The following is a 57,671-nucleotide window of genomic DNA, read 5'->3' on the forward strand; positions in this document are numbered from 1 at the left end:
TTTAAAGGAGCACAAAAATTACATGAATTAGGGTTACATGTCATTGGTATACCCGCAACGATTGATAATGATTTATCTTATACGGACTATTCAATTGGATTTGATACTACATTAAATACGATATTAGAATGCCTCGGTAAAATTAAGGACACCGATTTATCCCATGACAAGACTACGATTGTGGAAGTGATGGGGAGATATTGCGGTGATTTGGCCTTGTACTCTGCCCTAGCAGGTGCAGGAGAAATTATCTCAACACCAGAAAGAAAATTGAATTTTGAAGAGATATGTTCCAAACTGAACGGGAAAATTAAAGGTGGTAAAAAAGATAACCTTATTCTTATTACGGAAAACATGTACGACATTCAAGAACTACAAAAATATGTTGAGGATAGATTGGATATTAGTATAAGGACAAGTATATTAGGTTTCATTCAAAGGGGGGGGCACCCATCCGCGTTTGATCGTATATTAGCAAGCAAAATGGGAATGAAAGCAGTGGAATTATTACTAAAAGGATATTCAGGTAGGGCTGTCGGAATCAAGGAAAATGACTTAATTAATGTAGATATTGAAAAAGTTCATTCAAAAGTATCTAGTAATAATGATAAATACAGTCTACTCGATACGATTTTAGCTTAAACATGTCTTTTCTATAATCTAATGATTTCTTGCAATAGGAATAAAGATAAAACTAATGCATCTCAAATAAAAAGGAGGAGTAGGTCATGGCTAAGCAGACTAACGTAAAACAAGGAACTATCGTTTGTCAGGTATGTGGGAAGGTTATTGAGAATGTAGAAAACTCTGAAGGCGTTAAAACATGGTATGGAAAGTGTGCTGAGGATTGTTCCAGGAAATAATGTATCAAAAAAGATAGGTAAAGCTTTAATTATGAATATAGTTAAATAAGGAGGTTAACATTATGAAAGTATTAATTGCTTCAGATCATGGTGGATTAAATATTCGTAAAGAGATTATAACTCTATTGGATGAAATGTCTATAGTATATGAAGACCTAGGCTGTGAATGCAATAGTTCGGTTGATTATCCGGATTATGCAATTCCAGTCGCAAAAAGAGTTGCAAATAGAGAAGCTGATTTTGGAATTTTAATCTGTGGTACAGGAATTGGAATGAGTATTGCAGCTAATAAGGTAAAAGGAATTCGTTGCGCACTCGTTCATGACGTTTTTTCAGCTAAAATGACCCGTGAACATAACGATACTAACATTTTAGCGATGGGGGAACGAGTAATTGGACCAGGTTTAGCTCGTGAAATTACGAAGACTTGGTTAACAACCCAATTTGTTGGGGGCCGCCATGAAAATCGAATTGGTAAAATTGCCGAATACGAGGGCGTATTAGAAAACTCTCTCGAAAGAAAGTAAAGGAAAGAATCAATCTGATTCTTTCCTTCATTCGTTGATGGCGTACCTGTGTTTGATGGGATAGTATTATATTGGTACAACTACAGTGTGCACTATTTCTGAGGCTCTTCAGTAAAACAATAAGTAAAGATCATACAGCGCTAGAGCAACTAATGTAGATTTTCATGATTAACTAATTAAAAATAAAGGGGAATTTACAATGAAAACGGGATTTCTAGAAAGACAGGGCTTTGTTCGAATTAAAGAATTTGAAACACCCTCAATTGGTAGAGAAGAAGTTCTCATAAAGGTAGTTGTCGCCGGAATATGCGGATCGGATGTTCATGCTTATCATGGTACGCACCCTTTTCGGAGAGCTCCTATGATCTTAGGGCATGAAGTTGCTGGAGAAGTAGTAAGCATTGGATCACAGGTAAAAAAGATTAAAGTAGGGGATCGTGTAACCGTTGAACCCCAAAAAAATTGTGGCACGTGCAGTTACTGTCGAAATGGAGAGTACAACCTATGTAAGACGAAGATTATGGCCGGAGTAGGAGGATGGTTAGGAACCTTCGCGGAATATTTTGTTGCTCCAGAACAGCGAGTATATACTTTACCATCATCTATATCCTATGATATTGGGGTCCTCGCAGAACCACTAGCCGTCGGTGTTCATGCGGCAAGGATAGGAAATGTACAAGAGCATGAGAAGGCTATTGTACTAGGAACCGGCCCTATTGGCATCCTTAGTGCAGTGGCTATGCAATCAATGGGCGTGGAGAATGTTTTTTGTACTGATATTAATGATTTTCGCTTAAAGACAGCGAATAGCTTAGGTATAAAAACAATTAATGTTGAAAAAGAAAGTATAGAGACAAAGACATACCCTTATGCACCTGATGGATTTGATATAGCTATAGTCAGCGTAACCTCACCAGCTGTGATTAACCAAGCATTACAGCTGGTACGACGTGGTGGAAGAGTAATTATCGTTAGCGTATTTACTTCTGATATACCACTCAATATAGGAACTATACAAGCAAATGAAATCGAAATAAAGGGTTCTAACGTCTATACATCTGAGGATTTTAACCAATCCTTAAGAATCTTATCGGAAAGAGCTCAGGATTTAGAACATATAGTAACTCATCATATGAAATTGAGTGAGATTAATGAAGCCATGCAAGAACTTAATAACTCTAAAAACCAAGCGTTAAAAATAATTATTGATTTATAATTTTGTTCAACAATGTTAGGTGGAGGAACTTCAATGAGAATCAAGAAATTACTAGATTTATCACAAACTTTTTATCACAATAATCCGGGCTACCTTCATTATGGTCTCACGGAGATAAATTATGAAACGTTAAAAGCTAAAGATGGTTACACGTCAGAAAGAATTAATTTAAATACTCATACATCAACCCATGTAGATGCCCCATATCATCATTTTCCAAATGGAAAAACAATTGCCCAAACACCTATAGAAAGCTACATAGGTTCTGCTGTTGTAATTGATCTTTTCGATATTGAAGCACATACTGCAATTGGAGTAGAACATCTTGAACCATATGCAGATAAGATTAAAGAAGGAGACATTATCCTTCTTTGTACAGGCTGGGGATATAAAAGAAACTGGACTACAGAATATGTTGATAATTGGCCTTATCTTGGAGTAGACGGAGCTCAATGGCTTCATGACAGAAAAGTAAAAGGAATTGCTATTGATTCTTTAAGTATAGGTGGACCAAGGGACGGGGAAGGATTAGAACAGCATGAACTTCTTTTGGGAGCTGAGATTTGGTTGGCTGAAGAACTTTTCCTTCCTAAAGAATTGCTTGAATATGATAGATGGGATTTTATTTTCTTACCACTTAAGCTTGAGGGCTGCGGTGGAGCACCTGGACGAGCTATAGCATTTATTAGTGAAGATTAATATACATAACTTAGTGATTGAGGAAGGGTTAAGACATAAATAATGACTTATGATTATAAGCAGCATGAAATGTATGGATACTTTAAAATTGGTTTAAACTTATAAAATATTCTCCAATCCCTAAGTTTTTAGAAAGCCTTTCCTCTTGTTGAGTAAAGGCTTCTTTTTAATGAGTTTCTTCTATATAGTACGTTATATGTTTGGACTGGATTAAGAAGTCATTTTGAAAATCGATGATAGCAAGAAAACAACATTTTCTAGAACGCTGAAATTTGTATCAAATGATCAAGTATAGATAAAACAAAAGATAATTTCCTCAGAGAGCGTTTCTCTGCATATTGGATATATATATTTGATGTTTCTCTACATAAAAATAGTGGTTTTTTTATTTGTTAAACAAGTGGTGCCTCTGGGAGAGTTATTTAATCAGGCTTTTTCTTATTTTAATCCATTCGTTCAATATTCTGTAGAGATTAGTTTGAATACTGATAAAATACAAAGATATGGGATCGTATCTACTGCATGTTTTTCTTAAAGTTCAGAGAATGAACATAAAAAGACTTGCTTTAGGTAGAAGCAAGCTAAAAGGTAAACTATCTTAAATGTTTAGAAAATTAAATTGTAACGGAATTATTAAGTAAAAGGGTTAAAGGTAATTTCCATTTGTATATCTCAATATATAACTTTATCTAAACGAATATTGAAATAAAAATAATAAACATTAGATAATTTAAAAACAACTTCTTAAGTAAATTCTTAGTAACTTTTAATTTTAAAATATAGATAATTTTTATTGTTATATATTTATATAAGTAAATAATAAAACACCTTAATTGAAAATATTTTAATCATTACCTATACTATAGAAAAACTGCGTATTTGTCGTCAATTGGAGTAAATATTAAAACTATATTTTCCATAAGTTAGTTTATACATTTACTCTTTTATATAAAATACGTTACTTTTGTTTTTTTACCTAATTTAATTTATTAAAAACATATTAATATTAAATACTTGTTATATCTATACTAAAACATCATTAATGTAAAAATTTCTCAAAATGTAAGTAGAAAATATACTGCTGCATAATAAATAAGTAAGATGTATCATTTATCACCATTAAGAATAATTACGAAAACCTACATTACTAAAAGTTAATTCTTAGATTTACTTTAACAAATAGCGAAAGGAGTATGGAAAGCTCAAAAAGAGTGAACTTTCCATGCTCCTTTTCTCTATTGTTTATTGCTACAATCTTTTTTAGAAAAAGGAATTACACCTATTTTAAAAGAAAGAGCTAATTTCCAGTATACGGAGTTATAGGTCATTGTTAAACATTAGAAAAATTCATTTATAAAAGAGAATTTTTTCGGAATTCTGTAGGACTTAAACCAGTCCACCTTTTAAATTGTCTGCTAAAATGTGAAAGGTTTTTATAACCAAGGCGACTCGCAATTTGATTTATAGAAATGTCTGGTTGTTGAATTAAAATTTTAGCTTCCTGTAATTTTAGGTCGGAAAGATATTTCCTTGGAGACATATGGTATACCTTTTGAAAGATTTCTAACCCATAATTTGGACTTATGCCTAGTGAAGCAATAATCTGTTGTATATGAACTTTGTTATCAGTTTCCTCCTTATCTAAACCCAAATCTAAATATAAATAACTTTTTTTAAAGTTAGATCTTATAGCATCTGCAATTGCTTTTGCATATTTTGTAGTGGTTATAGATTGTTGCAATTGTTCTCTCTGGTTTTGTGATATGATGTCAGAAAAAATTTCCAACAATTCAAATAATACAATTTGCACTCTGAGTTTATACTTTATGGAATTACATTCTATGAGATCTAACATGTTAATCCATTTATCAATTGTGTCTCTTAATCTTTGATAAAAAGGAGAAGACGTTGTATAAATTAAATCGCAGTTTTTCAACATTTCCATACGTAAAGAAGGCTCGTCTATATCGAAATGAGCACAAAAATAAGTCATCCCATCATTAGCTATACATCGATTGGTATGATAAAAACCTGGAGGTATAAGGATAAGGTCACCTTTATTCAGAAAATAAGTTTCCTTTTCAAGGATAGTTTCCTGGCTACCTTCTAAGATAAATAATATCTCAAAAGCATGATGAAATTCTGTTGATGCAGACCAATCCTTAGAAACCGTCTGCATATGTGCACCAAAAAATCGTATATTCCAATCAATAAATGGAAGTAGTTGGGCATTGTTAAACTCGATAGTGTTTTCCATTTTTCATCTCCTTTGATTTGGGTAAATTTAACCTTGATAATACAATCGCTTTTTAAACCAGATTAATCTTATAATAGAGACAGATTAAAGAAAACGCTTACGTTTTTAGCTGGAATGTTGAAATATCAGTATTAGTTGGGATAGTAAACTTATTATAATAAATTAAGAAAGCGTTATCAAATACTATTTCATTATGGCTTTCTTATCTACTTAAAATTATAAAAGGGTAAATGTAGAAAAAAGATATTGGAAGTATTCTAAAGGGGATTTCGGGTCAGCTAAAACAGCACACCTTACTCATATAAGGAATTAAGTTTAATGAAACGTTAGCAAAGAAGGGAATTAGAGAAATGACAATAATTAAAAACCCTATTATTCCGGGAATGGCGCCAGATCCATCAATTATTCGAGTCAATGAGATATATTATATTGCAACATCCACTTTTCATTGGAACCCCGGTATACAAATTTTTAAATCTACGGATTTAGCAAATTGGGAGCTAATTAGTTACGGATTAAAAGACGGTGAAGTTAATTTACGTGGTACAAATACACCAGCTGGTATCTGGGCGCCACACTTATCCTATGATTCTATCACGCATAGATACTGGTTAGCATTTTCTAACATGGTAAATATGGCAGGTCGTGAATTTAACGCAGACTCATATGTAATGTGGGCAGAAGAAATAAATGGACCTTGGTCAGATCCAATATATATAACATCAATAGGTTTCGACCCAGCTACTTTTCATGATGACGATGGAAAACATTACATCTCCATACTTGAATGGGAAACACGTCAAGGGTATCAAGCACCTGGCCATATTGTAATTGCCGAGGTTGACTTAGATAATGGAGGGATTATCGGAAAATGGCACCGAGTAACCCAAGGGTTTACTAGTCGTGGGTGTGCTGAAGCACCACAAATATATAAATACCACGGGTATTACTACCTTATTATAGCTGCTGGTGGAACAGGATATGCACATGGTGTAGAGATTGGACGTTCGGAAAGTATTTTTGGGCCATATGAACCGCACCCATCAGGAGAACCGATTATTACATCTTCACCACGACATCTATTTTCACTTGGTGATCCAGATGCGGGACATTTTGAAATGTATAATCCAAACTCACCTATGCAAAAAGCAGGACATGGTTCATTAGTTCAAACACAAACGGGCGAATGGTATATTGCTCATCTAATGTCACGTCCAATTGAAGAAACTCTCTTAAATCCATTAGGGCGTGAAACGTCTATTCAAAAAATGAAGTGGACGGAGGACGATTGGCTGGAAATGAAAGATGGATCAAATCTAGCAAAGATGGAAGTTGAGGGTATGGATGGAGTTAACTTATCCACTAAATTATCTCATGATGTATTTGATGATTTTAATAACGAAAAATATAGCATACATTTTATGACTCCTTATCGAAATCAAGATATTGATTGGGTGAATGCGATTGAGCGTTCAGGATATTTACGTATTCACGGCGAGAACTCTTTCTTTTCGCAAATCAATCCGTCTATTATGGCAACAAGTGCGACATCATTCAATTATGAACTTCAAACTAAAGTCGAATTTTATCCAGATCATTACTCAGAAACTGCAGGTATGGGACTTTACTATGATTCAAATAATTGGATTTATGCCCACTTAACTCATTCAGAATCATTTGGTGGCACAGTTTTAAGTTTACTACAGGCTAAATTAGGGGAACGCATTGAAGTTGTTCATAATAATATTGCAATACCTGAAGGTGTAGTTGAGTTGAAGCTTGTCTACAATTCAGGTATTGCAGATATCTTCTATCGTTTGAGCGATAATATGGATTGGAAATTATTTAAAAATAACATCAATGTGCTTTATTTGTCTGATGAAGGCGTTAATGGGGAACCAGGTGAAATTGGTGGATTTACAGGATTGTTTAATTTTATAGGTTCAGTTGATTCTCATCAGCATGACTCATTTGCAGATTTTGATTACTATTCAGTAAAAAATTATTAGTTTCCAGAGAGGAAGTTTTACATGAGTACTATGCCACTAAAAAATGCAACCGAAACAACTGAAACAACTAATTTCCACAAGAATACTATATCATTAAAACGTTTAGTGCCAGGATTAATTATCGGGCCAGCCTCCTGGCTTGGACCCTATATTGCAACTTCAAGTTTATTTTTACCGGCTTTAATTCAGCATTTGGATGCTGATAATAAAATTACATTAGTGGCGTTATTTTCCTCAGTAGGGATGGTTACCGCGGCCATTTCTAATATGATAGCTGGCTATCTTTCTGACCGTACAAAGTCACGTTTTGGAAAACGAACGCCTTGGCTAGTTTCCGGAGCATTTGTATTTATGTTAGCAATGATTTTTGCCTCAATGAGTACTACTATTCCTTTATTGTTAACAAGTTGGGCGCTAGGACAAGTTGCTTTAAACTTCATTGTAGCACCAATGGTTGCCTGGTTAGATTTAGCACCTGAAAATGGTAAAGGAACAGCTTCATCTGCTTATGGTGGTTTAGGCATGGCGCTCGGTAACAATGCTTTTACAATTTTAGCAGCCATTTTTTTAGGGCAATACCGTTTGGGTTTTATCATTTTTGGCATTATAACATTCGTAGGAACACTGATTGCAGCATTTATTGTCCGGGAACCATCAAATTTAGACGAGAATATATTAATATCAACAAAAAAGAGGGAATTTTCTGTAAAAGAGGTATTGAAAGTTTTTCCAAAGTTTTCTATTGGTCGGGATTATTATTTGGCTTTGATCGGAAAGATTTTTCAAGGGGTTGGAAACTTCGCTGTTACAGGTTATTTATTATATATAATGACAGATTTTCTACACAAAGATACATCTGCTACACAACAGTCTATACAATTGATTAATATAATTATGTTAATATTTGGTGTTATCATGGGGGTTATTGCTGGGCCAATTTCAGATAAGTTCAAAATATTAAAATTACCAGTAGGTTTATCTACTATTTTAGTAGGAATTGGCGCACTAAGCATTTTCTTTTTACAAAATAATATGGGTATGATTATTTATGCTTTTATGGCTGGTTTTGGAATGGGTATATGGAATTCTTTAGATAACCTTTTGAATTTAAAAGTTATTCCTGATAAGGAACGCGTTGGTTTTTTCTTAGGAATTTACAATTTAGGGAATACTGCAACTCAAGCTATTGCCCCGATTATCGCAGCATTTATGATTTCAGCATTAGGGTTTTCATCCATTTTTATAATGTCATTTGTTTTTTCCATAATCGGAGGGATATTGATTCTTTCAATTAAATCCGTATCTAGGTAATTTCTATATACTGCTTTTTAAAGAAAGTACATTTCTTTTGAAAGATGGATGCATAGTAGCAAAATAAAGACACTTAAAATTTTAACAAACATATCATTTCTGAAGAATAGACGACCTTTTGGTCGTCTATTCTTTAAAGTTGTTCTTAATAATAACAAAAAGATCCTTTTTTTGTAGAAAAAATGGTCATTTGTCGTCACTAAGAGTAAATAGTTAAACTAATTTTTTTATGACATACTTTATGATTTACTTAACATAATCATCGTACTAGGCAGAAATGATGATAACAGTTTTAACATAAAAGTATTTTTCTCCCAATTAATATGTTAGTCTTAAGGAAGAAACAAATAAAATAAATTATTTGGTCTCTTTGTACCTGAAGTTTCCTCATAATGGGAAGGGGTACATTTATTTATGAGCATAACCGATATAAAAAAATGCTTAGTACTCTAATTAAATATGAAGATAGCACGATTACCCATACCATACCTGGATTAGTTGAACTAGTTTATTCAAAAGCATCTCAGACCTTTCGAGTTACTACACTTGCTGATGGAAACGCTTCACCGTATTACGATGTAGATACTGCTTGTGACGCTTTATATATAATTTTAAATCCTACAATAGAAGAAGGCCTTTGATAGCGCCTTCTTTTTTGTAGAACATACATAAAGACAGATTTTTTATTCAAGAATTGGAGAGAGAATAATAAAAGACAAGTTGAGCAAACTACTCAAGACGCCGTGAGACTTCAGTCCTTTGGTTAAATAATGTAGCAGAAAAAACTACCCTATCACACACCAGGGTAGTTTTTTCTGTTTGTAGGCTGTATATGTTATACATCTTTAGTTAACATAATGAAAATTCTCGGTAGGTACCCTAATTAAGAAATTATTACATCATATATTTTCTATTACTCTAGCAACATGATAACTGTTAAGCTTTAGTGTTGTAGCCTCACAATTTTTAATTATTTCATCATTAGTAGTCTGGACCTCATTACGACCTGAGGCTTGAAACGAGTTAGACCAAGCTTCTCTCGATACCCACTGAGCATAGTTAATGACTCGTTTACCGTCTTCACTAGCATGGAAACTTGCTGAAATAAAACCATCGTAATCCTTAAAGTATGTTTCGATTTGATTTGAAAGACCATTAATTAATTCTTGTTGATATTTTGGATTAACTTCCCATTCAATAATCACTGTAAACAACTGATTTTCTTCAATTTTTGGCATGTGACCTCTCCTTTATTAATCCCTATATCTATAGTTTATTACAGTAAAGTTGTTCTAGCATACGTCAATAGTATGAATCCTCCTATAACTTTAACATGATTGGAAATGTATAATTTTTCATATCTTGAGCAAACTACTAAAGTCAACGTGATCTGTTCTTTATAAGAATAGATTATAAAAAGCCACTGACGTATCAGTGGCTTTTTTTCGTTTTAAGCTGTATATGATATAAATCTTTAGTTAACATAATACCAATTCTCGAAAGCTATGAAGGCAATAAAAGTAATGACCATCTTTTGAAATAAAGGGGTATATTATATAATAAACCTTTACTCAAAACATTCTGAAGGGAAATGTAATATGCTAATTTCTAAACCACGTAAAAAACATAAAGTGAAGCATCTGGAACCTGCAAGTATCTTGTTCTTAGGGTTTTTAGGATTAATATTGGTAGGAACCGGTTTATTAATGATCCCTGCTGCTACAAGTGATAGGCATCATTTAAGCTTTATTGATGCTCTCTTTGAAGCCACCTCTGCTGTATGTGTAACAGGACTAGCTGTGGTAGATACCGGTACTACATTCACTTTATTTGGACAGCTCATTCTGCTTGTGCTCATCCAAGTTGGTGGTTGGGGGTTCATGACTATTGGTATACTCATGTTTATTGTACTAGGTAAAAAAATCGGATTACAACAAAGGTTAATACTTAAGGAATCCCTAAATGCTTTTTCGCTACAAGGCGTTATTGCATTAGTCCGACGTGTTGTGCTAATTACATTGGCTGTGGAAGGTATTGGAGCCCTTATCCTAGCTATTCGTTGGTCTCAAGAAATGAGCTGGGGAAAGGCAATCTATTATGGGATATTCCATTCTATATCTGCTTTTAACAATGCAGGATTTGGTTTGGAACCAGATAATTTAAGTAAATGGGTAGGAGATGCAACCGTAAATATTATGATTACGTTACTTTTCATAATAGGAGGAACTGGATTTTTTGTCATTGCAGATATTTTTCAGAAGCGAAACATAAGGAAGTTTTCTCTTCACACTAAAATTGTATTAGTTTCAACGATTGCACTAAATGTCGTGAGCACACTCATTATTTTCGCCTTAGAATATCATAACCCTCATACTTTGGGTGAATTAAGCATGAGTGATAAATGGTGGGCAGCTTACTTTCAGGGTGTAGTTCCTCGTACGGCTGGTTTTAATACCTTGGATATCGGAGCGCTCACATTACCTTCAAAAGTGTATATGATGGGTCTTATGTTTATTGGAGCAGCCCCAGGTTCAACAGGCGGTGGAATTAAAATAACTACGTTTGTCTTAATATTGTTTGCATTATGGTCAGTATTGACAAACAAAGAAGAGATTAATGTTTTTCGACGCCGAATTCCTAAATCGCTTGTTTATAGAGCTTTTTCTATTGCTACTTCTGGGATTATTTTTGTTTCTATTATTTTCTTTCTACTCACAATCACAGAAAAAGGTGTAGATATGTCTACCCTTTTGTTTGAAACGTTCTCTGCTTCTGGAACGGTTGGATTAAGTGCTAACTTTACAGGCGACTTAAGTCCTGTCGGACGAATTCTCATTACAATTATGATGTTTATTGGCAGAGTGGGTCCTCTTACCATTGGTTTTGTGCTTGCGATTCGTTCAAATAAACAATCTAAAATTCGATATGCAGAAGAAAAGATTCTAATTGGTTAAAAAATCAACATATTCACCGTTATAGGTAGCAAATTGTAAAAAAACTTCATATCTCAATCTATAACTAAAGTTCCTCCCTAAAACCAAAAATTATGCATGGAGGATTCCCTTATCAACAAGCTTTACTAGGGGCAATCAGAGAGATACGAATGCTACAAAAAAGCACTTTAACAGACTGTTAAGTGCTTTTTGACTTTTTATTTGAAATTTTTGTAATGATGCTCATTAAAATCATAATTAATCCTATAATGCTAAACACAAACTCTAGGACATAAAACTTACGCCCCTGGGCATATCCTAAATAGAATTGACTACCAAATATAAAAAGTAAAACAGCTCCTAAATAGATGGCGGGATTTTTCATGAACCAACTGATTTTAGACTCCATCTAGTTTCCTCCTTGTAAGCTCACTGTTGTATGTCTGCATGCTTTAACTAGAAAGGTTATAGGGAATTATTTATTCATATTTCGTACAATTATACGACGCAGCCTTCTAAAAGGTTTCAAAAATAAAATTGCTTACTTTTTCATTTAATTACGTTTATATAATTATTAATTATTTTACTCCCAGAGCCGAAACTAGCTTCTTTAATGTCGTTCCTTGAATTAGCAAAGAGAATACGACGTTACTGAATGTCATGGCTAAAAGGAGATTTCTTCCTTCAAATTCAGGAGTAACTTCCAAAATAAGCGCGATAGAAAGAGATCCTTTTAATCCTCCCCAAGAAATAATAGGCTTCCATGAAGTGGGAATAGAATTATCAAAGGCTAAGCTTATATAGACAGCTAGAAAACGTGCCAAAAGGACAATGAGAATGCTACCGGCGATAAACCATCCTTTATCTAGAAAATCAATACGACTAACTTCTAATCCTACTAGTAAGAAAATAAGTGCATTGGAGAGAAAGGCAATCGTTTCCCAAAAGGAATTCACTTTTTCATGAGTGAGGTCTGACATACCCACGTTGCGGCCATAAGTTCCTAAGATTATGCCACCTACTACTACAGCTATTACCCCGGAAACGTCAAAGTGCTCAGCTAACTGAAACGTACCATAAAACAGAACCATGGATAAACCAGTCTCTACTAAATAATGGTCAATTTTAGATGTAACACGAGAAGCTAGAAAACCAAACACTCCACCAATCAATATTCCTCCACTTACAACTTTCAGAAATTCAAGCAGAGCATTTAACATGCCTGTTAAGCTTAGGGCAGTTGTTACCACAGCAATTTGAAAGAGTACAACAGCAACTCCATCATTAGCTAAACTTTCTCCTTCGACCACAATGGAGAGACGTTTGTTTAGTCCCATTGACTTGAAAATACTTAGAACGGATACAGGGTCCGTAGCTGCCATAAGTGCACCGAAAATTAAGGATTCTTGCAAAGAAAGATGTAAGAAAAAATAAGTTAAAGCAGTAACTATTAAGAAGGTAAGAAATGTACCTAAAAAAGCTAATAAGGAAATGGATTTCTTATTACGTTTTAGTTCATTAAAGGGCAGCTTAAGTGCTGCATCTCCTAACAAAGCTGATAAAAAGATAAAAATAACGATCGTTTGAAACACGGTATCATTTGCTGCATAACTTTTTATTTCTTCCAATCCAGGAATTGGCGTCAAACCAATGATTAAACCCATCACAACAAGGAAAGTAGGATAAGGTTGTTTCATTTTTTCTGCAATAAATATTATACCCACGGCAATAGCTGATAAAATAGTTCAGTATGTAACCATTTAATTCCTCCTATTACCTTTAATAGATGACATGTTTTGTCAAGGAAATATGTAGGTATTTATGGGATACCATCTAACCAGATAAGGTAGCAAATTTTATTTTTGTTGGAGAAAGTCAATTTAATCTTGAATTAACATTATATACATTTATTTCATATATTATAAAGGGTAGAGAATAAGCACATTGTAGAGTAACTTTCACACTATTACTCAATTACATAAAATAATTTTGATGAAAATCTTAAATCTTTATATTAAAGTGAAACCTTTTAGACAACTCATCCGTATAAATATATTGAGTAAAAAATAAACGTATATTTTATTAGCTAAACTAATCTTTGATTATTGGAGGAGCCTGTCACCAAGGGATAAGTATATCCTTTTGGTGGCAGGCTCTTTTTGTTGGTTTAGAAAGGTTTAGTTATGAGATAAAGAAAGGTGGTAATTAAATGTTAATTCTTCAATTGGCAATGATTTTAATTTTTTCTAAAATTGCAGGGGATATAAGTGTGAAATTAGGGCAACCCTCCGTCCTAGGTAAACTTATGGTTGGTATCCTGATAGGGCCGTCTGTACTGGGATTAGTAACAGAGACAGAAACGTTGAAGGAATTTAGTCAATTAGGTGTTATTTTGCTGATGTTTATAGCAGGATTAGAAACAGATCTTGATGAGTTTAAGCGAACTGGTAAAGCATCAACGCTGGTAGGTATAGGGGGGATTATTTTCCCGTTATTAGTAGGATGTTTAGCTGGAATACTGCTAGGTCTCACCATCATGCAGTCTTGGTTTTTAGGGCTTTTACTCTCAGCTACAAGTGTAAGTATATCCGTTCAAGCACTTAAAGAGATGAATCAATTAAAATCTCGTGAAGGTACGACAATCCTCGGAGCAGCCGTTATTGATGATGTAGTTGTGATTATTGCGTTAGCATTTTTAATGAGTTTTGCAGGTGGAGACATCAATTTAAGCATAGTTGTATTAAAGAAAGTATTATTTTTTGCAGGTGCTATCTTTGTGGGATGGAAACTAGTTCCTTGGTTTTTGAATAAATTTTCATCATTAAAAGTAACAGAGGCGGTCACTTCATCTGCGTTAATTATCTGTTTTGTTTATGCCTATCTTGCTGAGTACACAGGAGTAGCTGCAATAATTGGAGCCTATATAGCAGGTGTTGCAATTAGCGTAACCAACTTTAAGCATGAGGTATTTAAGAAGGTTGAAACCATTAGTTACTCAATCTTTGTTCCTGTATTCTTTACTTCTATTGGAGTTACTGCCCAGTTTTCTGGGATTATAGATAATTTAGGATTAATTGTCCTTCTGAGCATAATTGCTATCTTAACTAAACTCATAGGCGCATCGATTGGAGCAAAACTAGCTGGATTCAATTGGAACAGTTCCTTAGGAATTGGTTCAGCGATGATATCCCGCGGAGAAGTCGCTTTAATTATTGCAGCTATAGGACTTGAATCAAAGCTACTGACTCAAGATATATTTGCAGTGATTGTTGTAGTCATTTTAATTACAACTATTGTTACTCCTCCTATGATGAAGTGGTTCTTTAACACTGGTTCTGAAGTGAAAAACATGACTCATATAGGTTAAATAAAAAGGATCATCCTAATGGATGGTCTTTTTTATTGTAAAAATGAGGTGTTATCTATGATGGCAAAAAACCTTTTATTTAAAATAAGTTTGTTAAATATTCTGACAAAAGTAGTGTGATAGAAGGTGACATGCTACATAATGTAGAAATAAAACTACTTAGATAGGTAAAAGGGGGTATTTTATTGGAACAGATTGTTACAAGTATAAATAATGTATTATGGAGTCAGTGGGTGATTTATACCATATTAGGCATAGGTCTCATTTTTTCTATTTTAACTCGCTTTTTACAAGTAAGACTCATAAAGGATATGGTGAAACTTATGTTTCAGGGTAAAAGTTCAGAGGCAGGAGTATCTTCTTTCCAAGCTTTATCCATTGCTTTATCAGGTCGTGTAGGAACAGGGAATATTGCAGGTGTAGCAACTGCTATTGCCTTTGGTGGACCGGGGGCTATTTTTTGGATGTGGGCTATAGCATTTATAGGTGCATCAAGTGCATTTATTGAATCCACATTAGCGCAAATTTATAAAGTTAAACAAGATGGGCAATATCGTGGAGGCCCAGCTTATTATATTGAAAAAGGGACTGGGGTAAAGTGGTTTGCCGTTCTTTTTGCCATAGCAGCATTGATTGCAATGAGTATACTAATGCCTGGAGTTCAGTCGAACTCTATTGCTTTGGGAGTGAAAAATGCGTTTGGAATTAGTCCGATGTTTACAGGAATTGCAATTATTGTGTTATTAGGTTTTATTATTTTTGGAGGAGTAAAACGAATTGCCAATGTGGCTCAAGTTATCGTTCCTTTCATGGCTCTAGGTTATATTTTAGTATCTCTTGTAATTGTCTTAATGAATATCACACAATTACCTAGTGTCATTTCGCTTATTTTTAAGAGTGCCTTTGCCTTGGATTCAGCTTTCGGTGGACTAATCGGGATGGCTATTTCTTGGGGAGTGAAACGAGGTATTTATTCTAATGAAGCAGGTCAAGGGACGGGTGCTCATCCGGCAGCTGCTGCAGAAGTATCACATCCAGCAAAACAAGGGCTAGTTCAAGCATTTTCTGTATATATTGACACACTATTTGTATGTTCTGCAACTGCATTTATGATCTTATTCACTGGGATGTATAATACAACGAGACCAGATGGAACCTTTATCGTTCAAAATTTAAAAGGCATAGAAGCCGGGCCAGGATATACACAAGCTGCAATTGAGAGCATCTTCCCGGGATTTGGAGCAGGTTTTGTGGCAATAGCATTATTCTTCTTTGCTTTTACAACCATTATGGCTTATTACTATATTGCCGAGACAAATATTGCTTACCTGACTCGTGGTAATAATAGTAAATGGGCTATGTTTTTATTAAAGATAGTTTTACTTGGTGCAACATTCTATGGTGCTGTGAAAACAGCAGGACTAGCTTGGGCTTTAGGTGATACCGGGCTGGGAATCATGGTATGGTTAAACGTTATTGCAATTGTTCTTCTTGCAAAACCAGCCATCAAAACATTAAAAGATTATGAGAAGCAGAAAAAGCAAGGACTTGATCCTGTTTTTGATCCAACTTCTATTGGTATAAAAAATGCAGATTTTTGGGAGAAAGAATATAAAAAAGAGCAAGATCACGCTTCATAACTATCGATGTAATTTTCAGGAGCTTATTTGTCTACCTATGCTTATTTCATTAGAAAATTCTTTAAAACATGGTGGGAAGTTTAGATTTTTACTTATTTATAAAAGGTTATGTTTTTTTCATATTCTTTCAAGTTATAAAAGCACATTGATTAATCAATGTGCTTTTTCTTTAAGAATTTTTATTTTTGTTTTTTCAACTTTCCAATTCCGAATTCTTTCGCTTCTTTGTTAAGAGCTTTAATGAGACTAAACGTCATTAAGGCCATAACCACCGAAAAGGGAAGGGCTGCGATAATCATGGTGTTTTGCAGAGCCTGTAGTCCTCCTGAATAGAGAAGAATAAGAGCTATAATTGTAAGTAAAACACCCCAGATGACCTTTACACTATTACTGGGATTTTGAGAACCATTGGTCGTCATCATTCCTAAAACATAGGTTCCTGAGTCAGCTGAAGTGATGAAGAAAGTTCCAACAAGGATAATAGCTAGGATTGATAAGGCTGTTCCCATTGGATAGTTTGCAAATACACCAAAGAGTGATTCTTCTGTAGCTAATTTTGAAATAGAAGCAATTCCGTCATGTTCAAGTAACATGCCTGCACTACCGAATGTAGCGAACCAAATAAAGCCGATAAGAGAAGGAATTAGTAAAACACATACGACGAATTCGCGGATAGTTCTTCCTCTGGATACTCGAGCGATAAAGATCCCTACGAATGGAGACCATGCAATCCACCATGCCCAATAAAAGATGGTCCAACCATTGATCCAGTTACGATGTTCTTCATTAAGTGGAGCTATACGAAAGCTCATATTAATTAAGTTCTGCAGATAAGTGCCAATTGTATCTGTAAATAAATTTAACGTAAATAGAGTCGGACCTAATATAAACGTTAATAGAAAGAGTACAAATGCAAGAATCATGTTAGCATTACTAAGAATTTTAATTCCCTTACCTAAGCCTGTTAATGCTGAAACTATAAATAAGATAGTAACAACTAAAATAATAAGGAATTGACTCATAAGGTTGGAAGGGACGTTAAATAAATAAGATAAACCCCCGTTAATCTGGACAGCACCAAACCCAAGGGTCGTAGCCACACCAATAACAGTCGCAATAACGGCAATAATATCGATTATTTTTCCTGCGAATCCATCTGCATGTTTTCCGATAATCGGTTTTAATGTAGCGCTAATCAAGCTACGTTCTCCTTTTCTAAAGGTAAAGTAAGCTAATGAGAGGGCAATAATTCCATATATCGCCCATGCATGGATGCCCCAATGAAAGAAAGTAAACCTCATCGCATCTTTCATTGCTTGATCTGTCCCTGTTTCCCCCGTTGGAGAGCTAATCGCATAGTGACTAATTGGTTCAGCTGTACCATAAAACACTAAGCCAATCCCCATTCCTGCACTAAAGAGCATGGCAAGCCAGGTTGGGCGTGAAAACTCAGGCTTGTCCTCCTGTTTCCCAAGCTTAATTCGACCAATCGGACTTACTAATAAATACAAACAAACGATAACAAACAACGTTACTACAATTAAATAGTACCAGCCAAATGTATTTGTAATAGAATCTTGCAAACTACTTGTTACATTTTCAAGTTTTGCAGGCATTGTAACCCCCACAAGAACAAGAAGAGCCAGTATGGCTACTGAAATATAAAAAACTATTGAAACATTTTTCATGTTAAATTAAAAACTCCCATCTTTGATTAATTCGCAGAGGGTATTACTTCGATTGGAGAACATTAAAATATGCAAAACCAATTTAGACATTGTACTTTTTTATGAAGCAATAGTAACTAACCCTTAAAGATTGCGTTAATAAAATATCTTAATTAAATTATTTACACTTTACCTAATTTATAATCCGCGCTTGAGAAAACTCAGTAATTAATAACTCTCGATTTGCTAATAAACTCACGAGCGTTTCCATAGCTTTCTTTTCCTTATAATTTAATTAATACTCTTCATCTTTTTTGAAATGTCGTTTATTTGTCCGTTTTTTGTCTCGTGGACATGTTGCTCTGATGTACTTATTTTAGGGGTTTATTAGTGGGCATTTTAATAGTATAACACTAACCACACACAAATGTCTTGTCACCTAGTATTTTTACCTTAGTAATGATCCGTTGAATAAATATTAATACTGCTTATAGGCACCACTTATTATCAAACTAAAAAGGTTATCAGTATTTTAAAATGAATACATAAGGTAGCTATAAAAAATAATAGATGAGGTGAATATATGGCTATCTTCGTCCTTTGTGATGGAGCTTTTGGTGGAGCCTGGGCATGGAGAGAAGTTGAAAAAGAACTAATAAAACAAGGACATGCAGTTTTTTCCTTGACCTTAACTGGATTAGGCGATCGAAATCATCTTTTAACACCGGATATTAACTTAGAAACCCATATTACTGACGTAGTAAACACCATACTCTTTGAGAATTTAAACAACATCTACTTAGTAGGGCACAGCTACGGTGGTGGGGTTATTATTGGCGCCGCAGATCAACTACCGAATCGGATTTCCAAACTAATCTTTTTTGACGCTCTAATACTTGAAGATAATCAATCAATTAATGATCTATATTCAGAATCATTCGTAAAACAAACGAAAGAGATTGTTCAATCAAAAGGAGAAGGATTCAGACTTCCAAAACCTGATAGTGGACCTATCTATAACACAGATCATCCTTTTAAAACATTTGAACAAAAGATTAAATTAATGAATAAAGCAGAAGTGAGACAAATTCCGCGTGCATTTATTAATTGCACCCAAAAAAGTAGTCATCCTGTTCTGGAGCCCATCAATCAATTTGCTGATAGAGCTAAACAAGAAAAATGGGAATACATTGAAATTTCGGCCGGACATAATGCACATTGGGAAAAACCGGGGGAATTAGCTAAAATATTTATAAATTTGGCTGGTAAGAACGATGTATATGATATGCAAAACCAGTCGACATAATGGATTTTCTAGGAAGTAAACATAAAGAATAATAAAAGTTTTATATGGAATCAGCACTTGTCCAAACCCTTTTCATTACTTTGCATACTATAATATTGAGCAACTCCTTGCTCTTTCAATAGATTTCGGCTCGTACATTACTATTAGGTTAAAGAAAAAAATACTATGGGGGCAAATAGTATTTTTTTCTTTTTTTTAACTGTATACCATAGACATTTTTAGTTAACATGTCCAAAGGCTCTTAGTTAGACTGCAGTCTTTATAAAATAACGGTATCTAAAAGGGGGTAATTAAGATAGAACAATGGCTTAACCTTATTGGAAATTTTGGCTTTCCTATTGTTGTTACTTTTTATCTTCTATTTCGCTTTGAAAAGAAAATAGACCATTTAACAGAAGCTATTAATAAAATAGCCACTAGTATTGAAAAAGAACAGGACAAGCAATAAATAATCGATTTATGGGCTTATTTTTTAATTAATTTCTTAGTATGAATATTGCCTAATAATTTGAACAAACTACTCAAGACGCCGTGAGGCTTCAGTCCTTTGGTTAAATAATGTAGCAGAAAAAACTACCCTATCACACACCAGGGTAGTTTTTTCTGTTTTTAACTTGTATATGGTATACATATGTAGTTAACATAATGTCTCTTTCCGGGACCAAGCAAGCAAAAGAACCCTTGCGGCAGTAGGGTTCAGCTATGGATTCTTTTGCTTGAGTATGCCTCTTTTTATACATTGTTGATATGACTACGTTCTTTGGGTAGTTGAAAGAAACGAGAATGTATAAAAAGAGCTCCTTTTATACATATGCTCGTCCCTATAAAAAAAGTCTTTTTGGGAAAATTATGATATAAATCCATTGTTTTAACTAAATTTGTCTATAGATCATATAAAATTAAAAAGACAGTCAAAAATAATATTTGCTGTCTTTTTAGTAAATTTACTAGAGTACTTTTATTAAATGTTTAGCTTACTTTTTGTATTCCTTATATAATTCAATCATTGGTCGAATGGTAATGAAAAGTGCTGCTACAGCTAACCAGACAAAAGCTAAACAAACCCAGCCTATAAAAAAATTCAAACTATACACATAGCCTGTTAAAAACATAATTCCGGGCCAAATGACAATTAAGACTAGACTTAAACCAATAGCCCAACGAGTATATAATTTGGTGTCCTTAATTAATTGTTGATCTTTCAAGCTAGTTCCTCCTCCGTGATTGGACTTGAATCTTCATTTTTCTCTTCATCAAAGCTTTTAAATTTCTCTTTTAATGATTCGAAATCAAATTCCTCAGAAGATAGTAAACTATGACCAATTGAAATAATACCACTAACAATAAAAACAGCTAAATTCCCACATAACATCGGATAAAGTTGACCTAAAGATTCAATCGTAACATGACCAGTTAAGATATAGGCAGAACTAAACCAAACAGAGACTCCGCCAATCATTCCTAATAAGGTTCCATAAAAAGCTCCCTTATTTGTTGCGCGTTTCCATGTTAATCCCAGTGTTACCGGGATAACAGCTGCACTAACAAATATACCCATTGCCATATATACGAAGCCAAGGCTTATTCCTAAATAGAACAGTAAGATAGACAATAATCCCATTGCTAATCCAAAACCTAATGTAATGAAACGAGATACTTTCAGTAACTTTTCACTACTAGCTGTCGGATTAATCGAATGACGATAGATATCGGTCACAATAATGTTAGTTACAGCAGTAAGTTCGGCAGAACCAGCTGAAGTAACAGCCATAAATAACATGATAATAAATAAGAGAGAGCCAACTGTGCCTAATATGTGAGATGCCATCACAGGGGCGATCGAATCAGGAGAAGCGACAGAAATACCTAAACCAGCTGCACTAACTCCTAGAATAGTAGCTATCGCAAATGGAATTGAAAACCAAGAAAGTCCTCCATAAAGATATGCTTTAGAAGCAGCTTTATCGGTACTTGCAATAGCGCGTTGCCAATAGGCTTGATCCACGAAAACAGTTCCAAAATTCCCTACAATATTAATAATTCCAAATAATAGTCCAGGAACAGAAGCCATGGTCAGCATCTGTTTAGATTCAGGTAGATGCTGTAAACCTTCATAAATATTTGTGATTCCAAATTTGTAATAGACAGCTACTCCAAAGATAGCAAGTACAATAAATAAAATGACGGTATGCAAGTAGTCTGCGATAAAAGAAGCTTTTAATCCACCGATCATGGTGTAGAAGGTAAAAGTTAATGGGATGAGAAAAGCAGCAAGATATAAATTCATTCCTGTTAATTGGTGCATGGTAATGGCTCCGCCTAGGATAATCATAGAGGTTACAATTACATTTGTACCTAAAGCAAACACCAGCATAAGTCGATGATTCTTCTTATCAAATCGTTGAGCTATAAATTCTAAAAACGTGTGAGCTTTTGGCGCTTTTCGTTTTAAATGAATAGTAAGAATGGCAAATAATAAAATTTGAATAGTAGCACCAGCAGCATACCAAAAAGGTCCACTAATTCCATATTGATAGCCTGTTGATGAGGACATCATCAGCGTAGCAGCCCAAGTCCAAGCAGCAACAATTGAAGCACTGGCTAATCCAACACCCACACTCCTACCAGCTGTGTTAAATTTTTCTGCGGTCATTGTATTTCCGTTTCTTTTGGAATCCATTCTATGTATAAGAACTGTAATTCCGGTAAAGATAACACCAAAAATTAATAGAATGAGATAACCTGTGGTTGGTGTTAACATACGAACCCCTCCTTATTAAATTTTTTAATATGATTAAAATTACCACACGTTAAGTTTTTTAACAATACATGTTATATAAAATTACATAAATATTTTATAAATTCAGACAATTGAATGTATATTGTTTTTGAATTAAGTTATAAATACTTATTTAAAGCGATTTTAAGTGATTATCTTTAACTTTCATAAAATATTTCCATAGTTCATATTTGAATAATCAGATTAATATTTATGTTATATAATATTTAATGTTATATTTATTTACATAGATCATTTCTGAGAGGTTTAAAAAACGAAAGTAAAGAAAGTAGAAAAAGAGAAATTTTTAATTTTGGTTGCTGATAACTAGCTATAGAACAAAAAGAACAAGGGAATCTACTAAATTGTCTTGAAACTACTCCCTTTGTGGTAGAAAAAATGCGTATTTGTCGCTAATTTAAGTAAATAATAAAACTTTAGTTTTAATAAAAGAGTTTAATTATTTACTTCTCATTAATATTAACGTTTATTACGTATTCTTAATAAACATTATAGTGCTTTGGTCGTTTTGTTGTGAAAGAAACAAAAACTCGTTATACTGTATACAAATTAGGGAGGAGTTAGTATGGATAAAAGACAGCAGTTAATGAGTGAACTTATGGATTTGTGTAATGAGATAATATGGCGTAATAAACCGGAAGTAGAATTGGCTTTAAAGGACTATAAGTTGAGTGAAATAGAATTAATTGAAAATATTGCTCTAATCCCAAATGCAAATGTAACAAGACTTGCAGCTGCAAGCTACATGACTCGAGGTGCTATAAGCAAGCTTACCAAGAAGCTGATAGCTAAAAATATTATTGAGAGTTATCAAAGTGTTGAAAATAAAAAGGAAATATATTTTCGACTAACAACCAATGGACAAAAAATAAATGATATCCATCAAAAATTACACCAATCTTTTCTTGAACGTGATAAAGAAGTATTTAAGCACATGACCAATGAAGAATTTGACACTATTTTTCGTTTCATTGGTCGATATAGACATCATCTGAAAAATATCACTGAATAAGTGGTGTTTTTTTACGTTCTTTTATTGTTGACAAGGAAACAATAAAAGAATAAACTTATGTTTGTTTCCTAAGAAACAAACATTTTAAAGGAGAACTATCATGGATACTTCAATAAATAAACATGCCCTAACGTTTGGGCTTATCACTGTCTTCTTAACTGGTCTTGGATTGACTATAGTTAGCCCGGTTTTACCTTTTTTAGTAAAGACTTATACTAATAGTCCCAGCAGTCAGGCTACTGCAGTAACATTACTTACGTCTATATACGCTCTTTCTGTCTTTTTGGCTGCACCAGTCTTAGGTGCGTTAAGCGATAGATATGGTCGTCGTCCAATATTAATTATTAGTCTAATCGGCTCTGCCCTTGGTTATTTTATCTTTGGGCTTGGAGGTGGACTTTGGATTCTCTCCCTTGGTCGTATCATTGAAGGTTTGACAGGTGGCGAAATTTCAGCAATTTTTGCTTACTTTGCAGATATCACCCCTTCAAATGAACGCACTAAGTACTTTGGTTGGATTAGTGCTGTTGTTGGGGTTGGCACTGCTCTGGGCCCTATAATTGGAGGTGCACTTGCGACTTTCGGAAACAGTGTTCCTATGTATGCTGGTACGGTTATCACATTGCTTAATGCCATATATGGCTATTTTTTTATGCCTGAGAGTCATGAGAAGTCTAGACGCTCTTCCAGTATCTCTGTTAGACATCTTAATCCATTTATACAATTATCAAAGGTTTTTTCCTTTAAATCTGTTAAATGGCTGCTAATTGCTGGGTTCCTAATTTGGATTCCTAACGGATCATTACAAGCTATTTTCTCTCAGTTTTCAATAGATACCTTTGCATGGCAGCCTATATTTATTGGTCTGACATTTTCTATAATAGGTGTACTTGATATCTTTTCACAAGCAATCATTATGCCACGGTTACTCAAATTTTTGACAGATAAAAAAATTGCTCTTTTAGGCATGATAAGTCAAATTATTGGTTTTATCCTTATTTCAATTTCAGCCCTTACAGCTTTTTATTTAGTCTTTATTGTTGGGATGGTTTTCTTCGGACTGGGTGATTCAGTCTTTGGTCCATCATTTAATGGTATGCTTTCAAAATCTGTTAGTGACAGTGAGCAAGGTCATATACTAGGCGGAGCTCAAAGCATTCAATCTCTAGCCCGATTCCTTGGACCAATTATTGGCGGTCAGTTGTATTCAGTAGTTAGCCACACTACTCCAGCCATCATGGGTGGGGTATTGATTGGTATCTCTGCCCTCGTTTTATCAAAAAAGTATCGTTATATTTAATAAAAAACAACCATTAAACAAGAACAGAAGAACTGCCTCTTCACCGATGGCAGCTTTTTTCTGTTTTATAGCTGTATACCTTATAAACATTTAGTTAACATAAAACATTTTACCGGAACAAAAAAGCTCTTCATGACACATTTATATAAGCTAGAAGAGCTTTTTTTCTTAAAATGTCTCCAATAATATATAATTAGGAATAAATTAACGTTGTGGAGATGATGATTTGAAGATAAAAATTATAGGGACGCTTGCGTACTTAGTCAGTACATTCTTCTTTTATGAAATAGGAAATGTATTTAACATTAATTGGTTGATACTACATACTATTTCTTATTATCCTAATGGTTCTCTATCTCAAGTATCAGGATCGGTACTGCCATTCCTACTTTCATTGCCTATCTATTTATTGACAGTGAAAAAACTCAAAATAAGAGGTATATGAGTTGTATATCATATTCATTTCTCCCTCTAGTTTACATGAACACTCTTTCCGGAAGTAAACAAGCGAAAGAACCCTTATGGGAGTAGGGTTCCAACGATAGTGTGTTTCTGTTTTATGCGGCTTTTTATACATCCTTGATTTATCAACGGTGAACTGAGGAATCAAAAGAAGGAGAATACATAAAAAGCGCACCTTTTATACATATGCTCATTTTAAAAAAGATAGTATTTAGAGTAAGAACATAGTAATATTTATTTACAGCTATCTTTTCGATATTTGTGATACGTTCGAACCCTGATTAAAATAAAAAGCAACCTCGTTTGCCAATGCGAGGTTGCTTTTTTGCTTATTTAATCTTTACCACCAAAATTTCGAGCAATTGAAGCGATACCTACAATTATTGAGATTTTCTTCAACTAAAGCAATTTTCTCGTTAAGTTCTATAACTAATAGATAATGAGAAAAAGATATTTGAGTTAATGTAATTAATACAATGTTATCTAAATTTTTTTGATGTAGGCATTAATAAACAAGCTTATAAAGTTTAAATACATAAAAACCTTGAAAGGCGTATAGCCAATCAAGGTATAAGTTTTATTTTCGTCTTTTAATCACCTAATAACTCTAGGTAATATTTATCGTTTTTTTCTATTTTTCTTAAAAATCCTTCAAGAGAAGTCGCAATTTGAATATCATAATAGTAAATTGGACTTTTATTATTTTCATTCAATTCTATTGACATTAAAGCTGATTCACTGCCTTCAAAAAAAATTAATTTGTTATTTTCAAATTCATCATAAATTTCTATATCGGGATAAAACTCAAAATCATTAATTCTTAACCGAAAATCTCTTATTGAATATGGGTCCATAATACGATTAATATTAAACTCAGATCCTTTAACAAACCCGTAGCCAACTTCTAAATAAAAATTAACTAACTCCCTAGGAATTTTTAAATCCAGTTCCTGCTCTACTTTTTCTATTTCTCTTTCAGTCACTGGATAAAAACTATTTTCTTGGTTTACTTTAATAAAATCATAGCTCATTAATTTTTCCCTCCTTCTTTATTTTCCTTTTAGTACCGTCTCTTAATGTAAAGATCCTCATTTGATACATTTTGTAACTTATTCCTAAACAATAAATAGGATTTTTAAATTCAATTTCTCAAATAACCAATAATACCACCAAAGATTCCTATTACAAGCGAAATGGGAACAGCAGCTATTCCCCCATAAGCAACCGCAAACCCTAATCCGTCTGCAAGTGATGGATCATCAGTTATGTGATTTGCTTGTATAGCAACCCAAATTAGTAACGCACCAACCATTACAACAAAAGAAATAATAGTAGTCAGTAAAAATGCGCTAAAAGCTTTAATCATAGATTCCCCGTCATCCTCATTCATGTAGAGTATTTGTTCTTCTTATTGTACCAATAATCGGGAAAAGATTTCATTGAATAAAGAACAAACGTTCTTTATTGAGGAGTTATTCCAATGGATTATGGGCAGCTACCAAACAGAGTCATTATCTGCATAGACATGAAGAGTTTTTTTGCTTCGGTTTCCTCTATCATACGGGGTTTAAATCCTTTGAAAACAAGGCTTGCGGTTGTAGGAGATGTCAAACGGTCGGGATCGGTTGTGTTAGCTGCCACACCCTTATTAAAGAAAGAAGGGATCAAGACAGGAAGTCGCCTCTTTGACATTCCTAAAAGGAAAGATATCCATGTGGTGAATCCATCCATGGAGAGATATATCAAGGCTTCGAACTATATTTCGAGTTTGGTGTTACAGTATGTGGCTCCTGAAGACTTTCATGCATATAGCATTGATGAGTTGTTTATTGATGCGACGGCTTCTTTGCATTTATTTGCTGAAACACCAGAGGATCTAGCTCATCGAATAATTAATGAAATCTATCGCAAAACAAGACTGACAGCTACCGCAGGAATCGGTCCTAATCTCTTACTGGCGAAAGTCAGCTTAGATCATGAAGCAAAGCACAGCCCAACAGGAGTTGCTTATTGGCGATATGAAGATATTCCCTTTAAGTTATGGTCGATTCATCCAATGAAGGATTTCTGGGGAATCTCATCAGCTACAGAAAGACGTCTAAACCGTTTAGGCATCTATACCATAAAAGAACTCGCTCTTTCTTCAAAAGAGATGTTACAAAAAGAATTTGGCATCATGGGGGAAGAGTTACACCAACATGCCAATGGGATTGATTTTAGTCGTATTTCAGATGTATACATTTCTAGTTCTCGATCATTCGGAAAGAGTCAAATTTTGTTTCGAGATTATACAAGCCGAAAAGAAGTGGAGTTATTGCTGTTAGAGCTATTGGATGATGTATGTTTTCGCTTACGGATGCATCAAGTGGTGGCTCAAACGGTCCACTTATCGATTGGCTACAGCAAACAAACAGGTGGAGGCTTCTCCAGACAAAAGAAAATGGGGAGAGCTTCGAACTTAAGCCAAGATATCTTTCCATATTGTTTAACCATTTTACATACACACGATAGTGGAATGCCGATTCGCTCCATTGGGATTTCGTTATCAAACATTAGCATTCAAGAAGAAGAACAAATGAGCTTATTTGAGGATATTGACCAACGTGAGAGAGCCTATGCTCTTGCCAAAACAATTGATGAAATTCGGCTGCGTTATGGCAAGAATAGTGTGCTACGAGCTTCAAGCTATCTGGATCATTCAACAGCTCGTTACCGAAACGGCCTTATTGGTGGCCACAAAGCCTAAAGGAGGAGATAACATGGACCACTATAGGAGAATGAAAAAATGGCGTCCTTTCGCCAGTATGTCAGAGCCATACATAGGATTACAGGAAGTCATAAACAAGCAACTAGAAGTACCTCAACCTCTTTTAACGGAAGAGCAAATGGAACAAATCAATTTCACCTTGACTGAAGCATTACATACAAATAAACAAGTCTACCTTACATATTATAAGAACGGGCAACGTATAACCGAAACAGGATTCATACAATTTGTTGATTCCCTGGGGAATTTGTTTATTTTTATCGATGAAGTATTCGAATTAAAAAATAAAATGAGGTTAGGTGAGCTAATTGATGTTCGATTCGTTTAAACTTAGGATAAATCCAGTTTCATTATTTAAGTTAAGCAAGAGTTTGCAGCAGTGCTCCTTACTCTTATATAAAATCTAGAGAACATCTTACTTAAGGAGTGATCATAATGGCACGTGTTCTATTTATTAATGGTGGATCAGAAGGACATATCAATCCAACAATTGCAGTTGTACAAGAGCTTATTTCACGTGGAGAAGAGGTAGTATACTTTTCAATAGAAGCTTTTCGAGAACGTATTGAAAAGACAGGAGCTGATGTACGAACATTTGACGGTCAAAAATTTTTAAAAGCCTTTATCTCAGGTGGAAGAAATTATTTACCCGAAAGAATCAACGGTCTTTTACATACGGCGGATATCATTATACCTAGCGTTCTTGAACAAATCCAAGGAGAACAGTTTGATTACATCATTCACGATTCGATGTTTGGTTGTGGACGTTTACTCTCCCAAATTGTAAAACTCCCTGCAATTAATTCATGTACATCTTTTGCTCAAACTGAAATATCATTTAAAAGAATGTTAGAACACCTTTCGCAAAATATTCCACCAGAACATGCTAACAGGATAAATAGTGATTTTCAAAGCCTAACAAGAAAGATTAAAGAAAAATATGGGGTTGAAATAACTTCTCCTTATGAAGTTTTTTGTAATCCTGCCCCTCTTACCATTGTATATACAACTAGGGAGTTTCAACCTTTTCGAGAAACATTCGATCAAACGTACAAGTTTGTAGGACCATCCATTCCTGCAATAGAAACACAAGGAAGCTTCGACTTTTCTGTATTAAAAGGAAAAAGTGTCATTTACATTTCATTAGGTACTGTTTTTAATCAGGAAATTGATTTCTATAAACTTTGCTTTAAGGCTTTTGAGAACACTGACTATACCGTTGTTATGTCTATTGGTGGAAAAACTCAACTATCTGATTTAGGGAAGATTCCTAAAAACTTTATTGTAAAAAATTACGTTCCACAAACTGAAGTGCTAAAGTATACCAAATTATTTATCACACATGGCGGAATGAATAGCACCAATGAAGGTCTCTATTATGGGATTCCACTCATTGTAATCCCACAAAGCGCAGATCAGCCGGTAATTGCTCAACAAGTTGAGAGTCTTGGAGCCGGCATTAAGTTACAAATGCAAGAGTTGACTGTAAGTCACCTATGTAAAACCGTGGATTATGTGTTAGGACATTCTTCCTTTCATAAAGCTCTAACAGATATAAGAGAATCTTTTCAAAAATCAGGGGGATATCAGCAGGCTGTAGATGAGATTTTCACATTTAAAAGACAATACAATATTTAAATATAGAACATGTAAGGGTGGAGATTTTATGTCCAATAACATAAGACCTAGAAGAATAATTTTAGATTTAGCAGTTACTTTAGATGGATTTATTGAAGGTCCAAACAGAGAAATTGATTGGTGTGTCATGGACTCTGATATGGGGTTTACTCATTTCTTGAATCAAATTGATACTATTTTATATGGAAGAAAAAGCTACGATTTATGGGGGGAATACACTCCAGAAACTGGAGATTCTGATACCGAAAAAGAAATGTGGGAATTAGTTCACAGCAAAGAAAAGTATGTTTTTTCAAGGACACAAAAAAGGACTGATCATAAGGTCATATTTATAAATGATAATATTTTTGAAGAAGTAAATAGATTAAAGCAAAAGCCTGGTAAGGATATCTGGCTCTATGGCGGAGCAAGTCTTATTACAAATTTTATAAATTTAGGGCTTGTGGATGAATTTAGATTATCGGTTCACCCTGTTGTTTTGGGAAGTGGAAAACCTTTATTTATTGACATACAACAAAGGTTAAACCTTAAACTCGTTAATACAAAAACGTTCTCTTCTGGCGTTATCCAGGTGTGCTATTGCCTTAATGATAATTAATAAAATTCAAGAAAGCTTTTGTTAATACTCTAATAAAAGTAAACGGAAAAGAGTGATCGACGTGGAAGAAAAACAGCAGCAAGACATCGATCTTGATAAAGTGTATGACTATGCTCAATTTCCGGGTAAGGTCAGTGGCAGATGCGACAACTGCAATTCATCTTACTTCAAAAGTTCTGTAAAGGGTGGCGTATTTTTACGTGAATGTCAAGAATGCGGGATGAAGAAGATTATCTAAGCATCGATGATATAGAAAAAGAGAAGGTTAAAAGCCTTCTCTTTTTTAGTTTAACTTTGTTTTAACCATCTTTAATTAGGAAAAACACCTTACTCTCTAGGTGTTTTTTCTAATTTATCATGTTATAACCTTTCTCTTAACATAGAAATTTCATCAATTAAATCCTTTATTAATCGTCCCATCCCTGCTAATTGCTCATCTTTGCGATCATAATCATCAATTTTCATAGACAGTTCTAAAATACGACAGGTCTCTTCAACTGTCAGGCCATGATCTCTTGCAAGAGTTTTTACTGTATCAAGAAATTTAACAGCATCATTATCAAAATAATCTTTTCGTGGTGTTTGATTAAATAATGTTCCCATTTTCTCTCTCCTTAAAAATTAAAGTTTATATCAGTGAATTGTATAAATGAATTAGCACCAGATTTGCAAATCGTACAGGCTGAGAAATTATATTTATTGCAAAGGTGTATTCTTAAAACTTGAGGTATTCGATTTATAATGTTGCTCGCTATAATATATTCAGTAATCTTCTAACGATCACCTACTGCGGTATAATTGCTTTTTTATTTTTAGAAGTAGACAGGAAAGCTTACTGCAGTAGTTACATAGTGTCTAGAGAATTACAATTTCATTACGTAATCGTTTTCTATTTCAGTAGCGCTACCGTGTTAATACAATCTATATACGCCTAGTGTAACTAGCACTCAATGGATTGCAGTGGGGGTTAATAGAGTGTAAATGTAATAGTAATATATTAACTTTAAGTTAAATTGTAAATTTTATATAAATTAGGTAATAAAAAGATTGTGAGTAATAAATTGGGGTTATATAATTACACTTGTATAAAAAAGGAAAAGCTGACTTGATGACAAGAAGCGCTAAAAAGATTCTTCAGTATGATAGTAATTTGAATTACACGACATGGTACCCATGTCTCTGTAAGCACTCAATTATTAAATACAGATGCTGATTGATCATCCTGAATATTTTATAATCCATCATGATCTCCTCCTTCATTTTTACATAGACATACCCTTCTTTCCTAACGAAGAACCCAGTACATGATCAACGCTCCTATGATAGCAAAAAAGGAACCAAAAATAACTATTAAGTCATTTCTTATAATAGAGAGAGAAGCATATATGAAACCTCCTTAATCTATAAGGAGGTCTCTCTTTTTAAAACATAAAAAATTGCTTTTTTATATCTCATCATTTTTATTTAACGATTGTTAGGGAATACTCTTTTAACGGTTTCAGTAAAATCTTCAAATAGGCCATTTCTTGTCGAACCTTCATTAATTCGATTTCCGTACCCTTCCATACGATTCACAAAATCAGGATCGGATGACACATACACATTTCGAATATCTTTATCTGTAGCTTTTACTTGATCTGAAATCTTCTTTTTTAAACGGTCGGTTACCTCCCCGTTTGCTTCATTCTTTAAAACAACAGCCACGTATGCATTTTGGTTTGTAACAATCACATTCGCAGTATCTACTTCATTTAATTTAGCAATACGATCCGCAGCTTTATCAGCTACGTCTAATCGTGTCTGATTATTATTATCTACATTATTATTTTGAACACCGTCGGGTTGAAATCCCACGTCTCGTAGATCATTGTTGTCACGAGTATTTTGAGCTTTTTGTTCAGACGGTTCTTCAGTTGGATCAGGCTCAGCTTCATCTTTTTTATCATTACAACCAAAAAGAAATCCTACTGATAAAATAGCTGATAAGAGTCCCAGTACATATTTTTCTGCCTTCATTCTTTTTTCACTCCTTCTAATAGTCATATATGTATTAAGGTTTACATTGGTTTTTTAAATAATTACAGGAAATAATTTGAAAACCCAAGTAACGATAGCATCATTTTCCGAGTATATATACGTAACCACGGCAAAAAATAAAGATGTTGGAAGAGAGCTTTCTTTCAAACACTTATCGAAGAGGGACTTGCACAATGAATAATGTACAGCAGTTAACTTCTTTATTTAATGTTAATGGCCTATTTGGGAAAAAAAATAATAACAGAGGCATGTTACTGTCACTTTTGAGCATAGGAATTGGGACTTTAGTGATTTGGATAATAAGAGGAAATGGAAATAAAACAGCGACACCAACCATGCAAACAATGACGAGTAGAAGCCACATGATAAACGGTTTATCCAAGCAATAAAAACTGTATTTTCAATAGTATGTTTTCCATATCAATTGAGTTACGGTTGATTATTAAAAGCTTTATGTAGTTTTTACTGCATAAAGCTTTTAATAATCAAAAAAATAAACACCGATGACTTAATTACATAGAAGTGATATGATCGTCTTTTATTTATAACATATGAGTACAAACTATTATTAATCGATATATTGTTATGACTTACATAGATTTGAGGGCTTTTCTTATACCTTCATTTTTACTCTCCACCTCCACTCACAAAAATAGGAGAAAAATAAAAAAAGCCTAAACAGGCTCTTTTTATTCTAAAAGGGACTCATTTTTCTTTAAGGTCCAATATAGAAACACTATGTTTATTATGTGGTTCATCAAGAGTATGAATTGTAGCTATTCCATTTTGTTGATCTACATGCTCAATATAAATACTTTTTCCATTATATATTACATTGGCCATGTTCACTGAATCAGCAATTTCTTGTGCTCTTCGTGCATCCATGTTTATATACAGCCTCCTTTTTATTTATAACAGTGACAGTATTTGTTTTTAACTGATTTTTATACACCTAATCCCGGTTCTGGTGCAAAAAACAATCATTTGGAAATATAGAATTCGATTTAATCGCTATTTTCCGGATTATAAGAATTCATCTTATCTTGTAGCAATGGAATAGTTGAAGAAAAAAAGGATATCAGTAGTAAGTGGAATGTCTCAATAACATAGTGATACAAAATTATCGGATTATTAAAAAGCACGTTCGTTCTTTGTGAGAATTGAAATCTTCTCCTACAGCAAAGTCCATTAATTATGAAAGAGGAGCTATGCATATGATTGAAAAGGGCAATTTGTTATATAGAGCAAGTCTGTCAAAAATCAAGCGAAGCTCATCTATTAATTAGCTGCATAAGACTAGATTTCAGTAAAAATCCATATATCCTTTTTAAACGAATGCAATCTTTGCACCATAAATTTTTCTTTTGGTTCTTCATTTTTCATTATTAAATGGGGAATATAATATTATTAAATGACATAAATAAATTACGAAGACACAGAGGTCGAATATGAAACAAGTTATTAAAAATATTCAAAATGGTCAGCATTTTCTCTTTACATACGATTCACGCCCTATGAATGAAAACATGAAACGTTACAGTGAGTTTTACAATCTCCCAACAGAGAACATAATGTATCGTTACGGATTTGAATCGTTTGTCCATGAACGGCTGTTTATCCAATCTTTTCGTCCCTTACCGGTAAAAGCTCATATTCTTCTTCTTCACGGTTATTATGATCATGCTGGAGTACTAAGTACTGTCATTCGTTTCTTGATTCAACAAGGGTTTCATGTGTTGACATTTGATTTACCGGGACATGGATTGTCAACAGGAAAACGGGGAGCCATTTCGGAGTTTTCTCTCTATACAGAAAGTATTCGAGAAGTCGTGCGTAGACACCTGTCTTCAAGCTCGCTGCCCGTCTATATCGTGGCTCATAGTACGGGCGCTGCTGCTGCAGTCGATTATATATTGAATAACCCTGAAACGTCTCAGATTCGAAAAGCAGTGCTTGTCTCGCCCCTCGTTCGGCCTTATCACTGGCATGCAATCACCATTTTGATAAAGCCCTTAAAAACGTTCACCAGGAATTTGAAAAGGATACTTCGAAACAATTCATCAGATGCAAAGTTTTTGCGTTTTGTGAAGAATGATCCGTTACAGCATGATCAGGTCCCTCTCAGTTGGGTAGAAGCATTGATAAGATGGAATGAATTGATTAAGAAGGGGAATCCCAGTTCTGTCCCTGTTCTCATCCTTCAGGGAAAAAAGGACACAACAGTGGATTGGAGATATAATGTTGGTTTCTTACTAAAGAAGTTTCCAAATATAGAGGTTGAACTTATAGAGAACGGAAAACATCATTTATTAAATGAAGAAGAGCTAATAAGAGATAAAGTGTTTTCTTCTATCCATCGCTACTTAACAGATGATGTATAAACGATGATTCCGAGAACAATGAATGTAATATCTGTCTATTATTAGAAATAAGGGGTTTTTATTTTGTTATCGATAATAATTACTCTAACATCTTGTAATAGATTTAAATATCTCGTCCGTAAAAGTATACATTTTTGTTCCTGTGATAAGTTATTTATTAGCTTAAAACATAATTTCGTTTACTTCTTTTAATGTAACGAATCAGCTATCTAGCATATTATTATGATGTTCTACTATTTTAGAAGCTATAGCCGTATCAAATGTGCTACGGGCATCTTTTACTAAGATATTCTTTTTGTAACCTAAGCTATATGCCCTTCTACACATAGTATCCAAACAAAATTCAGTTTGGCTAGACAATGATACTTTTTATAATGAGATATGGTATGAGGGCACTATATAGGAACATAGGAGAAAAATATCGGCAGTAAATAAGCCAGTGAATCAAAATTTGATTATTATTTATAAGCACTACGTCAGACTTACTTAATTTCATTGTCAATATAAATATATAAATTTATATTGACAATGAAATCACATTCGTTTTATAATTATCTCGAATTCAAGATATTTCAAATAAAGATAATGTTATTTAACCCTAGAAAGAGGGAGTGATGATATTGAATGAAAGTTTAGCAATAACATCTTTTTTGACCTTTATAAAAGCTTCTAAATTAATAACTGATAAACTTAAAGAGAATATTGCTACTTATGGTTTAAACACCAGTGAATTTGCTGTATTGGAACTTTTATATCATAAAGGCAAACAGACTATTCATCAGATTTGTCGAAACGTATTGATGGCAAGTGGTAGTATGACCTATATCATTGATAAATTAGAAAAAAGAAATTAGTTAAAAGGGAACATTGTCCAGAAGATCGTAGGGCTACTTATATTCTGATTACTCATAAGGGTAGTCAATTCATGAATTACATTTTTCCTAAATATCAAAAAGTTATTGAGGACTTATTTATAGCTTTAGACGATGAAGAAAAAAAATCTGTCATTAAGATTTTAGGAAAAATAGAGTATTCCCAACTATAATCATTAAAGTTAATAAAAATTATGAAAAAATAGGAGGAATTAAAAATGATTAGTATTGGTTTATTATTAATACGTTTGGTAATTGGATTGTCTTTCATGGCCCACGGAACCCAGAAATTATTCGGATGGTTTGGTGGCCATGGATTAAAAGGAACAGGAGGATGGTTTGAATCCATCGGAATGAAACCAGGTGTTAGAATGGCCTTAATGGCTGGATTATCAGAACTTGTAGGTGGAGCTTTATTTGCTGCAGGCTTTCTTACTCCTCTTGGAGCTCTTATGATTGCTGGGACAATGTTAATGGCTATTATTAAAGTGCATGGTCCAAACGGCTACTGGGCAACACAAAATGGGTATGAATATAACCTTACATTATTAGTTATTGCTATAAGTATAGCTATAACTGGACCAGGATATTATGCAATCGACACTCTTATTTTCTAAGAGAGAAAAATGATTCAAATGAGGAATTATTTAATCCAGATTAAATATAAGTTAGTTGACAGAAAACAAACACTCATTAGAATCACCTCGAATTAAGACTAAATTGTGAAAAGGATTTAGATAATTATTTTTTGCTACTTTAGGATGAATCAATAAGATTAATTTTTAAATAATATCTCGAATTAAAGAATTATCATTTAAATATTTTAACTTTATTAAATAGGTATCTTTTATATAACATACATGGGTAAATTTTAATTAAATAAAGCTGTAAATGGACACTATATAAGATTAGGTACGTCCAAAAGACAACTTAAATCTCTAGTTAATTATCTCATTTGAACAACTTTATTAGATTGAATATTCGGTTACCTTATGAAGGACAATTAAAATAATTATTAAGAATATAGTGAGGGAGAGATTAGGAATGACAAAAAAAACAACAGGCATTCATCACATTACAGCGATTGTAGGTCATCCACAGGAAAATGTTGATTTCTATGCTGGTGTACTAGGTTTACGTTTAGTCAAACAAACAGTCAATTTTGATGATCCAGGTACGTATCATCTTTACTTTGGTGATAAAGGTGGAAAGCCAGGAACAATTATTACCTTTTTCCCGTGGGCAGGAGCACGTCAAGGGGTAATAGGTGATGGCCAAGTAGGTGTAACTTCATATGTGGTTCCAAAAGGGGCTATGGGGTTTTGGGAACAAAGATTAGCGAAATTTGATATCCCTGTAACAAAGATGGAACGATTTGGAGAACAATATTTAGAATTTGATGATCCTCATGGTTTACATTTAGAAATTGTTGAAAGAGAAGCCGGTGAAAAGAATACGTGGCAATTTGGTGGAATTACACCCGAGGTAGCGATTAAAGGATTTGGGGGAGCTACATTATTATCTGTTCGCCCTGAAGAAACAGCTAAGTTATTAGAAAACCTTATGGGTCTTAAAAAAGTAGGTGAAGAAGGAGACTTCATTCGTTTTCAATCATCTGCTGATATTGGAAATATCATTGATTTAAAGTTAACGCCAATTGGTCGTGGGCAAATGGGTGTTGGAACGGTTCACCATATTGCATGGCGTGCTGAAGATGATCAAGACCAGTTAGAGTGGCAAAAACACGTAGCGAGTAATGGATATGGAGTCACAGCTGTTCGAGATCGAAACTATTTTAATGCTATTTACTTTAGAGAACATGGAGAAATTCTATTTGAAATTGCCACAGATCCACCAGGATTTGCGCATGATGAGTCACAAGAAACAATGGGAGAAAAACTGATGCTACCTGAGCAGTACGAAATTCACCGAGATCAACTTGAAAAAGCATTGCTTCCTTTTAAAGTAAGAGAATTAGACTAAGTCCAGATTGGAGTGATTTCTTTGCTTTCGATTGATCCATCTAACAATACGGAAAGAGAAAATTATAAATTCTTAATTGGAAGTGTTATTCCTAGACCAATTGCTTTTGTCACTACATTATCAAAGGATGGAACGCTGAACGGAGCACCTTTTAGTTACTTTAATATCGTGTCCTCAAATCCACCTATGATTTCATTGGCTATTCAGCGTAAGGAAGGTAAGCAAAAAGATACAACTCGAAATATTATAGATTTGAAAGAGTTTGTTGTCCATATTGTGGATGAAGAAAATGTAGAAAAAATTAATATTACAGCAGCAAACCTTCCACCTGAACAAAGTGAAATTGAGTTGGCAAAGTTAAACTCAATAAATAGTAAGAAGGTCTCTGTACCGGGGATCAAAGAAGCCAAAATTCGCATGGAATGTACATTAGAACATGTTATCGCATTAGGTGATGATGAATCCCCTGGTAGTGACTTAATTATAGGGAAAGTAGTTCAATTTCATATTAAAGATGAATTATATGAAAACGGAAGAATTGATCATGAAGGGTTAGGCGCTGTTAGCAGATTGGCAGGTAACAACTATGCAAAAATAGGGGAACTTTTTTCAATCGAAAGACCAAAATAACCTTAGTCTAATTAAGGGTACGGGAGCATAAAAAGTATGATCAAAACGTTAGGCATTCATCATATTACAGCTATAGTGAATGACCCGCAAAGAAATATAGATTTTTATGCAGGGGTACTTGGTTTACGGCTAGTAAAAAAAATGGTGAACTTTGACCGTCCAGAAGTCTATCATCTTTATTTTGGAAATGAATCTGCAGAGCCCGGTACTATTGTGACTTTTTTTCCTTGGCCCAAACTTCTTAAGGGACGTATTGGAACTGGTCAAGTTGGGGTTATAAGTTATAGTGTTCCTTCAGGTTCATTCCCTTTTTGGGAGAAGCGTCTAAAAAAATTTGGAATTAAGTGGACAAAGTCTGAACGTTTTAATAAAGAGTATTTGCAATTTCAAGAACCTGATGGCCTGCAACTTGAATTGATAGAAGAGAATGAAAACCTACTTAATCCTTGGACTTTCGGAGACATTACAGCTGAAAATGCTATTAAAGGATTTAGTGGTGCTACTTTATATTCTGCTCAATCATATAAAACAGTGGATGTTATGGAAAATCTTCTAGGGCTAACATGTGTTGGGCAAGAAAATGAATATGTACGTTTTACCTCTGAAGGAACACTTGGAAATACGATTGACCTTAAATTAAATCCACTTGCAAGGGGATTGATGGGTGCAGGAACCGTTCACCATATTGCATGGAGGGCAGAAAACGATAACCAGCATAAACAATGGAGAGACAGCCTACTAGATAAAGGCTATCGCCCTACTGAAATTTTAGATCGGAATTATTTTAAAGCTCTTTACTTTCAAGAAGGAGGAGGTATTCTTTTTGAGATTGCCACAGATCCTCCAGGATTTACAGTAGATGAACCTAAAAATGATTTAGGGAAGAAGCTGTTACTACCTTCTTGGTTAGAATCTAAACGTAAAGAGTTAGAGGAAAAGTTACCTCAAATTGAGGTTCGCGTAATGGAGGGAGAATAAATATGAAACACTTTTTTCAAAAGGGAAAAGATCCTTTAAAACCAACTTTGCTGTTACTTCACGGAACAGGTGGAAATGAGTCATCTCTTTTACCTCTTGCAGGGAAAATTGATGAGGATGCTTCCATTCTGAGTGCACGTGGCAATGTATTAGAAAATGGAATGCCTCGTTTTTTCCGCCGTCTCGCCGAGGGTGTATTTGATGAAGAAGATCTTGTTTTTCGTACAAAAGAATTATATGAATTTCTCGATGAAGCATCAAAAAAATATGAGTTCAATCGCCAAAATGTAATAGCTGTCGGCTATTCCAACGGAGCAAATATAGCAGCAAGTTTATTGTTCCATTATCAAGATATCTTAAAGGGAGCAATTTTACATCATCCGATGGTTCCTAAAAAAGGAATTGAGCTACCTGATTTACTTGGTACTGACGTATTTATTGGAGCTGGAGAAAATGATCCTATGTGTTCTCCAATGGAGTCGATCGAACTCCAATCAATGTTAAAAAAGGCGGGAGCAAAGGTACATCTTCATTGGGAAAACAAAGGTCATCAATTAACGTTTGAAGAGGTAGAAGCTGCAGCCCAGTGGTATCAAGAAACACAGTTGAAAAAATAAGAGGAATTCTTACAAGTTTAAATATATAAAAACTAAATTTATCGGAGGTTACATGTATGTTATTGAAACAGGAAATAGGAGCACTAATTTTGCGTGTTGTGTTAGGTTTAACCTTTTTTGTTCATGGCTTTGTCAAATTTCAAGATGGTATTGAAAATCAAGTTGGTTGGTTTGAAAGCATAGGCTTACCAGGTTTTATGGCTTATGGAACTGCTTTAATTGAATTAATTGGTGGAATTGTACTATTTATTGGATTAGGAACTCGATTTGTTTCGACTATATTTGTGTTATTGATGGTGGGAGCAACTATTAAAGTAAAGCTAGCTGTTGGATTCTTAGGAAACGGACAAATGGCAGGTTATGAATTAGATTTAGCATTTGCAGCTATGGCACTATATCTTGCCGTAAATGGAAGTAAATTATTTGCAGTAAATCAACTAATTCATAAAGAGGATGAAAGTTCACATCAATTCAAAAATATGGGGTAATATCTCGCTTCGAAGATATTTTAATTAAGAAAAAAAGGATAGTATACAAAAAACATATCTAATAAAAGATACCTAGTTAAGGCGGTGATTTGCTCATCCATAATTGAATATGGTATCAAAAATGATGCAGAGGTGAAAGAAATGGGTTTTTTAGAAAAATTATTTGGATCATCATCTACTAAGGAGGAACCAAAAATGGAAAATGTAAAATTAGCAGTTATTTATTATAGCTCTACAGGTACAAACTATCAAATGGCACAGTGGGCAGCAGAAGGGGCAAAAGAAGCAGGTGCTGAAGTAAAAGTATTGAAAGTTCCAGAGACAGCTCCACAAGCCGCAATTGATTCAAATCCAGCATGGAAAGCACATACAGAAGAAACAAAATCTGTCCCAGAAGTAGCATTAAACGATCTAGAGTGGGCAGATGCAATTGTCTTCAGTATTCCAACTCGATTCGGTAATGTACCAGGCCAAGTGAAGCAGTTTTTAGATACAACTGGTGGACTTTGGTTCAACGGAAAACTGGCAAATAAAGTGGTTAGTGCAATGACTTCTGCACAAAATCCTCACGGTGGTCAAGAGCAAACAATTTTATCATTATATACAACAATGTACCACTGGGGAGCAATCGTAGCATCACCAGGCTACACAGATCCAGTTATCTTTGGATCAGGTGGAAATCCGTATGGCACAAGTGTAACAATTGACCAAGACGGAAATATGGTTGAGGATGTACAAGAATCTGTTAAACATCAAGCAAAACGTACAGTAACGGTTGCAGAATGGGTAAAAAAAGGAAATCAATAATTAAATAATAATAAATAAGTAAAGCGATATACTTCCTGACTTTAATTAGGAAGTATATCGCTTCATTTCTTTCTAGTGATATATGTAGGAGCCGACTAGTTAGAATCGAGAAACAAAGTATGTTACCAACAGTTGAGATGTTATTTTTGTAAGTATATTCTCAGCAATAAAGTATTATTCTACGGGGAAATGGAGATAGTAAGTCTGTTAAATTCTAAAAAAACAATGGAGTGGAATAATGGAAAAATTAATGCTAAGAGGATTATTTACTTTGTTTTTCCTAAAATTTTCTCCACAAATATTATTTTTGATGTTTTGTTTTTTCCCTTGTTAAGTATGGCATGGGTTAGACAGTCATATAACGATAATATTCCAAAGATTTTATTAAAAAGTTTAACTTGGAGTGTACCAATGAGCCTTTCTCAATGGTATTTAGAAAGGAATAGCAAATTATTTAAATGGAAAAAGTGGTCTCCATTTCATACTTTCGGAAGTGTTAGCTTTACGCTTCTTACAATTAGAGCTCTAGCAGGCTTAGTAAAGAAAGTTGACGGTACGCACTAATTAAAAGTAGACTGACTTGCTTATTAAGCAATTAGGCATTAGGAGAATTTATATATCTTAAAAATAAGGTTGATTTCATGAGAAAAACAACAAAATTAGAAGCAGTTCTATGGAGTGTTGCTCTCCCAGGGTTTGGACAACTTTTAAATGGTCAACTCATTAAGGGACTGACTTTTATATTCTTGGAATTTCTTATTAATACAAAAAGTTCTTTTAATAATGCGATTCTTTATAGTTTTCTTGGACAAATTAGCAAGGCCATTGAAGTAGTGAATTATCAATGGTTAATGTTTTACCCTTGTGTTTACATGTTTGCTATGTATGATGCTTATAAATATTCTACAAAGAATACTCCATATTTATCTTTCTTGCCATTCGTTGGCGGTGCATATACAGTAACCGTAGGGTTGATGTACTCCTCTAAGTTACATTTTGGTGATGTTTTACTCGGGCCAATATGGCTTCCAACAATATTTTTAGTTCCACGATTAATTTTTGGTTTCATAGTTCGTTATCTATTAATGAAATGTCTAAAAGGAATAAATGAATATTCCTAGTTGGCAGTAAACAATTAGATAGTAAAAGGAAAAATAATAAATGAAGCTAAATTTCAATTCGTATCCGTCTTAATATTTAGAATAAAAATTGATTATTAAACAAATTTCAATAAATATAGCATTAAAATATGGCTAAGAAATAGTCAAGAGTAAATTAATCCATAAAAATGATTAATTTTCCTTTTTTTATTTTGGGACGTTAAAAAATTTCAACAATTTAGAGAAAATCCCTGACTTTATTCCTTTAGCGTTTTGAAACAAAATCAAATTCACCGTCCGTAAAAGTATATTTTTACGGACAAAAATCAAAATCAATTAGCGAACGGTTTTTAACGTTCGCTTAAGTGTAAAAATATTATACGAACGCCTTTAATCTAGCACATGACTTTTACGAACGTTTTTGGGTTAATCAGTGTAATGCTTAAAACTATTTTATAAAAAATAGTTTTAAGCATTACACACATATCAGAATAAGCCCATATTTGTCGTTAATAAATAGTAGAGGGTAAAACTACTATTTATAAAAGCAAGTTTATAAAATTACTTCAATTTATGTAATTTTATATTAGTGTTTATTTCAATTCAATAAATAATAGAATAAATGAATTGCATATTTAATGTTGAATATACTATAAATGGTAATGTCTATATAGTTTAAAGAAAAATAGATACATATGCTTTGAATGTAAAAATCATCAATTTTCCTAAGTGTAATCACAGACCTTTTTCTACAGAGAATGGAAAAGGGGCAAGCTATTTCAAATAGAGGTTATAATCATTCACCAACTATCAAAAGATTCGGACATAAAACTTTTATAACGGGGGTAGTCTGTTGGAAATTATCAATAAGAGTGAACTTGTTAAAGACAAGCAAATAAATAAAATTATGAATTTATTTTCTAAGGATATAAGAGACAGTAATGTGAGTATATATATATTGAAAAATGATAGAGATTTTAAAGATATAAGTATGAGTAAGGAATTACAGTTTAAAGTGAACAAATTTTTAGCATGTGAAAACGCCACAGCAATATTCATGCATCCAGAAAATGTAATTTTTATGATTGAAGAAAGGATTTTAAATTTTTCCGAAAATTTAAGGGTGTTCTATGTTAATATACCATTTACGTTATCACATGAATTAAGGCATTTTAGACAAGCTTTCTTTTTTGAAAAAAGATTTGATATTATGCTAAGTGATTATTCTATTGGTTACTCTGAATTATTTAAAGATAATCAATATGATAAATTGCATTGGTGTGAGAAAGATGCCTACACTTATTCTTATCAATTTACCCAAAAGCACAAACAGGAGATTATGCGGATTTTTAATATAGATGAATGGATTTACTTGTTACCTTTTGATTATGATATTGATTATGAAAAAGAATGGAAAACTTACAAAAAAAAAATGGGAGTGTTGCCGCAAATTACTTGGGCCGTAAAGGACTATTTTTTTTGGAAAAAGAGACTAATGAATTAAAATCAATCTTTTGGAATTTTATTCAATTCAAATTTCGCATCCTTTCTCTCTTTCCTAGCAGCTCTGTTGTACAGCAAATCGAGGAAATATAGAAAGAGCAAATTGAAATTCGTCCCACTTTCCTTATTATCAAGATCTGAAGTATACGATTTATCACGCTGTCACTGTTTCCCTTTACATTCTAATTTAAACGTTAGGAAATCTTAAGCTCTCTCGTCCACTTAGTGAAAAAGATAAGCTATTAAGTTACCCCCCAGCATACAAAAACCAAGCACACCTTACATCACTACCTACTTATCAACTACTTCAGTAGGGTTTCTCTCCTATAGTTTGAGTGGATAGGAAAGCTCACTGCAATAGCTACATAGTATCTAAAGAATCATGAATCCATTCCATATTATCTATTTCGTTAGTGCTACCGGGTTTATACAAGCTTTATATACGTAATAAAGCTATTCTCTTTGTAGGCTTTCTTTTTACTTTCCAATTTTTAAAGGATTATATTTCACTAGATAAAAACCATACAAAGTCTATATCTTTAATATGGGGGATTTTAATGGACAAAAAAAGAAAAGATTTAAAAGAATTTTACTACCCACTTGAACAATTAAGTGACCGAATACACAATGAAGAACCTACTGAAAGAGCCCGAAACGAGTATCAGAGGGATTATTCTAGGGTATTGTATTCCACGACTTTTAGAAAACTTCAGGGAAAAATGCAACTTCTAGGTATACAAAGCGATAAGTTTTATCGTAATAGATTAACACATAGTTTAGAAGTTGCTCAGATTGCTAGAGGTATTGTAGAAAGGCTACGGAATCAGTCGGGGAATAAAGAGATCTATAGAAATGATACCTATGTTGTGGAAACAGGAGCTCTTGCTCATGATATAAGAAATCCACCATTTGGCCCTCATGGGGAAAGAGTTCTAAACAAATTGATGATAGATAAGGGCGGATTTGAAGGAAATGCACAGACTCTGAGAGTCCTAAATAATTTAGAAAAAAGCTACTTAGAAAAAGAGGTTTAAATTTAACAGTAAGATCATTACTGAGTATTGTAAAATATTATAAGCCTTTTAGTACGGATACAGAAAAATTTATATATAAAGACGATTTTGAACAACTCCATTTTATATTAGCTGAAAATAATATTTTTCCTCGTACCTTAATTGAAGAGGATAGAATGCTTAAGAAAAAAATTGATGAAGTCGTTAAATAATAAATTAAAGATAAATAATATAGAAAGGTCTTAATCAAATTGAATTAAGCTTTTTACTTGGCTTATTAAGATGCCTACAGGCATCTTTTTTATTGTTCATCTGTATGTAAAGGATAAATATCAACAATAAATATCCTAGCTTCCTACTTCATTTGTCCACCATCTAATTAAAAGTTGATGAATTGTTATATAATAGGACTTGAACATCATATCTGTATACATTATGATAATTGATTAAAGTGCTATATAGGATAGAATAGGTGGAATTCATATGACAACCAATCCAAAAAACGAACTTTTAAATAATTGGATATCCATTACTAATATTCAACTAAGTATTGCCAATGAACTTGAAAGGGCTCTACAAAAAAATTATGATCTATCATTGAAAGAATTTTACGTTCTTTACTTTTTATCTCAAAGCAGTGATAAAAAATTAAGACTACAGCAATTGCAAGAGATGGTTGGATTAAGCCAAAGCGCTATGTCAAGATTAGTAGGTAGGCTTGAGGCTAAGAGTTGTGGAGTTTTGCAAAGACATATATGTGAGGATGACCGTAGAGGTATCTATACTAGTCTGACTGAAAAAGGTTCAGAAAAACTACAGGGATGCTTAGATACTGTTTATACCATTCTTCAATCTGCGTTTTCAAAGGAAAACATTCATCATGAGTTACAATCGTTACTACACAAATCATGATGTGATGCATGTATTTTTTATAAATTAGTTTATCTTAACTGATAAATAAAAATGACCTAGTAAAATTTTCTAGGTCATTTTTATTTATCACTTGGTCTATGTGTATTTTTACGGTGTGAACATAAATCATAAACATATAAATTGACAAGACATGAAGAATAATATAAATTATATGCGTGCGCATGCATATAATTTTAATAAAGGAGATTTTATTATGGATCACTTATTTAGCCCTTATAAGATAAAAGGATTGGACTTAAAGAACCGTATTATGATGCCCCCAATGTGCCAATATTCTGTTGAAAAAAAGGATGGAATTGCTACTGACTGGCATTACCTACACTACGTAAATCGTGCAATCGGTGGGACTAGTTTTATTATGATTGAAATGACAGATGTGGAACCTGATGGCCGCATTACAGATTATGATTTAGGATTATGGTCAGACGAACAAATTCCTGCTTTAGCACGAATTGTAGAAGCATGTCATCGTTACGGAGCTAAAGTGGGCATTCAAATTGCTCACGCTGGTCGTAAAGCTGAAGATGCAGAGGTACCAGTTGCTCCTTCGGCTATTCCATTTGATGAAAAATCAAAAACACCTAGAGCTCTTTCAACAGATGAAGTGAAAGAAATGGTAGAGAAGTTCCGTAGAGCTGTTCAGCGTGCTGTGAAAGCTGGTGTAGATGCTATTGAAATTCATGGTGCTCATGGGTATTTAATTCATCAATTCCACTCTCCATTAACCAATCAGCGAGAAGATGAGTATGGAAAAGATCTTAGTAAGTTTGGCCGAGAAATTATTGAAGCAGCAAAAGCTGAAATACCGGAAGATATGCCATTAATCATGCGTATATCTGCTAAAGAGTATGTAGAAGGCGGATATGGCATTAATGAAAGTATCGAGTTTGCAAAAGACTATCAAGAAGCTGGCGTAGATATGTTTGATATCTCTTCAGGAGGTGAAGGTCCTATCGGTGCTGGTGGGAGACCCGGCACGCATGCAGGCTACCAAGTACCACTAGCTCGAGAGATTAGGAAAGCTCTCAATGTTCCGGTCATAGCTGTTGGAAGATTAGATGATCCCGCGCTTGCAAATGCTGTTATCGGTAATGAGGATGCAGACCTTGTAGCTGTTGGAAGAGGCATGTTACGAAACCCTCATTGGGCATTAGAAGCTGCATCTACATTAAAAAAAGAAACGACTGTCCCAAAACAGTATGCAGATGGTTTTAGAAAATAAGTTCAAATAACAAAATATAAAAACTAATAGTTTTTCATTTTCAATCATCTAGGATTACTCTAAGTACAAGATTAAGAAATATAAAAATCTTTTGGTGCATTATAAAAATAACATACTTACTTAACCTACAGACTGAATGATTATAATATAAACTTTATTGATTGTTAGGGTTCAGCCAACAGTAACTAATACATTTTATTTAAAGTATAGCCAATATAAAAAGCCACTTGTATAAAACAAGTGGCTTTTTGCTACGTTGAATACATTCGATAATTCACGTATTATTCCCATCAATATTATAACATAAATTATCTATCTGTTTAATATATTCTATATTACCGTATTACTCTTCCTACTTCTTCTATACTTAATCCGGTAAATTTTGCAATATCATTTAAAGGCATACCATTCTCATACATGCTACGAATCAATTGGATTTTTCCTTCTTCTAAACCTTTTTCCAATCCTTTTTCCATACCTTCTTCTAGACCTTCTTCACGAGCATGAGCTAATTTAGCTTGCTCATCAAGTAATAGCTTCTCACGAGCTTCATATGCGCTTCGGAAAGAAGAATCGTGACTCATATTTTCCCATTTATCCATCGCTTTTTGTAAAATTGGATCTTGATTCATTGCAATCTCCTCCAATGTTTGTGTTAAATGTTCATCTTCATGAGCCGGTAATAATAATACCCAACGAACAAATACATTTTCCCACGGGTTGACTTTTTCTTCCCGCCACTGTTTCACAAGCTTTGGAATTTCCACAAAATGAATTTCAATATCATCACTTAAAACACGTTGCTTTGTTGTATCCCACAACTGACCTGTCGTCTGAAATTCTTCATCTGAAGAAAATAAAATAAAATCCAATAAATTGATGGTGATGGTTTTTCGTAAGGCTCGATAAGGCATCCCCTCTTGCATTTGTGAAGTATATAATTTGCTCCAATAATATAAAGAGCGTTTAACCATATCATGCGTATTACGAAGTTGTATTTCAATATTCACTTGTGTTCCGTTATTCAATGTGGCTAGTAAATCTAAGATAGATAACTTGTCGTCTTCGTAAGCCTTGTGAAGGTGTGGGTCTTCCAATTGAAGAGATGTAATTGGTGCTTCTAGAGATTTTTCTAAAACCGCGTTTAAAAAACCCGTTAAGATATCCTCACTACCTTTGGTACCGAATAATTGTTTAAAAGCGAAATCAATTCGTAAATTTACTAATTTTGTGGACATGGATTCGTCTTCCTATCTTTCTTATTTCTTACCCCTATTTTATAAGATAGCCAGATGTGTTTGCAAATGTTCACAGTAAAATAAATTAGTTGTCATTACAAGAAGCTTGAACCGATTTCTTAAAGGTTTTAATCCTTAAACAGGTGAAAAAGCAACACTTTTTACTTCAAGAGTTTCTGCATTTGAACCTAGGAAAGAATTAAAAGAAGTTATTAAAGAACGCTTTCTCTTGTTTTTTCTATAAAAAGCTCTACGTATTCGGGACGAACCCCTGATTTCGAGACAAGGATCAAAACACCTTGAAAAAACACCTCCAAGTTATTGTTAGGTACTACATACCCATTTTTAACTTAAAGGTGTTTTTGATTTGTCTCAGGCTAAGGGGCAGCCTCTTCTTACGTAGAGCTTTTTGCTGAACTGTTTAATTAGGATCATTAACCATCGAAAGATTTATTTTACAATAAGCACTGGACAATCAACAGAATGTATTACTGTACGACTCACACTTCCTAAGAACATTCCTTTTATTAACCCTTTTCCCATACTACCCATCACAATTAAATCATATGGATTTTCTTTTACATACGATGTAATTTGTTTAGAAGGATCCCCTTCTAATGTATGGGTTTCATAGGGAACCCCCGCCTCAAGAAGAAGTCCATTAGCTGTAGATAGAATTTTATGATCCTCTTCCTCAATTAATTGATTTATCTCTACGTTATAAACAGGCTGCTGTAAATCTATAGGTTCATCATTAACATGTAGAATGACTATCTTTTTAGTACCTGCTATTTCAGCTAATTTAGCCGCATGTTGGAGAGCATGAATAGAAGGTTTAGACCCATCGAATGCTACTAAAATCTTGTTATACATATCAATTTTCACCTCATTAGTATATATTTTTCTACCTAATTAAGTATAAAAATAAAAGCTTGTTTTATTAATTTTCCTTAATGAATAAACCCATAAACATTGTAAAAAAGCTCTAGAGAAATCTTTTTGTTATTTACCTAAAAAAGCCTGCATCAAAATAGATACAGACCTTCGTCTTTTTACATGAAATTTCTTGTAATGATTTTCTTTATAAGTTCCTTTTACTAAGCAAATAAATAGATTTTCATTACAGGCAACGTTTTATGTTAACTTACTACTAAGTCTTCCAAATCTCATCAAACCGTCCATATTGTATACAGACGAGTACTCCTCTACACATTCATTTTTTATATAAACAGTGAATCACTTTTTTATTCAAATTTAAAGAATTCGTCCTGACAGAGGTCGCTTTTGCTCTCTATTTCGGCCAAATTTCTCCCTTTCATCAACAAGTACTAAGATTTTTCCTTCTTTGACTGAGTTACCATAGTATTCGGCTTCCTCTTTAGGAATACCTATTCCAACAAGAGCGCCTGTTAAACCTCCTACTCCTGCACCCGTTACAGTGCCAGTTAACGCAGCTGCAATTGGTCCTGCAGCAACAATTGGTCCTATTCCTGGAATAGCAAGTGCACCAGCTCCTGCTAATAAACCTGTTAGTCCTCCAAGTGCTCCACCGGTAAGTGCACCTGTTGTAATTCCATCAACAACTTCGGTATCTGTTTCTTCCGTTACTATATCTACCTCTCTACTATCCCTCCCAATTATGGAGATGTCACGTGTAGCATACCCCTGTGTTTTTAGGTCCTCTACAGCTGCAATGGCTTCTTGCTCTGATTTATATACTCCTACTACTCTTTTTGCAGTTCGTTCCATTTTTATCTCCTCCTAAATAAAGAATCACATCTTCGAATACGATAAAAGGTAGTGAAAGGATTATTTTTCAATCAGTAAATACTAATTGCTATCTTTTTTTCGTATATATAGCAACGTTCTTTTAATTAGGTTTATAAGTTTTAAATAAGTGTTAAAAACTAGTCTAATGCATTTTCTACAGTGTCTATTTGATGATTCATATCTGTTTTCTTATCTTTTCGATGATCAATACGTATGTTTGTGATAATTCGATCAGGACCACTTGAAATTGCCCCTTGGTGTATGTCTTTTGCTACTTGCCATAATTGTTCAAGATCTCCTTCTATTATAGTAGAGGTAGGTGTTACATCATAATGTAAGTCCTTTCCCTTAACCTTACGTACAGCATTAATTACTTCTGAACTAAAGCTTGTTGAATCTGTTCCAACAGGTATAATACTTATATCTAATAAAGGCATAGTATCTACTCCTTCCTCATAAGTGTGTACTTTTAATAGGAAAAGAAACTACTTATATACAGTCTCCTGACTTTTATTTATTAGGCTCAGCAGGAAGTGAGATGTCCTCAAGAGCTTTCCCTACTTTTTTATTTGAAGCATTATTTACTGCTAAATTACCCAAAGAAACCATTCCAATAAGTTTCCCATCTTCTACAATGGGAAGTCTGCGTATTTGGTACTGAGACATGATTTCTGCGGCTTGCTCTACAGAAGTGTGTTTTGTACCAGAAATGACATCCGTAGTGATCATTTCAGATATTTGTGTATTGGCATTAAGGTTATTGGCTAATCCATTTACAACTAAATCACGATCCGTTATTAATCCTATTAGTTTATCGTCTTCACAAATTGGAATAATCCCTACATCTAGCTTCTTCATCATAGTAGCTACCTCACCACAAGAACTTTTAAGGTTGCAGCTCTCAACATTTGAGGTCATTACTTCTGTTATATTCATAACAATTCCTCCTTTATTTAATAGCTGTCTTATTTCATTTCATTCCCGTACATCATCTTCCAAAACGTAATCCTGAGTTTTAATCCCTACAGCTTTAGATTTTAAAGAGAGGAAAGTAACTTAATAGATGACCTGAAACATAGGATGGAAGAACTTGCAGCAAGATTTTTAAAATTTATTATGAGTATAAAAATGATTTTTTTTTCTTAGAAATGGGTACATATTATTTAACTATAAAAGGAGGTTGTTTTATGAAAAATGTAAGAGTAGTAGAAAACGGAGTTCAAGCAAAAGAAGTAATTGAACAATTTCTAAATCGAGGATACACAAGAGACGAAGTATATTTATTAGCTCATGATAAAAATCGTTCTAAAGACTTAACGGAAGCCTTGGAGACGAACGATGTCGGTGTTTCAGAACAAGGAGCATTCGATTTAATGGCCAACGTTTTCCGATCCCGTGGAGATGAATTACGTTCTAAAATCCACTCTTTAGGGTTATCAGATGTAGAAGCTCAGCAATATGAAAGGGAATTAGATCAGGGACGTGTACTAGTAATTGCAACAAAAGCAGGTTAATGTCATAAATATATAAGAGGACCTACTAAGTAGGTTCTCTTTCATTAACCTTTGATTACATTCCCTTTAGTAAGATTAGATTATGACCATCGTTTTCACATACTGCATGGTTAAATCGGTTTATTTGTCACATTTGTTATCAGCTTTTAAAAGATTAAGGAGTTAATTTTCAGTTACATATTGAAAGAAAAAATGTGAAATTATTAATTTAAAAAAGCAAGATGAAGTGAACAAAAATTTGATAAAAGTCTCAGAGTCTCTTATAGCTATGTTAAAGCAACTTAAAGAAGAACCTGAGAATCCAGAAGCTTTGACTGCAGTTGCGGATTTGGAAGGCCAAAAAGAACAACTAAAGGCTAAATCAAAAAAGCTATCTGAAGAACTCGCTCAGTTATAAAAATGTATAGAAATAATTTGAATAAACGCCCAAAGAAACCTTATACAATATGTAAGATTTCTTTGGGTGTTTATATTAGGAACTACTTTTTATATGTTAAATCGTCATATAATGGCAAATTTGAAGTCTCTGGTTTAAGGGCTGAGCCTTTTACTAAAAACTTTAGAATATACGCATAAACATTTATCCTCGGATCTGGAAGGTTCCACGCTTTATGCACTGCTAATTTCGTCTCACCTTTGAAAAGATCGAGGGCGACTCAGTGAACCTATCCGTCTGGAACCCTTATTTTCCCTGCCATTAATACTGACGATAGGGTTTACTTATAGATAATTCTTAATGTCTCTTTTTACTCCACTTCGTTTATATCTGTTTCTTTTTCTCATAGAAAGAAGATAAATAAAAAGATTATTAAAAGAATGCTCGCAGGAAATATAAAGGACCGATGTGAGCAGAAAACAATTTAGCCAAGCTAATCAGGCCTTTCAATTTTATATTTAGTTAAATGATTTATAAGAGGTTTTTTCTTAAATACCCTTCGTTGTAAAGGAAAAACACCTCGTTCGTATCCTAACATAGCAATGATGGGTTACTCTAAATTGTTATGTTGGGTGGATAAGACTTCTCTCTCCCCCTTCCATTCCGTGAAAAATATAAGTGACTAGTCCAATACTCAACATATAAAAAAGAGTACATACTCTATAATCATCTACTCATCACCTACTGCGGAATTATTTAGTCTTACTTTGTGATTTTATGTAAGTTTAAAGGAAGTTTTGTAGAAAGTATTTCATTAATCAAAAAAGGATACCATAATATACCTAATGTTAATTTTTATAGAGAATTATTACAGTGGATAATGAATATAGTCTTTTGTGTTTTAGAATCAAATCGCTGGAGAGAAAAATCCAAGAATTGTGAAAAGGAACTTCTTAAAAGTGAAATTCATAGGGGCATTTTTTATTATGGGTCGAGGCGATAAACACTGACTTTAAAGTAAATAGATAGGACACATATACACACCTATCTAGTCGAATTTACCTATTTATTACATCAGTTTTACTTCGTTTTCATTTTCTTGTAACTGGCGGGTTTTATAATGAATTAGAATAGTTCGACAAGCATATAAAAGACCATTCTAAAAGTAGGCGGTGAAATAATGAGTAAACAAACCTACTCCGATATACAACGTAAAAAAAACTTGATTATAGACTCTTTAATTCATTTAGGAATCTATAAAAAAGGAAACAAGCAGCTTTATGAATTATCCTTACATGAGTTAGAAACAGAGTACCGAATAGTTAATTCGGCAATCAATGATCTGTCCTTCTAGATTTTTACTAATTGCAATTCATTTGTTAAAAAGGGAGGTAATCTATGTTTTTGAAAAAGCTAATCAAAAATGGATCAGTTACGGTTAATTATTATGAAAATGGGTCACTAAAAACGTGTAAAGGTCGTGTTTATAATCTTAACCTTTATGAACAGACACTGTCTTTAAAAGATGAAAAACAAAATATTTTTTTTATTCGCTTATCCGGTATTGAAGATATTTATTGATTTTAATTTAGTAAAAAGTTTTCTCGATTTCTTTTCAAATGGTCACTTTGTGTGTGTAAAGGGTTACTAGCTAGGAAACTGTACAGATAAAGAAATGCAATAAAAAAGGAGGAGGAATGATGGGAGAAAACAAACAAACATGGTCTGATTTTATTCAAAAGGACCGATTTGAACTGCATTCGTACCTTACTTATTTATTTAATCAATGTCATGATGAGAGTCCAAGGCAGTTAGAAGATGAAAATAATGGAGGCGACCTCACGTTTCTAATCCAAATGAATAGGTCGTCTATTGCTGTTATAAACCTTTTTTAATATATAGTAGATGCATCAATTAAGTTTATAATCGTATATAAGTAATTTTATGTGAAATTCAATTTTCACCCGTATAAAGCTTAGAGGGAGGAAGAGCTTGTGAATACAACTGTTAACGAGTTGTATGATTTTGGAATAGTTTTAAGGAGAAAGCTATTAAATAATAATCTTTATGCTTATTATTTAATTGGTGCAATGAGGAGAGAAAATCATTTTGATTTTTTATATTATTTTTTGACGGCAACTGTAGATAGTCAAACCCCTGTACCTGAACATGTCTCCAATGTTTTTTTGGAAATCCTTAGCGATAAAGAAAAATTGAGTGATCTTACTCCATTTGTCATGGGTCTGGTTGAAAAATAAATAGAATTAAAGATATATATACGTTTCCTCAGATGTCTAAATCCCTTTATTAAATACAGTCATTGTTTTTGGTGCTAGACATAAATATTGGCTTTGATGCGAAATAAGTCAGCTTGTTAATTAAGTATTATTTTTGCGCGGTATGGATTATATATTTTCGTTTGCAGTTTAATAAAATTTGAAATATATACCCAAATCATATGAATTAAAACTCCAACTAAAATTCCTGTCAAGCTACCTGCAATAGTTGTTATGCGAACCGGAAATAAAGAGGTTTTACAATATAACTATACAATTGAACAAACTAAAGGAGGCTATCTATCTTGAAAGCAACAAGCATTAAGTTTTATGAATTCGGAGAACCTCAACAAGTTCTACAAATAGAAAATAAACAATTGAAAGATCCTGGAGTTGGTGAAGTGCTAGTACGAATGAAAACTCGACCAATCAATCCCTCTGATTTAATTCCTATTAGAGGGGCCTATTCAAATCGGATTTCTTTGCCTGCCATTCCGGGATATGAAGGAGTTGGTACCGTAGAAGAGGTAGGTCCAGCTGTTTCTAAATGGTTTCTTGGCAAACGAGTATTACCATTACGAGGCGAAGGTACATGGCAGGAGTTTGTAAAAACGTCAGCTGAACTAGCCATTATCGTTCCAGATTATATAGAGGATTATATAGCAGCACAGCTTTATATCAACCCTATTACAGCATGGGTGATTTGTACGGAAGTATTAGCGTTAAAACCAGGGGATGACCTAATCGTAAATGCCTGCGGTTCTTCTATTGGTCGTATCTTTGCTCAATTATCCCGTATTTTAGGGTTTCGTTTGATTGCAGTAACGCGAAATAATATCTACACAGAGGAATTAGCTCAACTTGGTGCTTCATATGTAATTAATACAGAGATGACTCCACTCTACGATACGGTTATGGAACTGACGAATGGTCGTGGAGCTAAAGCAGCAATTGACTCTATTGGGGGACCATCTGGTACAAACTTAGCCTATTGTGTCAGTCCAAATGGAATATTTTTGACTATAGGTCTTTTATCAGGAATACCTGTCAATTGGGCAGAAATTATGAATAACAATAAAATAAATACAAACATATTTCATTTACGTCATTGGAACCAAAAAGTCTCTACACGTAAATGGCACGAAACATTTTATCAGCTTATACAATTTGTTCATGAGAAACAGTTAATATTAACAAAACCCCAAGTTCAATATCATCTTTCAGATATAAAAAAAGCTCTTAATACTAAAATTAAGGGCAAAATACTTTTAACTAGTTAAAAGTCAGGAATATTCTTTATAAAATGTAAACTAATAATATTAAGGTTGTCCCTTTAAACGGCCAAAGAATGTTTATACCCTTGGCTGTTCAGTAAGTTTCTTATTTATTTTTTGAATGGACAACAAGCTTACCGAAGTAACTACATAGTATCTAAAGAATTCCGACTCCATTACCTAATTGGTATCTATTTCGGTGGCGTAATACATTAACATTTGCGTAATTGAAGCTACTCTAAAAGAGTGGCTTTTTTAGAGGGATTTGAGGTTTTTAAGTCCAGATAATAGGTTAATATTTACTTATAAAGCAATTGAAGGATGTAGAAATGGAGGGGAGTAAATTGCCTAACAAAGAATATCCATACTATTTTATAAAGTTAGGTAAGTTATATTATGTAAATGAATCATGTAGAAATGTAAAAAGGAAAGAAATATCCAGTTACGAATTTACACATGATGAATTGGTCGCATTTCCCTTTGACACACAGTCCATTGCGAGACAAACTGCAGATGAATGTGGTGGTTATATTGTAGTTAGAAATGCTACGTTTGAGGATTATATTAGCCAAGGAGAACGTTGGAAAAAGTATATAGATTATAAAGAGAAAAATATATGGAAATTTTATAACGTTAAGTAAATAGTAAACTACTTTTACTATAATAATTTTTACATTTATAAAACTTGTAAAAAAAGTTTGTTTAAGGTAGGTAACACTGAACCAGAAGCTAATCTTATTTGGTCGATCATTACATTTGTTGTTTTTAATATCTTATGTAGAGGGAAAGAAGAAGCAACGAACAATGATAAGCTTATTGCTTAAATTAATGGAACCAATAAATAGGATGGGAGATGTAACATAGTGAGTGGAAATAACGATGCAAAAAAAATATTGGCCCGTACAGAAATGAAGCGAGACCACTTAGCTACATCGATTGCTGCAATGTATCTAGCTATAAAACAATAATTTAAAAGAGCAACCTTTAAAGGTTGCTTTCTTTATTGGACCCTTCACTAGTTATAGATAATGGCCTCACTTTTCCTTTATAAAAAAAGCAGGGCCGTCTAAAATGTTAGGTATTTTTTTCAAACGTTACAACATGTATTTCATTATCTATTAATTGAAAATATGTCTTTGAATATGATCCAATATAAATAGGTAATCTTCCTTTTTCGTTCTCCGTATAAACGTTATAACCCAACTCATCGACAGTCTCAAATCCGTAATACTCCTGCCCTTTTATAATATTCAAGCCTTCTGTCAAACCATCTAAGACACATATGATTTTTATAAATTCAATTTCTTTATTTTTTTCACTCATACTTCCACTCTCCCACTCAAAAATTTTCTGTATATTCAGAATTATATCGTTTTAAAAAGTGTTACTCCATACGCCAATCGACCCTATTAAATTAAATATCGATGTTTTTATGCAAAAACTGCAATCTCTAAAACTTGGATATGTACAAGAGGCCCATAAAAAAGGCAGCTTTTGTTCAATTATTCGAAGTTGAGACAAAAACTATTGCAGAATGGTTTGTGGATTGTTGGAATAAGGCAGACGGAAAGAGCATTACGTCACCTGCCAATTTTAGTTTTCATGATTATGATCGATGCTATGATTTACATAAAGACAAATGGATTACTGATGGGGATAAATGGGATGATTTAATTATGTTTTTATTCTTTTTTAAATAAAAGGTAGTGTTTTTTCACTTGAATGTCGATATGGAAAAAAGAGAAGGGTTTACTCTTCTCTTTTTTATTTGTCTCTGGTTACTTCTTTTTAAAATCTAGGACTTACAAGTTGCCATGCTGCCCATGATCCCCATTACGTTCCAATTTATATGTTGGGGAATTTTTGTTTCTATAAAAAATATAATATTCCAGGTACTACACAAGGTTGTAAAACTTTAAAAGTACGTAGAATAAATCCCTAACTTTCTTCCTTCCCACCTCCACGAAACGATAGCCGGTGAAAGGTATTGATATATACAAACAGTTCTTCCCCAGTTGTCTTTCTTGAATCAGCAATGAGGGGAAGGTACATGGCACGATAGGTTTCCGGCACCCAGACGTAGTGATGAACATATTCTGTGAGAAGGAAGCCACATGATTGCCAAAAGCCGATACGCCTTCTATTATCTAGTGTTTCCTTTGACTCCACCTCAATAATTAATTTCTGATATCCCTCAGCAGCTGCTTTCTGTCGTAGGTAATCAACAAAATGTTTGCCAAGTCCATGTCCTCGCTCTTTTTCAGATACTGCCAAATAGTCAATGATC

62 protein-coding genes and 1 pseudogene (1 of these 63 running past the window's edge) are annotated in these 57,671 nt (G+C 33.6%); 43 read left to right on the forward strand and 20 right to left on the reverse strand.

Annotated elements, in window-relative coordinates:
• The 5 genes from ACLHDF_RS24055 to ACLHDF_RS24075 all read left to right on the forward strand — a co-directional run.
• On the forward strand, positions 1-642 hold a 642-nt coding region (locus ACLHDF_RS24055), incomplete at its 5' end, for a 6-phosphofructokinase (RefSeq protein ID WP_413921106.1).
• Positions 643-728: 86 nt separating this feature from the next.
• The gene (locus ACLHDF_RS24060; protein WP_413921107.1) at positions 729-863 is read left to right on the forward strand and encodes a GapA-binding peptide SR1P; all 135 of its coding nucleotides are present in this window, start codon (positions 729-731) and stop codon (positions 861-863) included.
• 62 nt (positions 864-925) lie between these two features.
• A complete protein-coding gene (gene rpiB, locus ACLHDF_RS24065) occupies positions 926-1,390 on the forward strand; it encodes a ribose 5-phosphate isomerase B (RefSeq protein WP_413921108.1) in 465 nt (154 codons plus the stop codon).
• A 199-nt stretch (positions 1,391-1,589) separates the two neighbouring features.
• A complete protein-coding gene (locus ACLHDF_RS24070) occupies positions 1,590-2,606 on the forward strand; it encodes a zinc-dependent alcohol dehydrogenase (RefSeq protein WP_413921109.1) in 1,017 nt (338 codons plus the stop codon).
• Positions 2,607-2,639: 33 nt separating this feature from the next.
• The gene (locus tag ACLHDF_RS24075; protein ID WP_413921110.1) at positions 2,640-3,305 is read left to right on the forward strand and encodes a cyclase family protein; all 666 of its coding nucleotides are present in this window, start codon (positions 2,640-2,642) and stop codon (positions 3,303-3,305) included.
• A 1,351-nt stretch (positions 3,306-4,656) separates the two neighbouring features.
• Here the strand turns inward: ACLHDF_RS24075 and ACLHDF_RS24080 are convergent.
• The gene (locus ACLHDF_RS24080; RefSeq protein ID WP_413921111.1) at positions 4,657-5,562 is read right to left on the reverse strand and encodes a helix-turn-helix domain-containing protein; all 906 of its coding nucleotides are present in this window, start codon (positions 5,560-5,562) and stop codon (positions 4,657-4,659) included.
• 350 nt (positions 5,563-5,912) lie between these two features.
• Between ACLHDF_RS24080 and ACLHDF_RS24085 the strand changes: the two genes are divergently transcribed.
• Together ACLHDF_RS24085 and ACLHDF_RS24090 are read left to right on the forward strand one after the other, a co-directional pair.
• Positions 5,913-7,571: a family 43 glycosylhydrolase gene (locus ACLHDF_RS24085; protein WP_413921112.1), complete on the forward strand. Its 1,659-nt coding sequence runs from the start codon at positions 5,913-5,915 to the stop codon at positions 7,569-7,571.
• A 21-nt stretch (positions 7,572-7,592) separates the two neighbouring features.
• Entirely contained in the window at positions 7,593-8,882 is a 1,290-nt protein-coding gene (locus tag ACLHDF_RS24090; RefSeq protein ID WP_413921113.1) for an MFS transporter, read from the forward strand.
• Positions 8,883-9,781: 899 nt separating this feature from the next.
• Here ACLHDF_RS24090 and ACLHDF_RS24095 read toward each other — a convergent pair.
• Entirely contained in the window at positions 9,782-10,120 is a 339-nt protein-coding gene (locus tag ACLHDF_RS24095) for an antibiotic biosynthesis monooxygenase family protein (protein WP_413921114.1), read from the reverse strand.
• A 360-nt stretch (positions 10,121-10,480) separates the two neighbouring features.
• Between ACLHDF_RS24095 and ACLHDF_RS24100 the strand changes: the two genes are divergently transcribed.
• Positions 10,481-11,836: a TrkH family potassium uptake protein gene (locus ACLHDF_RS24100; protein ID WP_413921115.1), complete on the forward strand. Its 1,356-nt coding sequence runs from the start codon at positions 10,481-10,483 to the stop codon at positions 11,834-11,836.
• Positions 11,837-12,014: 178 nt separating this feature from the next.
• Here the strand turns inward: ACLHDF_RS24100 and ACLHDF_RS24105 are convergent, their stop codons facing one another.
• Together ACLHDF_RS24105 and ACLHDF_RS24110 are read right to left on the reverse strand one after the other, a co-directional pair.
• Positions 12,015-12,224: a hypothetical protein gene (locus ACLHDF_RS24105; RefSeq protein WP_413921116.1), complete on the reverse strand. Its 210-nt coding sequence runs from the start codon at positions 12,222-12,224 to the stop codon at positions 12,015-12,017.
• A 169-nt stretch (positions 12,225-12,393) separates the two neighbouring features.
• Entirely contained in the window at positions 12,394-13,539 is a 1,146-nt protein-coding gene (locus ACLHDF_RS24110; protein ID WP_413921117.1) for a cation:proton antiporter, read from the reverse strand.
• Between the two features lie 485 nt (positions 13,540-14,024).
• Here ACLHDF_RS24110 and ACLHDF_RS24115 point away from each other — a divergent pair, with 485 nt between their 5' ends.
• Complete coding sequence (locus ACLHDF_RS24115) at positions 14,025-15,182, forward strand: cation:proton antiporter (RefSeq protein WP_413921118.1); 1,158 nt, start codon at positions 14,025-14,027, stop codon at positions 15,180-15,182.
• Positions 15,183-15,367: 185 nt separating this feature from the next.
• Positions 15,368-16,822, forward strand: coding sequence for an alanine/glycine:cation symporter family protein (locus tag ACLHDF_RS24120; RefSeq protein WP_413921119.1), 1,455 nt, complete (start codon positions 15,368-15,370; stop codon positions 16,820-16,822).
• A gap of 179 nt (positions 16,823-17,001) precedes the next feature.
• Here ACLHDF_RS24120 and ACLHDF_RS24125 read toward each other — a convergent pair whose 3' ends face one another.
• Positions 17,002-18,510, reverse strand: a complete 1,509-nt coding sequence (locus ACLHDF_RS24125) for a glycine betaine uptake BCCT transporter (protein WP_413921120.1) — start codon at positions 18,508-18,510, stop codon at positions 17,002-17,004.
• 562 nt (positions 18,511-19,072) lie between these two features.
• Here ACLHDF_RS24125 and ACLHDF_RS24130 point away from each other — a divergent pair.
• Together ACLHDF_RS24130 and ACLHDF_RS24135 are read left to right on the forward strand one after the other, a co-directional pair.
• Positions 19,073-19,795 (forward strand): alpha/beta fold hydrolase, encoded by a 723-nt coding sequence (locus tag ACLHDF_RS24130; protein WP_413921121.1) that lies wholly within the window; start codon positions 19,073-19,075, stop codon positions 19,793-19,795.
• Between the two features lie 316 nt (positions 19,796-20,111).
• The gene (locus tag ACLHDF_RS24135) at positions 20,112-20,243 is read left to right on the forward strand and encodes a YvrJ family protein (RefSeq protein WP_413921223.1); all 132 of its coding nucleotides are present in this window, start codon (positions 20,112-20,114) and stop codon (positions 20,241-20,243) included.
• Between the two features lie 526 nt (positions 20,244-20,769).
• On the opposite strand, the gene ACLHDF_RS24140 is transcribed toward ACLHDF_RS24135, so the two are convergent.
• The gene (locus ACLHDF_RS24140; protein WP_413921122.1) at positions 20,770-21,000 is read right to left on the reverse strand and encodes a hypothetical protein; all 231 of its coding nucleotides are present in this window, start codon (positions 20,998-21,000) and stop codon (positions 20,770-20,772) included.
• Positions 20,997-22,556: a sodium:solute symporter family protein gene (locus tag ACLHDF_RS24145; protein ID WP_353636178.1), complete on the reverse strand. Its 1,560-nt coding sequence runs from the start codon at positions 22,554-22,556 to the stop codon at positions 20,997-20,999. Before ACLHDF_RS24145 ends, ACLHDF_RS24140 begins: the two co-directional genes overlap by 4 nt.
• Positions 22,557-23,160: 604 nt before the next feature.
• Between ACLHDF_RS24145 and ACLHDF_RS24150 the strand changes: the two genes are divergently transcribed.
• Positions 23,161-23,607 (forward strand): MarR family transcriptional regulator, encoded by a 447-nt coding sequence (locus ACLHDF_RS24150; protein WP_057242773.1) that lies wholly within the window; start codon positions 23,161-23,163, stop codon positions 23,605-23,607.
• A gap of 100 nt (positions 23,608-23,707) precedes the next feature.
• A complete protein-coding gene (locus ACLHDF_RS24155; RefSeq protein WP_413921123.1) occupies positions 23,708-24,907 on the forward strand; it encodes an MFS transporter in 1,200 nt (399 codons plus the stop codon).
• A gap of 1,052 nt (positions 24,908-25,959) precedes the next feature.
• Here ACLHDF_RS24155 and ACLHDF_RS24160 read toward each other — a convergent pair.
• Together ACLHDF_RS24160 and ACLHDF_RS24165 are read right to left on the reverse strand one after the other, a co-directional pair.
• The gene (locus ACLHDF_RS24160; RefSeq protein WP_413921124.1) at positions 25,960-26,400 is read right to left on the reverse strand and encodes an SMI1/KNR4 family protein; all 441 of its coding nucleotides are present in this window, start codon (positions 26,398-26,400) and stop codon (positions 25,960-25,962) included.
• A gap of 110 nt (positions 26,401-26,510) precedes the next feature.
• Positions 26,511-26,759 (reverse strand): hypothetical protein, encoded by a 249-nt coding sequence (locus tag ACLHDF_RS24165; protein WP_413921125.1) that lies wholly within the window; start codon positions 26,757-26,759, stop codon positions 26,511-26,513.
• Positions 26,760-26,849: 90 nt separating this feature from the next.
• Here ACLHDF_RS24165 and ACLHDF_RS24170 point away from each other — a divergent pair, with 90 nt between their 5' ends.
• The 5 genes from ACLHDF_RS24170 (at position 26,850) to ACLHDF_RS24190 (ending at position 30,610) form a co-directional block, all read left to right on the forward strand.
• Complete coding sequence (locus ACLHDF_RS24170; protein ID WP_413921126.1) at positions 26,850-28,115, forward strand: DNA polymerase thumb domain-containing protein; 1,266 nt, start codon at positions 26,850-26,852, stop codon at positions 28,113-28,115.
• 13 nt (positions 28,116-28,128) lie between these two features.
• The gene (locus tag ACLHDF_RS24175) at positions 28,129-28,464 is read left to right on the forward strand and encodes a YolD-like family protein (protein ID WP_413921127.1); all 336 of its coding nucleotides are present in this window, start codon (positions 28,129-28,131) and stop codon (positions 28,462-28,464) included.
• Between the two features lie 107 nt (positions 28,465-28,571).
• Positions 28,572-29,774, forward strand: a complete 1,203-nt coding sequence (locus ACLHDF_RS24180) for a macrolide family glycosyltransferase (protein WP_413921128.1) — start codon at positions 28,572-28,574, stop codon at positions 29,772-29,774.
• Between the two features lie 28 nt (positions 29,775-29,802).
• Positions 29,803-30,372 (forward strand): dihydrofolate reductase family protein, encoded by a 570-nt coding sequence (locus ACLHDF_RS24185; protein ID WP_413921129.1) that lies wholly within the window; start codon positions 29,803-29,805, stop codon positions 30,370-30,372.
• 61 nt (positions 30,373-30,433) lie between these two features.
• Positions 30,434-30,610, forward strand: coding sequence for a hypothetical protein (locus tag ACLHDF_RS24190; RefSeq protein ID WP_413921130.1), 177 nt, complete (start codon positions 30,434-30,436; stop codon positions 30,608-30,610).
• A gap of 122 nt (positions 30,611-30,732) precedes the next feature.
• Here ACLHDF_RS24190 and ACLHDF_RS24195 read toward each other — a convergent pair whose 3' ends face one another.
• Both ACLHDF_RS24195 and ACLHDF_RS24200 read right to left on the reverse strand, forming a co-directional pair.
• A complete protein-coding gene (locus ACLHDF_RS24195) occupies positions 30,733-30,975 on the reverse strand; it encodes a hypothetical protein (RefSeq protein WP_413921131.1) in 243 nt (80 codons plus the stop codon).
• Between the two features lie 861 nt (positions 30,976-31,836).
• Positions 31,837-32,388 (reverse strand): YhcN/YlaJ family sporulation lipoprotein, encoded by a 552-nt coding sequence (locus ACLHDF_RS24200; protein WP_413921132.1) that lies wholly within the window; start codon positions 32,386-32,388, stop codon positions 31,837-31,839.
• A gap of 194 nt (positions 32,389-32,582) precedes the next feature.
• Here ACLHDF_RS24200 and ACLHDF_RS24205 point away from each other — a divergent pair, with 194 nt between their 5' ends.
• Complete coding sequence (locus ACLHDF_RS24205; protein WP_413921133.1) at positions 32,583-32,798, forward strand: hypothetical protein; 216 nt, start codon at positions 32,583-32,585, stop codon at positions 32,796-32,798.
• Positions 32,799-33,114: 316 nt separating this feature from the next.
• Here the strand turns inward: ACLHDF_RS24205 and ACLHDF_RS24210 are convergent, their stop codons facing one another.
• A complete protein-coding gene (locus ACLHDF_RS24210; protein ID WP_413921134.1) occupies positions 33,115-33,294 on the reverse strand; it encodes a small acid-soluble spore protein H in 180 nt (59 codons plus the stop codon).
• Between the two features lie 563 nt (positions 33,295-33,857).
• Between ACLHDF_RS24210 and ACLHDF_RS24215 the strand changes: the two genes are divergently transcribed.
• Positions 33,858-34,790 carry an alpha/beta hydrolase gene (locus ACLHDF_RS24215; RefSeq protein ID WP_413921135.1) on the forward strand — a complete coding sequence of 311 codons (933 nt, stop codon included), beginning with the start codon at positions 33,858-33,860 and terminating at the stop codon, positions 34,788-34,790.
• A 201-nt stretch (positions 34,791-34,991) separates the two neighbouring features.
• Here the strand turns inward: ACLHDF_RS24215 and ACLHDF_RS24220 are convergent.
• Positions 34,992-35,141: pseudogene (locus ACLHDF_RS24220) on the reverse strand (cysteine hydrolase); the annotation flags it as partial.
• 269 nt (positions 35,142-35,410) lie between these two features.
• On the opposite strand from ACLHDF_RS24220, the gene ACLHDF_RS24225 reads away from it, so the two are divergent.
• The 14 genes from ACLHDF_RS24225 (at position 35,411) to ACLHDF_RS24290 (ending at position 46,936) form a co-directional block, all read left to right on the forward strand.
• Positions 35,411-35,644, forward strand: coding sequence for a MarR family winged helix-turn-helix transcriptional regulator (locus ACLHDF_RS24225; protein WP_413921136.1), 234 nt, complete (start codon positions 35,411-35,413; stop codon positions 35,642-35,644).
• Between the two features lie 236 nt (positions 35,645-35,880).
• Complete coding sequence (locus ACLHDF_RS24230; RefSeq protein WP_182007473.1) at positions 35,881-36,279, forward strand: DoxX family protein; 399 nt, start codon at positions 35,881-35,883, stop codon at positions 36,277-36,279.
• Between the two features lie 427 nt (positions 36,280-36,706).
• A complete protein-coding gene (locus ACLHDF_RS24235) occupies positions 36,707-37,645 on the forward strand; it encodes a ring-cleaving dioxygenase (RefSeq protein ID WP_413921137.1) in 939 nt (312 codons plus the stop codon).
• Positions 37,646-37,666: 21 nt separating this feature from the next.
• Positions 37,667-38,275 (forward strand): flavin reductase family protein, encoded by a 609-nt coding sequence (locus tag ACLHDF_RS24240; protein WP_413921138.1) that lies wholly within the window; start codon positions 37,667-37,669, stop codon positions 38,273-38,275.
• Between the two features lie 36 nt (positions 38,276-38,311).
• Positions 38,312-39,253, forward strand: a complete 942-nt coding sequence (locus ACLHDF_RS24245) for a ring-cleaving dioxygenase (RefSeq protein WP_413921139.1) — start codon at positions 38,312-38,314, stop codon at positions 39,251-39,253.
• Between the two features lie 2 nt (positions 39,254-39,255).
• Positions 39,256-39,870 (forward strand): alpha/beta hydrolase, encoded by a 615-nt coding sequence (locus ACLHDF_RS24250; RefSeq protein ID WP_413921140.1) that lies wholly within the window; start codon positions 39,256-39,258, stop codon positions 39,868-39,870.
• Positions 39,871-39,926: 56 nt separating this feature from the next.
• Positions 39,927-40,358 carry a DoxX family protein gene (locus ACLHDF_RS24255; protein ID WP_413921141.1) on the forward strand — a complete coding sequence of 144 codons (432 nt, stop codon included), beginning with the start codon at positions 39,927-39,929 and terminating at the stop codon, positions 40,356-40,358.
• A gap of 141 nt (positions 40,359-40,499) precedes the next feature.
• Positions 40,500-41,165 carry an NAD(P)H:quinone oxidoreductase gene (gene wrbA, locus ACLHDF_RS24260; protein WP_413921142.1) on the forward strand — a complete coding sequence of 222 codons (666 nt, stop codon included), beginning with the start codon at positions 40,500-40,502 and terminating at the stop codon, positions 41,163-41,165.
• 225 nt (positions 41,166-41,390) lie between these two features.
• The gene (locus ACLHDF_RS24265; protein WP_413921224.1) at positions 41,391-41,729 is read left to right on the forward strand and encodes a CBO0543 family protein; all 339 of its coding nucleotides are present in this window, start codon (positions 41,391-41,393) and stop codon (positions 41,727-41,729) included.
• 77 nt (positions 41,730-41,806) lie between these two features.
• Positions 41,807-42,286 carry a hypothetical protein gene (locus tag ACLHDF_RS24270; protein ID WP_413921143.1) on the forward strand — a complete coding sequence of 160 codons (480 nt, stop codon included), beginning with the start codon at positions 41,807-41,809 and terminating at the stop codon, positions 42,284-42,286.
• 832 nt (positions 42,287-43,118) lie between these two features.
• On the forward strand, positions 43,119-43,769 hold the full coding sequence (locus ACLHDF_RS24275; RefSeq protein WP_413921144.1) for a hypothetical protein: 651 nt from the start codon (positions 43,119-43,121) through the stop codon (positions 43,767-43,769).
• Between the two features lie 556 nt (positions 43,770-44,325).
• Entirely contained in the window at positions 44,326-44,802 is a 477-nt protein-coding gene (gene dgt, locus ACLHDF_RS24280; RefSeq protein WP_413921145.1) for a dGTP triphosphohydrolase, read from the forward strand.
• A gap of 462 nt (positions 44,803-45,264) precedes the next feature.
• Entirely contained in the window at positions 45,265-45,693 is a 429-nt protein-coding gene (locus ACLHDF_RS24285) for a MarR family winged helix-turn-helix transcriptional regulator (RefSeq protein ID WP_413921146.1), read from the forward strand.
• 214 nt (positions 45,694-45,907) lie between these two features.
• Entirely contained in the window at positions 45,908-46,936 is a 1,029-nt protein-coding gene (locus ACLHDF_RS24290; RefSeq protein WP_413921147.1) for an NADH:flavin oxidoreductase/NADH oxidase, read from the forward strand.
• 335 nt (positions 46,937-47,271) lie between these two features.
• Here the strand turns inward: ACLHDF_RS24290 and ACLHDF_RS24295 are convergent, their stop codons facing one another.
• The 5 genes from ACLHDF_RS24295 to ACLHDF_RS24315 all read right to left on the reverse strand — a co-directional run bounded on the left by ACLHDF_RS24295 (position 47,272) and on the right by ACLHDF_RS24315 (position 50,880).
• The gene (locus ACLHDF_RS24295; protein WP_413921148.1) at positions 47,272-48,174 is read right to left on the reverse strand and encodes an Rpn family recombination-promoting nuclease/putative transposase; all 903 of its coding nucleotides are present in this window, start codon (positions 48,172-48,174) and stop codon (positions 47,272-47,274) included.
• A 450-nt stretch (positions 48,175-48,624) separates the two neighbouring features.
• Entirely contained in the window at positions 48,625-49,047 is a 423-nt protein-coding gene (locus ACLHDF_RS24300) for a universal stress protein (protein WP_413921149.1), read from the reverse strand.
• 381 nt (positions 49,048-49,428) lie between these two features.
• Positions 49,429-49,923, reverse strand: coding sequence for a general stress protein (locus ACLHDF_RS24305; protein WP_413921150.1), 495 nt, complete (start codon positions 49,921-49,923; stop codon positions 49,429-49,431).
• Positions 49,924-50,081: 158 nt separating this feature from the next.
• A complete protein-coding gene (locus ACLHDF_RS24310; RefSeq protein WP_413921151.1) occupies positions 50,082-50,381 on the reverse strand; it encodes an MTH1187 family thiamine-binding protein in 300 nt (99 codons plus the stop codon).
• Positions 50,382-50,454: 73 nt separating this feature from the next.
• The gene (locus tag ACLHDF_RS24315) at positions 50,455-50,880 is read right to left on the reverse strand and encodes a CBS domain-containing protein (protein WP_413921152.1); all 426 of its coding nucleotides are present in this window, start codon (positions 50,878-50,880) and stop codon (positions 50,455-50,457) included.
• Positions 50,881-51,131: 251 nt separating this feature from the next.
• Between ACLHDF_RS24315 and ACLHDF_RS24320 the strand changes: the two genes are divergently transcribed.
• The 8 genes from ACLHDF_RS24320 (at position 51,132) to ACLHDF_RS24355 (ending at position 56,025) form a co-directional block, all read left to right on the forward strand.
• The gene (locus ACLHDF_RS24320; RefSeq protein ID WP_034656345.1) at positions 51,132-51,458 is read left to right on the forward strand and encodes a general stress protein; all 327 of its coding nucleotides are present in this window, start codon (positions 51,132-51,134) and stop codon (positions 51,456-51,458) included.
• 226 nt (positions 51,459-51,684) lie between these two features.
• A complete protein-coding gene (locus tag ACLHDF_RS24325; protein WP_413921153.1) occupies positions 51,685-51,855 on the forward strand; it encodes a hypothetical protein in 171 nt (56 codons plus the stop codon).
• 1,159 nt (positions 51,856-53,014) lie between these two features.
• Entirely contained in the window at positions 53,015-53,188 is a 174-nt protein-coding gene (gene fbpA, locus ACLHDF_RS24330) for a Fur-regulated basic protein FbpA (RefSeq protein WP_413921154.1), read from the forward strand.
• A gap of 44 nt (positions 53,189-53,232) precedes the next feature.
• Positions 53,233-53,415: a YolD-like family protein gene (locus tag ACLHDF_RS24335; RefSeq protein WP_413921155.1), complete on the forward strand. Its 183-nt coding sequence runs from the start codon at positions 53,233-53,235 to the stop codon at positions 53,413-53,415.
• 119 nt (positions 53,416-53,534) lie between these two features.
• Positions 53,535-53,729 carry a hypothetical protein gene (locus tag ACLHDF_RS24340; RefSeq protein ID WP_413921156.1) on the forward strand — a complete coding sequence of 65 codons (195 nt, stop codon included), beginning with the start codon at positions 53,535-53,537 and terminating at the stop codon, positions 53,727-53,729.
• Between the two features lie 99 nt (positions 53,730-53,828).
• Positions 53,829-54,092 (forward strand): hypothetical protein, encoded by a 264-nt coding sequence (locus tag ACLHDF_RS24345; RefSeq protein WP_413921157.1) that lies wholly within the window; start codon positions 53,829-53,831, stop codon positions 54,090-54,092.
• A 323-nt stretch (positions 54,093-54,415) separates the two neighbouring features.
• Complete coding sequence (locus ACLHDF_RS24350) at positions 54,416-55,390, forward strand: zinc-dependent alcohol dehydrogenase family protein (protein WP_413921158.1); 975 nt, start codon at positions 54,416-54,418, stop codon at positions 55,388-55,390.
• A 338-nt stretch (positions 55,391-55,728) separates the two neighbouring features.
• Positions 55,729-56,025 carry a hypothetical protein gene (locus ACLHDF_RS24355; protein ID WP_413921159.1) on the forward strand — a complete coding sequence of 99 codons (297 nt, stop codon included), beginning with the start codon at positions 55,729-55,731 and terminating at the stop codon, positions 56,023-56,025.
• A 433-nt stretch (positions 56,026-56,458) separates the two neighbouring features.
• Here ACLHDF_RS24355 and ACLHDF_RS24360 read toward each other — a convergent pair whose 3' ends face one another.
• Positions 56,459-56,707, reverse strand: a complete 249-nt coding sequence (locus ACLHDF_RS24360) for a hypothetical protein (protein WP_413921160.1) — start codon at positions 56,705-56,707, stop codon at positions 56,459-56,461.
• A gap of 615 nt (positions 56,708-57,322) precedes the next feature.
• Positions 57,323-57,671 carry the 3' portion of a GNAT family N-acetyltransferase gene (locus tag ACLHDF_RS24365; RefSeq protein WP_413921161.1) on the reverse strand. The gene runs 212 nt beyond the window's last position, so only the last 349 of its 561 coding nucleotides appear in the window; the start codon falls outside the window, past its right edge; it ends in the stop codon at positions 57,323-57,325.

This window comes from Priestia megaterium (assembly GCF_046599315.1).
GTDB classification, from domain to species: Bacteria; Bacillota; Bacilli; order Bacillales; family Bacillaceae_H; genus Priestia; species Priestia megaterium_F.

Bases quoted from the DNA above. Each gene is read 5' to 3' on its own strand.
- ACLHDF_RS24060 (WP_413921107.1), top strand. From the start codon at position 729: ATGGCTAAGCAGACTAACGTAAAACAAGGAACTATCGTTTGTCAGGTA.
- rpiB (WP_413921108.1), top strand. From the start codon at position 926: ATGAAAGTATTAATTGCTTCAGATCATGGTGGATTAAATATTCGTAAA.
- ACLHDF_RS24070 (WP_413921109.1), top strand. From the start codon at position 1,590: ATGAAAACGGGATTTCTAGAAAGACAGGGCTTTGTTCGAATTAAAGAA.
- ACLHDF_RS24075 (WP_413921110.1), top strand. From the start codon at position 2,640: ATGAGAATCAAGAAATTACTAGATTTATCACAAACTTTTTATCACAAT.
- ACLHDF_RS24080 (WP_413921111.1), bottom strand. From the start codon at position 5,562: ATGGAAAACACTATCGAGTTTAACAATGCCCAACTACTTCCATTTATT.
- ACLHDF_RS24085 (WP_413921112.1), top strand. From the start codon at position 5,913: ATGACAATAATTAAAAACCCTATTATTCCGGGAATGGCGCCAGATCCA.
- ACLHDF_RS24090 (WP_413921113.1), top strand. From the start codon at position 7,593: ATGAGTACTATGCCACTAAAAAATGCAACCGAAACAACTGAAACAACT.
- ACLHDF_RS24095 (WP_413921114.1), bottom strand. From the start codon at position 10,120: ATGCCAAAAATTGAAGAAAATCAGTTGTTTACAGTGATTATTGAATGG.
- ACLHDF_RS24100 (WP_413921115.1), top strand. From the start codon at position 10,481: ATGCTAATTTCTAAACCACGTAAAAAACATAAAGTGAAGCATCTGGAA.
- ACLHDF_RS24105 (WP_413921116.1), bottom strand. From the start codon at position 12,224: ATGGAGTCTAAAATCAGTTGGTTCATGAAAAATCCCGCCATCTATTTA.
- ACLHDF_RS24115 (WP_413921118.1), top strand. From the start codon at position 14,025: ATGTTAATTCTTCAATTGGCAATGATTTTAATTTTTTCTAAAATTGCA.
- ACLHDF_RS24125 (WP_413921120.1), bottom strand. From the start codon at position 18,510: ATGAAAAATGTTTCAATAGTTTTTTATATTTCAGTAGCCATACTGGCT.
- ACLHDF_RS24130 (WP_413921121.1), top strand. From the start codon at position 19,073: ATGGCTATCTTCGTCCTTTGTGATGGAGCTTTTGGTGGAGCCTGGGCA.
- ACLHDF_RS24145 (WP_353636178.1), bottom strand. From the start codon at position 22,556: ATGTTAACACCAACCACAGGTTATCTCATTCTATTAATTTTTGGTGTT.
- ACLHDF_RS24150 (WP_057242773.1), top strand. From the start codon at position 23,161: ATGGATAAAAGACAGCAGTTAATGAGTGAACTTATGGATTTGTGTAAT.
- ACLHDF_RS24155 (WP_413921123.1), top strand. From the start codon at position 23,708: ATGGATACTTCAATAAATAAACATGCCCTAACGTTTGGGCTTATCACT.
- ACLHDF_RS24160 (WP_413921124.1), bottom strand. From the start codon at position 26,400: ATGAGCTATGATTTTATTAAAGTAAACCAAGAAAATAGTTTTTATCCA.
- ACLHDF_RS24165 (WP_413921125.1), bottom strand. From the start codon at position 26,759: ATGAATGAGGATGACGGGGAATCTATGATTAAAGCTTTTAGCGCATTT.
- ACLHDF_RS24170 (WP_413921126.1), top strand. From the start codon at position 26,850: ATGGATTATGGGCAGCTACCAAACAGAGTCATTATCTGCATAGACATG.
- ACLHDF_RS24175 (WP_413921127.1), top strand. From the start codon at position 28,129: ATGGACCACTATAGGAGAATGAAAAAATGGCGTCCTTTCGCCAGTATG.
- ACLHDF_RS24180 (WP_413921128.1), top strand. From the start codon at position 28,572: ATGGCACGTGTTCTATTTATTAATGGTGGATCAGAAGGACATATCAAT.
- ACLHDF_RS24185 (WP_413921129.1), top strand. From the start codon at position 29,803: ATGTCCAATAACATAAGACCTAGAAGAATAATTTTAGATTTAGCAGTT.
- ACLHDF_RS24195 (WP_413921131.1), bottom strand. From the start codon at position 30,975: ATGGGAACATTATTTAATCAAACACCACGAAAAGATTATTTTGATAAT.
- ACLHDF_RS24200 (WP_413921132.1), bottom strand. From the start codon at position 32,388: ATGAAGGCAGAAAAATATGTACTGGGACTCTTATCAGCTATTTTATCA.
- ACLHDF_RS24205 (WP_413921133.1), top strand. From the start codon at position 32,583: ATGAATAATGTACAGCAGTTAACTTCTTTATTTAATGTTAATGGCCTA.
- ACLHDF_RS24210 (WP_413921134.1), bottom strand. From the start codon at position 33,294: ATGGATGCACGAAGAGCACAAGAAATTGCTGATTCAGTGAACATGGCC.
- ACLHDF_RS24215 (WP_413921135.1), top strand. From the start codon at position 33,858: ATGAAACAAGTTATTAAAAATATTCAAAATGGTCAGCATTTTCTCTTT.
- ACLHDF_RS24230 (WP_182007473.1), top strand. From the start codon at position 35,881: ATGATTAGTATTGGTTTATTATTAATACGTTTGGTAATTGGATTGTCT.
- ACLHDF_RS24235 (WP_413921137.1), top strand. From the start codon at position 36,707: ATGACAAAAAAAACAACAGGCATTCATCACATTACAGCGATTGTAGGT.
- ACLHDF_RS24245 (WP_413921139.1), top strand. From the start codon at position 38,312: ATGATCAAAACGTTAGGCATTCATCATATTACAGCTATAGTGAATGAC.
- ACLHDF_RS24250 (WP_413921140.1), top strand. From the start codon at position 39,256: ATGAAACACTTTTTTCAAAAGGGAAAAGATCCTTTAAAACCAACTTTG.
- ACLHDF_RS24255 (WP_413921141.1), top strand. From the start codon at position 39,927: ATGTTATTGAAACAGGAAATAGGAGCACTAATTTTGCGTGTTGTGTTA.
- wrbA (WP_413921142.1), top strand. From the start codon at position 40,500: ATGGGTTTTTTAGAAAAATTATTTGGATCATCATCTACTAAGGAGGAA.
- ACLHDF_RS24265 (WP_413921224.1), top strand. From the start codon at position 41,391: ATGGAGTGGAATAATGGAAAAATTAATGCTAAGAGGATTATTTACTTT.
- ACLHDF_RS24270 (WP_413921143.1), top strand. From the start codon at position 41,807: ATGAGAAAAACAACAAAATTAGAAGCAGTTCTATGGAGTGTTGCTCTC.
- dgt (WP_413921145.1), top strand. From the start codon at position 44,326: ATGGACAAAAAAAGAAAAGATTTAAAAGAATTTTACTACCCACTTGAA.
- ACLHDF_RS24285 (WP_413921146.1), top strand. From the start codon at position 45,265: ATGACAACCAATCCAAAAAACGAACTTTTAAATAATTGGATATCCATT.
- ACLHDF_RS24290 (WP_413921147.1), top strand. From the start codon at position 45,908: ATGGATCACTTATTTAGCCCTTATAAGATAAAAGGATTGGACTTAAAG.
- ACLHDF_RS24295 (WP_413921148.1), bottom strand. From the start codon at position 48,174: ATGTCCACAAAATTAGTAAATTTACGAATTGATTTCGCTTTTAAACAA.
- ACLHDF_RS24300 (WP_413921149.1), bottom strand. From the start codon at position 49,047: ATGTATAACAAGATTTTAGTAGCATTCGATGGGTCTAAACCTTCTATT.
- ACLHDF_RS24305 (WP_413921150.1), bottom strand. From the start codon at position 49,923: ATGGAACGAACTGCAAAAAGAGTAGTAGGAGTATATAAATCAGAGCAA.
- ACLHDF_RS24310 (WP_413921151.1), bottom strand. From the start codon at position 50,381: ATGCCTTTATTAGATATAAGTATTATACCTGTTGGAACAGATTCAACA.
- ACLHDF_RS24315 (WP_413921152.1), bottom strand. From the start codon at position 50,880: ATGAATATAACAGAAGTAATGACCTCAAATGTTGAGAGCTGCAACCTT.
- ACLHDF_RS24320 (WP_034656345.1), top strand. From the start codon at position 51,132: ATGAAAAATGTAAGAGTAGTAGAAAACGGAGTTCAAGCAAAAGAAGTA.
- fbpA (WP_413921154.1), top strand. From the start codon at position 53,015: ATGAGTAAACAAACCTACTCCGATATACAACGTAAAAAAAACTTGATT.
- ACLHDF_RS24335 (WP_413921155.1), top strand. From the start codon at position 53,233: ATGTTTTTGAAAAAGCTAATCAAAAATGGATCAGTTACGGTTAATTAT.
- ACLHDF_RS24340 (WP_413921156.1), top strand. From the start codon at position 53,535: ATGGGAGAAAACAAACAAACATGGTCTGATTTTATTCAAAAGGACCGA.
- ACLHDF_RS24360 (WP_413921160.1), bottom strand. From the start codon at position 56,707: ATGAGTGAAAAAAATAAAGAAATTGAATTTATAAAAATCATATGTGTC.